This is a genomic window from Pantoea endophytica (assembly GCF_002858935.1).
Taxonomy (GTDB): Bacteria; Pseudomonadota; Gammaproteobacteria; order Enterobacterales; family Enterobacteriaceae; genus Pantoea; species Pantoea leporis.
This window is the reverse complement of record NZ_PJRT01000020.1, coordinates 169706-225336: the sequence shown is the minus strand read 5'-3', so window position 1 is coordinate 225336 and position 55631 is coordinate 169706. Positions and strand designations below refer to the sequence as shown.

The following is a 55631-nucleotide window of genomic DNA, read 5'->3' as shown; positions in this document are numbered from 1 at the left end:
TGTTCCTACTAATTGCTGCTGAGCCTGTTCGCTATCCATCACCAGAGGACGGCCAGAACCGTCAAGGCTGGCAATAATATAATAGGTTTTGCCCGCCGCCAGATTATCGCGCCATGGCTGTTGCTGCTTGCCCTGATAACCCGGCGCATCATCGATATAGCTCCCCAATGAATGTACACCCGGTTTCAGGCAAAACACCGTGTAGCCACCGGTTAATAATGCCGTTTGGAATTCGCCATCAACATAGATGTGTGCTGCTTTGTTATTATTATCGTCTGTAGCACGATAATAAACGATGCGGGTTTGCTCTGAGGCCGCTGCAGGCATGGATTGCCAGGCTTTGCCAAAATTAGATTGCGCTTGGAGCGTTGCGCTGATGGACAATGACGCAAGCACCGTGGCAATAGCATATTTTTTAAGTTTCATTATAACTCCAGAAAACAGGCGCCAGACGACGCCTGTTTTTATTCTATTAATCGCAATGATGTGATAATTATTCAGATAAATAATGAATATCTAAATCCTTCAAAGCTGTAATATCGAGAGACATCACGCCGTCCACTGCAGAACTCTTAATATCCGCATCAAAAATCGTATTACTTAAAATGCTTTCATCAATATTATTGAGTAATGCAGATTCTTCCTGCACTTCATTGAATAACGTGTCACCGTTTGCCGAGAGCAGCTCAGATAATTCAACATGGCTGAGTAGATCAGGGAAGAGATCGCCCGGATCGATGGGTTCTGGTGGAATCGTATCGATCTCAACTTCAAATGCTTCGGTTTTGGCTGTTACTACGCCCTCAGCATTTTTAAATGCCGCTTCAATCTTGTAAACATCATCAGATAACTCTGGCGTGGCGATACTCCACTTCCCGTTCTCATCTACGACAGAGGAGAGGTAATAATGGTTATTGCTTCCACTGAGCCAAATATAAACGATATCGCCCGCGTTGCCGGATCCACCCACAAAAATCGTTGAATCATTCACCGCATCGCCGTTAGCAATAGGCTGTTTACCGATGAAATACTTTTCGCCGTTATCCAACATTTCATCACGATACACGTCGTCAACCGCGCCAGTTACCGGTACATCGGGATTCGGAATCACTTCCTTGCCGGGATCAATAGGGTTATTCGGATCGTTGATTTCGATAATGACTTTTTCTGAAGGCGCAGATTCATTACCTGCTGGATCCACTTCAATAATCTGGAATTCGTGATCGCCATTACCAATGGCTTTTTCTGGGGTGAATTGCCACTTTCCTTCGTCGTCGACAACGGTGCTGCCGATAACCTGTCCGTTATCAATGATTTTAATGATGTCGCCTTTTTCACCGACGCCAGAGAAGGTTGGCGTGCTGTCTTGCGTTTCGCCACCATTTTCAATCAACTTACCTTCATCATCAGCGATGGCACCAATGCCTTTATTTTCTGGTGCTACGGTATCAACCTCGATAATCCAGGCTTCGGAAGGTAGCGATTTATTCCCGACTTCATCCACGACGACGATGCTGAAATCATGTTTACCCTCTGCCAGCGTCGGGCTGGTGTAGGTCCAGTTACCCTCGCTGTCTACTTTGGCAGTGCCCAGCAACTGGCCATCTTTCCAGATTTCAACGGTAGCGCCCGCTTCGGCTTTACCCGCCAGCGTCGGCGTGTTGTCTTTGGTGATGCCATCTTTCACGATCTCTTTCGGCGGATTCACGCTGTCGTCCACCATGCTACCAATGGTGCCCTTGGCAGGGGCGGTCAGATCGATAACGAAGCTCCAGGCCTCGCTTGAATCGCCTACTACGCCACTTTCATTGCGTTCACGTGTGGTGATGCTGTGGCTACCGGCGCCCAATGCTTTACCAGGTGTAAAGGACCATGTGCCGTTTTCACCAACCGTGGTTTCACCAATTTTTGTGCTGCCATCCCAAATTTCAATGACATTCCCTTTGGTGCCCGTGCCGTTCAGTGTCGGCGTGGTGTCGTCGGTACGGCCGCCTTTCGCGATCAATCCGGTAATGCTGCCCACGTCGTCATACAGGCCGTTAACTACCGGGACGTTTACATTGCCGCCGCCGCTGTCGCCGCCACCTTTACCGCCGCCATCACCGCCGCCATCACCGCCCTTCCCGTTGTCCCCACCATTTTGATCGCTGCTGCCGTTTTCGTGAGCGTTTTTATCCTGATACTGCTCTTTGGCTGCCACGTAGCCCAGGCCGGCGGCCGCAGCGATAGCCGCCAATCCGCCTAAAGCGATCAACGCCGGGGACCATTCAAATCCTGAGGCCAGCATGAAACCAGAATCGGTATCAACCGTGCTCTCTCCAAGCGCTAATGCGGTGGTTTCGCCATCAGCAAATGCGGCAGCATCGTGATCGGCATCACCATCGGTAGCGACGTATTCATGCATGGCGCCATCTTCAGCTTTACCAACTAAAGCCCCTGATTTAGCGAAAAAGTCTTCGATAATCAGATCCGGTTCGCTGGCGTCGGATCCTTCCAGCATCACCAGCAAATCTTTCCCGACACGCTTAACGGTAATGTTTTCTGGTGCAACGCCGTCATTACCCTGGGTCAGCAAATATTTGCCGTTGGTAATAGCCTGAACTTTTGCAGCTTTACCGTCTTTACCTACACGCAATGCTTCCGCTTTCGTTATTGTTTTTTTATCAATAACCGCAACACTCACGGGCGAAACGTTCATGTTTAATCCCTTCCGTACATTAGATTTTGATTGTGCGATTGCGTACAAGCGCAACAATCTCCCTGGCTTAACCCACCTGTGCGGGCTCAAAGTGAGCGACATAATCGGGAAAGAGAGATTTCCGAGACATAAGAAACGTCCCGTTAGGAAAGAAAAAATTTCCCAACATTGACAGAAAAGTTATTAGTTAATTAACTATATGAATTAAAGCGTTTTTATGAATAAAGATATGAAGATGAAGGGTAAATAATCGAGCAGGAACAAGACTATAACAGATGATTTTCCTGAATTTTTTCGCGTAAAAAACTCAGAAAACAGGTAATGCGCGAGGTAAGGGATTGATTGCGATAATAGACCGCGTGGATGGGTAAACGCTGTTCACGGGTTTCCGTTGCCAAAACCTGTACCAAACGCCCACTCTCGCGATCTTCACGGCTGACAAAATCGGATAAACGTACGATACCTTGCCCAGCTAAAGCCAGTTGACGCAATGTTTCACCACTGGAGGCGGACAGCGTAGGTTTGATGCGCAGGAACTCGCCTTCGCGCTGCCAAACCGGCCAGACGTTGTGTACATCAAGCTGACTGAACCCCAACAGCTGATGGTTCGCCAGTGCATCAACATTTTCCGGTACACCAAACTTTTCAAGATAATCTGGGCTGGCTAACAGGCGTATGGCGCTGCTTCCGAGCACACGCGCACGCAGCGTCGAATCGCGCAGTTCGCCGATGCGAATAGCGATATCCGTTTGCTGCTCAAGCAGATCGATCACAATATCGTCGGTGTTCAATTCCAGCTGAATCAGCGGGTAGCGCTGACGAAACTCCGCCACCAGCGGCACAATGACGTGCAGGGTAAAAGGCGTATTGGCATTGACGCGTAAGCGTCCAGAAGGAATGTCCCGGCGCTGCGCGATCAGTTCTTCCGCCTGTTCAACCGACGCCAGAATCTGCCGCGCATGATCGAGAAAAATCAGCCCCTCTTCGGTCAATGCCAGGCGACGCGTGGTGCGATGCATTAAGGTGGTTTGCAGCTTACCTTCCAGCCGGCTAAGCGCACGGCTCACGCCAGAGCTAGTTTGATCTAACTGCTCCGCGGCTGATGTGATTGATCCGGTATCCACCACCGCAACCCAGGCACGTAACTCTTCCAGTGTTATTTTCAAATTCCCATCCTTAAAGATCGAGACCTGTCTTAGCGCGGTTTCTGACACTTTTGACTTAAATTACGCCACTTTATTCGCGGCAGGATATCACAATGCGCCATAAACCTCGGGTGGCTAACGATTTACGTCAGCAACAAGCGGTAACCCAGTTGCTGAAGCAAGGGCGACAGGAAGAAGCCTGGCGTAAGATTCGGGCACACCTGACGCTTGCTCCCTACGATGGCTGGTTCCTTCATGAAGCCGCACGGCTTGCACGGCGCAACGGCGATCTGGATACGGCGCAGCGCTATTATCAGCGGGCGCTAAAACTTGCGCCAACAGATGCGGGATTACTCAACGGTCTTGGCCTAACCCATTATGACGCCGGGTGCTGGAGCGAGGCGGAAGCCTGTTATCAGGCTGCGCTGCAATCACATATGGGCTATGCCGCCTGTCACAATAACTACGCTATTTTGCTGCATAAACAGCAGCGCTATCACCTTGCTTTAGATCAGTATCGATTGGCGCTGCAAAGCCAGCCTGATTATACCGAAGCCCGCTATGGCATAAGTACGTTGCTAGCGCACATGGGCCAGCTACAAGAAGCAGAAAGTCAGATGCAGCAAGTATTGCAAGTGCGTGACGCCGATCAACGTTGCCGAAATTCGCTCGGCATGGTTCAACTACAACAAGGCAACTTCGCTGCTGGCTGGTCTAACTATCAGGCGCGTTATGCGCCCGATAATCCCGATCGCTTCTTTACCTTACCGAAACTCCCTATTCGCTACTGGCAAGGAGAGGATCTGCGCGGCAAAACGCTGTTGGTAAGGACCGAGCAAGGCATGGGGGACGAAATTCAGTTTTGTCGTTATCTCACACGCGTTAAAACTGAAAAACATGCGGTAAAAGTAATCATGCTGGGTAACAAGTCCTTAAAATCATTGATGGTTACGCTGCCGCACCTCGATAATTATCTGACACGGGAAGATGTACAACACACGTTGCCGCCGGCAGATTACTGGTGCTCTCTACTGGATTTACCGCAGCACTTCCTCAACTCAACACAGCCCTTTAGCGCGCATCATCCCTATCTGTTTAGCTCTGCAGAACAACAGGCGAGGTGGCCGATTAAGGGGAACGGGAAAAAAATTGGTATCGTATGGAAAGGCGCCAGCGGGCATAAGAATGATAGCCAACGATCGCTTGCGCACCTTTCACAGTTTGCACCTTTATTTGACCTGCCTGATATCAACTGGATTAGCTTGCAAAAAGGTGCAGGTGAAGAGGAAATCGCTGACTTCCCACACATACAGCCGCTTGGTGCCCAATTCACTGATTATCAGGATACCGCCGCGGTCATTTCACAACTGGATTTGGTGATTGGTGTAGATACGTCGGTGATCCACTTAGCAGGGGCGATGGGGATACCTTGCTGGGTATTACTTCCCGCCTGGGCGCGAGACTGGCGCTGGTTGGAAAATCGCGATGAATCGCCGTGGTATCCGCAAATGAGATTGTTTGGGCGCGGGCAGGATGAAGAGTGGAGCACGGTTATTACGCGGATTAAACAGGCATTACAGCAGCAATAAAACAGGGACGCCGCGGCGTCCCTGTTTTTTTACACTTCGAGGTCGGCTAAATCGCCTTTCTCTTGCAGCCAGTTGCGGCGGTCTTCCGAGCGTTTCTTCGCCAGCAGCATGTCCATCACGCGTAGGGTTTGATCGACATCCTCATCGCTGATCGTCAATTGCACCAGACGACGCGTATTCGGATCAAGCGTGGTTTCGCGCAGCTGCAGCGGGTTCATTTCACCCAAGCCCTTAAAACGCTGCACATTCGGCTTACCTTTCTTGCGCTTCAACTGGTCCAGCACGCCCTCTTTCTCATCTTCATCCAGGGCATAATAGACTTCTTTGCCGAGATCGATGCGATACAGCGGCGGCATCGCCACGTACACATGGCCGTGTTGCACCAACGTACGGAAATGCTTCACAAACAGCGCGCACAGCAGCGTGGCAATGTGCAGACCATCGGAGTCCGCATCCGCGAGGATACAGATTTTGCCGTAACGCAGTTGGCTCAGATCTTCGCTGTCAGGATCGATACCGATCGCCACTGAAATATCATGCACTTCCTGTGAGGCCAACACTTCGTCCGAAGAGACTTCCCAGGTATTGAGGATCTTACCTTTCAGCGGCATGATCGCCTGATAATCACGATCGCGCGCTTGCTTGGCGGATCCGCCCGCAGAATCCCCTTCGACGAGGAACAGCTCGGTTTTGTTCAAATCTTGTGCGGTGCAGTCAGCCAGTTTGCCCGGCAGCGCCGGGCCGCTGGTGAGTTTTTTACGCACTACTTTCTTCGCGGCGCGCATGCGGCGCTGCGCGCTGGAGATTGCCAGCTCAGCCAGCATTTCAGCCGCCTGCACGTTTTGATTCAGCCACAGGCTGAAGGCATCTTTGACCACCGCTGAGACGAATGCCGCACACTGACGCGACGACAGGCGCTCTTTAGTCTGCCCGGCAAACTGTGGATCCTGCATCTTCACCGACAGCACGTACGCGCAGCGATCCCAGATATCTTCTGCCGACAGCTTCACGCCGCGCGGCAAAATATTGCGGTATTCGCAAAACTCGCGCATGGCATCCAGCAAGCCCTGACGCAAGCCGTTAACGTGCGTACCGCCTTGCATGGTTGGGATCAGGTTAACGTAGCTTTCTGTTAGCAGCTCTCCGCCTTCCGGCAGCCATAGCAGCGCCCAATCCACCGCTTCCACATCGCCAGCAAAACTGCCCACAAAGGGTTTTTCCGGCAGCGTGGGTAAGCCGTCAACCGCTTCACACAGGTAATCGGTCAGGCCATCCTGATACATCCAGGTTTGTTCGGTGTCATTGACCTTGTCTTTAAAAACAATTTCAACGCCCGGACACAGCACGGCTTTGGCTTTTAACAGATGTGATAAACGAGAAACCGAGAAACGCGGGCTATCAAAGAAGCTTTCATCTGGCCAGAAGTGCACGCTGGTACCGGTATTGCGTTTACCGACGGTGCCGGTAACCGTAAGATCCTGCACCTTGTCGCCATTTTCGAAGGCAATCTGGTAGATTTCGCCGTTACGTCGCACGGTAACTTCCACACGCTTCGACAAGGCGTTAACCACCGAGATCCCGACGCCGTGCAAGCCGCCTGAGAACTGATAGTTTTTGTTGGAGAATTTGCCGCCCGCATGCAGGCGACAAAGAATCAGCTCAACCGCTGGCACGCCTTCTTCCGGATGGATATCCACTGGCATGCCACGACCATCATCAATAACTTCCAGCGACTGGTCGGCATGAAGAATGACTTCCACGCGTTTAGCGTGACCGGCCAGCGCCTCATCGACGCTGTTATCGATCACCTCCTGGCCCAGGTGGTTCGGGCGCGTGGTATCGGTGTACATCCCCGGACGACGACGCACCGGTTCAAGGCCGGTCAGGACCTCAATGGCATCGGCATTATAGCTTGATTGGCTCATCGTAAATGTCTGATTAGCAATAGGAAAATGGCCCCACTTCGCAAGATCACTGGGCGTTTAATCCCAGAAAATCAACGATCTGTGCGAAATGGCGTTCGAATCCGATATAGGCATGATTGCCGCCCTCTTCAACCGTCTGGCGGCATGCGCTGTAATACTCCAGCGCCTGGCGATAATCGAGTATTTCATCGCCGGTTTGTTGCAGCAGCCAGAGTAAATCGGGCGCTTCAAGAGGGTCAATCTGCATTACTTTCAGATCGTAAATGTGGCGAGACTCTAACACATATTGCTGGCCGGTGTAGGGATTACGGTTTTCGCCGAGGTAATCCACTAACAGCTCAAACGGCCGTACGGCGGGATTAACCACCACCGCTGGCAACATAAAACACTGCGACAGCCAGGTAGCAAAATAGCCGCCCAGCGACGATCCCACCAATCCCAGCGGTTCACCGGCATATTGCATCACCAGATCTTCCAGCATGCTGGCGGCTTCAGACGGAAACGTCGGTAGTTGCGGCACCATCACATTAATATGCGGATGCTGTTCGTTGAGCCACTGCTGCAGCTGCGTGGCTTTCGCCGATTGCGGTGAACTGTTGAAGCCATGCAGATAAATCAGCGCCGCCATTGCTTAGTAGCCCTCGGAATCAAGATCGGGGCGGAACATGTCACTTTGCAGGCGGTTCACTTCGGTCTGCAGCGTGCCGTCGGGCTGCAAGGTAAACCAACGCCAGCCCGGCGCCAGCGTATCAATGGTGAAGTTAGTGCAATGCGGTTTGAACTGGACGCAGGTTGATGGTGAAGCCATCACGCGGCGCCCATGCCAGTCGAGATCGAGTTCCTGATGAATATGGCCGCATACCAGATTACGTGCGCGCGGGAAGTGCTGCAGTACCGCTTCCAGCTGATGCGGATTGCGCAAGCTGTGCTGATCTAACCAGGTACATCCGGAAGCCAGCGGGTGATGATGCAGAAGTACCAAAGTGTGGCGTTCTGGGTACTTGCTAAGTGCGGTGTGTAGCCACTCCAGCTGGTATTCGCTCAACATGCCGTGTGGCACACCAAATACCTGGCTATCGAGCAGCACCAGTTGCCAGTGATCGCCCAAAAGAACGTGCTTGTCAGATTTGATGCCCGCGTCGGCCAGCGTATCCACCATTGCCGGCTGAAAATCGTGATTCCCCGGCAGCCAGACGCAAGGTTTTGGCAGACGATTAATGCCTGCTACAAAGTGTTGGTAAGCTTCGACGGTGTGATCCTGAGCGAGATCGCCAGTGGCGATAATCAGATCATACTGACGCTGTTGTACTTCAATAGCATCCAGTACCGCATCAAAACTCGACCAGGTATTTACCCCAAGCAGCGATTGATGTTTTCCGGCGAAAAGATGGGTATCCGTGATTTGTAAAATCCTGATATCAGACCCATCTTGCGCAGGAAGAGTTAGCAGGCTATCCAAAGCGTTTCCTTAATCTCCACGCCATCGTTGCGTTTTTTACGCTATCAGCAAACCGGTACTGCCACAGCGCCGTGCGCTAAGCAGTAACGCAACCAATCCGCAAGGAACTGGTTAATCTGATGTTTTTCATCGCGCTGATGCAGTTTTTTATTAGGATAATCATAGCGCGCTTTAAATCGGTAGATCTGTTTAGTGGAACACACTTCAGCGACCATCGCATCATGGTAGAGCCGCACCGACATAGAAGGCAGGCTCCAGTAACTCACGGCGGGCGCCACCTGACGCACTTCCACCAGCGTGGTGTAACGCGTCGATTCTTCGATGGTGAGCTGATAGCTGGCGCCATTCACCTGATAAATCACCGATGCGCCTGCCTCGTCATTACGCGGCAGCAGGCGACGCAGCTGGGCGAAATTGGTTTCGCACAGGCGCATCATTTCGGGAAAGTCAGGGGTATAGCGCTGTTTCATTTTAGCTTCCACTCTTGTCGTAGTTTTTCATGGTGCAACGCCAGCCATTGCAAGGCGATGACAGATGCCGCGTTATCAATAATCCCCTCTTCCACCCAGCGATAAGCTTGTTCGCGGCTCACCACATGGACAAGAATATCCTCATTCTCTTCCTCCAGCCCGTGATTTCCCTCTGCCAGGCTGGCATCCACTTCGCCCACCAGCACCGATAAACGTTCAGACGTTCCGCCGGGGCTGGCTAAGTAATTCACTATCGGTTTGACGCGGCCAACCTTAAGGCCCGCCTCTTCTACCGCCTCACGTCGTGCGACATCTTCTGGTGTTTCGCCAGGTTCGATGATGCCAGCCACCATTTCCAGCAGCCAGGGCGTTGGGCTGGAATCAAAAGCGGGAATGCGGATCTGTTCGATCAGTACCACTTCATCACGCAAGGGATCATAGGGTAGCAGCACGGCGGCGTGTCCGCGCTCAAAAACTTCGCGCACCACTTCACCACTCATTTCGCCATTAAAACGACGGTGGCGGAAACGGTAGCTGACGATGGAAAAAAAACCATCGTAACGCGTTTCGCGTGCAATAATTTCTACATCGTTTTTTGTGAAAGTCACAGGGGATTTTTTTTCACTCGCCATCGTCTGATTCCTTATGCAGATTGGGATGGAGCAAAGAAAAGCCAAGTCTACCGCTCCGTCCGAGTGGTTCTTTTTGAATTATTTACGTAAATTAGGGGAAGAAGGCACGTTCAGCCAACTTATCTCTGACGCCGCCTCTGTAGAATCGGCGATTATTTTTTTGGCTTACCTGCAGCACTACCAGTGCATTTTGCTGCAACAAAAGGAATGCAAATGAAAAAACTGCTCCCACTTTTTATTGGGCTGACTCTGGGCGGATTCAGCCTTGCCAGCCAGGCAGAAAACCTGTTGCAGGTCTATCAGCAGGCGCGCCTTAGCAACCCCGATCTGCGATCTTCTGCCGCTAACCGCGACGCTGCATTTGAGAAAATCAATGAAGCGCGTAGTCCTTTATTGCCACAGTTAGGCTTGGGCGCAGATTACACTTATAACAATGGCTACCGTGACAGCAGCGGACTTCATTCCAACACGACCAGCGCCTCTCTGCAATTAACTCAAACTATTTTCGATATGTCGAAATGGCGTGCGCTGTCGCTGCAGGAAAAACAGGCTGGTATTCAAGATGTTACCTATCAGGTTGCTCAGCAAGACCTGATTCTTAACACGGCGACTGCCTATTTTAACGTGTTAAAGGCAATCGACACGCTTTCTTACACCGAAGCACAGAAACAATCTATCTACCGCGAACTGGATCAAACCACGCAGCGCTTTAACGTGGGTTTGGTCGCGATTACTGACGTGCAAAACGCCCGTGCACAGTATGACACCGTGCTGGCTAACGAAGTGACCGCACGTAACAACCTCGATAATGCGGTGGAATCGCTGCGTCAGATTACCGGCATGGATTATCTGTCGCTGGCTTCATTGAATATCGATCGTTTCAAAACCGCGCGTCCAAATGCTGTGGCCAGCCTGCTGAAAGAAGCGGAAAGCCGCAACCTGACCTTGCTGTCTGCGCGTCTGAGCCAGGATCTGGCGCGTGAACAAATTCGTTCAGCCGAAACCGGCCACATGCCAACGCTGGATTTGACCGCCTCAACCGGTATGTCGAATAGCAAATATGGCGGCAGTCGCGCCAATCAGAGCGCTGGCAGCACCGATTCCATCACAGGTTCTAACCAGGTTGGCTTGAGCTTCACCATGCCACTTTACAGCGGCGGCTCGGTCACCTCGCAGGTGAAACAGGCGCAGTACAACTATGTCGCGGCCAGCGAACAGCTGGAAGGCGCGCATCGTAGTGCGGTTCAGACGGTACGTTCATCATTCAATAACGTGAATGCCTCTATCAGCAGCATTGATGCTTATAAGCAGGCCGTTGTCTCTGCACAAAGTTCACTGGATGCGATGGAAGCCGGGTATCAGGTCGGTACGCGTACCATCGTTGATGTGCTGGATGCGACCACCACGCTGTTCAATGCTAAACAGCAGCTTTCAGATGCGCGTTATAGCTATCTGATCAACCAGCTGAATATCAAATATGCGCTGGGTACGCTGAACGAGCAGGATCTGCAGCAGCTGAACAGCACGCTGGGCAAAGAGATCACCACGACTCCTGAAGTGGTGGCGCCGGAGAATAACCAGCAGGCCGCGCGTGTGGATAACGGTCCGAAAGCTTCATCGCCTTCAGCCGCCGCACAAGCCCGTCCAGCTGCCGCACGCAGCAGCGGAAATCCATTCGGTAATTAATTCCCCAGGGGGCCGTATGCGGCCCCTTTCGCATTCAATCGTATAGCTACGTAAAGATCCTTTCCCCATCTGGCTTCGCGCTTCATTTTCCACCGCTCATCCCCTATCCTTACCCCACCTTTGGGCACAGGATGAAAATAATGAAACGGACGAAAAATATTCGCCATGCCGCTTTTCGTAAAAGCTGGCAGGCACGCCACTTAACGCCAGTCGCCTTTGCCGTTAGCGCAGTGTTTATGCTGGCAGGCTGCGAGCAGAGTGACGAAACGGTGTCGCTCTATCAAAACGCGGATGATTGCGCCAAAGCCAATCCAGGCCAGAGCGCGCAATGTACCACTGCGTATAACAACGCACAGAAAGAAGCCGAACGTACCGCGCCAAAATACGCTACACGCGAAGATTGTGTGGCTGAGTTTGGTGAAAACCAATGCCAGCAAACGCCTGCACAAGCGGGTGTGGGCACCACCGCAAACAATGCTGAAGCTCAGCAAAGCGGTAGCTTCTGGATGCCGTTGATGGCCGGTTACATGATGGGACGTATGATGAGCGGCGGTGCTGGGTTTGCCCAGCAGCCCCTGTTCTCGCCAAAAAATCCGAACAGCCCGGCAAACGGTAAATTTGTTGATGCTGCGGGTAAAAACTACGGTAATGCCACATCGGGCCGCACCATCAACGTGCCGAAAACAGCAATGGCGCCGAAACCCGCGACCACTTCCACCATTACGCGTGGCGGCTTTGGTGACAGCGTGGCAAAACAAAACACCATGCAGCGCAGCAGTGCTTCTGGCACCGGCAGCCGCTCGCTGGGAGGCTAAGCCGCAGCATGCAACGTATTGCAATCCCCGAACGTCCAGACTGGCGTGAAAAAGCCGCGGAGTATGGTTTCCAGTTTCACACCATGTATGGCGAACCTTACTGGTGTGAAGATGCGTACTACCAATTCACGCTAGCGCAGGTTGAACAGCTTGAGGATACCACCGCCGAACTGCACCAGATGTGTTTGCAGGCGGTGGAAAAAGTGGTGAACAGTGACGAGCTGCTCACCCGTTTCTGTATTCCTAAGCACACCTGGGACTTTGTGCGTGATTCCTGGAAATTGCGCCAGCCTTCGCTCTATTCGCGCCTCGATCTGGCATGGGATGGCAAAGGTGACGCTAAGCTGCTGGAAAACAACGCGGATACACCAACCTCACTGTATGAAGCCGCCTTCTTTCAGTGGATTTGGCTGGAAGACCAGGTCAAAGCGGGCAATCTGCCGCAAGGCAGCGACCAGTTCAACAGCCTGCAAGAGAAGCTGATTGAGCGCTTCGCCACGCTGCATCAGCAGTTCGGTTTCAACTGGCTACACTTCTCCTGCTGCCGTGATACTGAGGAAGATCGCGCCACGGTGCAATATCTGCAGGACTGCGCCACTGAAGCCGGATTGCCGAGCGAATTTCTCTATATTGACGAGATTGGATTGGGTGAAAGAGGCCAGTTTACCGACGTAAACGATCAGGTCATCAGCAATCTGTTTAAGCTCTATCCGTGGGAATTCATGCTGCGCGAAGTGTTCTCTACCAAGCTGGCGGATGCGGGCGTGCGTTGGCTGGAGCCGGCCTGGAAAAGCATCATTTCCAATAAAGCGCTGTTACCGCTGCTGTGGGAAATGTTCCCTAATCATCCCAATTTGCTGCCCGCTTACTTTGCCGATGATAAGAACGCGCCGCAGCTGGATAAGTACGTGGTGAAACCGCTGTTTTCGCGCGAAGGTGCCAATATTCGTATCATTGAAAACGGTCAGGAGATCGCCCGCGCCGATGGTCCGTATGGCGAAGAAGGCATGATTATCCAGCAGTTCTATCAGCTACCGAAATTCGGTGATAGCTATACCTTGATCGGTAGCTGGCTGATTGACGATCAACCTGCGGGCATCGGCTTACGCGAAGATCGTGCCTTGATCACGCAGGATCTGTCGCGCTTCTATCCGCATACCTTCATCGAATAAAAGCTGTGCCGCCCGCACTCTTCGGGCGGCCTTGCGCATTAGCCAATCTGCACTGACATCATGCTGATCGCCCCCAACTCCATCCCTTCCACAGGAATGCTGATCGCTTCATCAGCGGCACGCGCGCCAAGAATATAGAGCAGCGGTAGATAGTGTTCAGGCGTTGGGTTCGAAAGCTGTGCATCCGGATGCTGCATAAAGTTCACCAATGGGTGATCTGCTGCCTCACCGTGGAAATCCAGATTCTCACGTACAAACTGATTAAAGCTCTCCGCCCACGGATACGCAGTTTCTGCGCCTTGCCAGCGCAGCATACGCAGATTGTGCACCACGTTACCGCTGGCCACGATCATCACATCCTCATCTCGTAATGACGCCAGCTTTTGCCCCAAGGCGTAGTGCCATTCAGCAGGTTTAGTGCCGTCGATACTCAGTTGCACCACTGGGATGTCGGCATCGGGATACATTTTTGCCAGCACGCCCCAGGAACCATGATCAAAACCCCACTCCTGATCGGCATGAACGGCGATCGGATCCAGTAAATTCATCACTTGCTGAGCCAGTTCTGGCGATCCCGGCGCGGGATAGCGCACATCAAATAGCGCCTGCGGAAAACCACCAAAATCATGGATAGTGCGCGGATTATTCATCGCCGTCACCGCCGTGCCGCGTGTGTACCAGTGCGCCGAAACCGCGAGAATCGCACGTGGACGCGGCAAGGTTGCGCCCAATTGCTGCCAGGTTTGGGTATAACGATTATCTTCCAGTACGTTCATCGGGCTGCCGTGACCAAGGAACAGCGCAGGCATGCGTGTAGTGCTCATGATTAATCCTCTGACGGAGTGTCGCTTTGTTAACCGCTACGATACGCGCTTTCACCAGGGGATTAACGCTGATAAGTATGATGGTCTCTGTCAGATAATTTGAATGATATAGGGCGGATAAATTCGACACAGGTTAGGTCTTAATATTGCACGCGAGCCTTTTAGATATCAGTGATATAGCCCGCACCTAAGACCGAGCGAGACCAGTCTTGTTACATCCAATCAATCTACTTCTTAAACTCCCCTCGGTTTTAGAAAGATGAGTTGGAATTTATGTTAATACAGGGAGCAATATTGTGCCTGGCGATGAATATCTACCATGAAGCGCGAGGCGAACCGATTAAAGGACAAATAGCCGTTGGTACGGTGACCATGAACCGTGCCAATTGGGATGTCAAAGAGATCTGTCCTGTGGTGTATGCACCTAAGCAGTTCTCCTGGACGTCTCTCAAAAAGCATCCTTATCGTTATCCACCAAATGAAGATAAAAGCTGGCAACGCGCCAGAAAGCTGGCACAGAAGATTGTTGAAGGGGAATTACAGGACGTAACGAAAGGCGCGACCTTTTTCCATGCACATCATGCTAAACCGGCCTGGCGTCATACCTTTCAGCGTACAGTAGTAATTGGCAATCACGTGTTTTACGCCAATCGTTAAAACAAAAAAAAGAGGCCAGATAGATATCTATCCGGCCTCTTTCTTCTGTATTAATTCAGTTAACTGGCGTGACGCGTTTCTCGCTGACGGCGATATGCCACCAAATCTTCAATGGTGACGACCGGCATATCGTGTTGCTTTGCAAACACGATCGCTTCTGGCGCGTGCGCCATGCTGCCATCATCATTGGTCAATTCGCACAATACCCCTGCAGGTTTAAATCCCGCCAGCGTCACCAGATCGATAGTCGCTTCGGTGTGTCCACCACGCGACAGAACGCCGCCTTCACGCGCACGCAGCGGAAACACATGGCCCGGACGGTTAAGGTCTGAAGGCTTCGCGCCATCAGCCACCGCAGCGCGAATCGTGGTGATGCGATCGGCAGCAGAAACGCCGGTGGTCACACCGCTTGCAGCTTCAATTGTCACCGTGAAACCGGTGCCGTAAGCGCTGGTGTTAGTTTCCACCATCATTGGCAGCTCAAGCTGCTGACGGCGCTCTTCGGTGATGCAGAGGCACACAATACCGCTGCCGTGACGGATGGTTAATGCCATCTGTTCAACGGTCATGGTTTCTGCCGGGAAGATCATGTCACCTTCGTTTTCACGATTTTCATCGTCGAGCACCATTACACCGCGGCCGTTGCGCAGCGCATCAATGGCGCGCTCTACACGCTGTTCAGGCGTGCCAAATTCAGAAAGAAGCGTCTGATTCATGGTAAAAAAACCTTATAAAATATGAGTTACCAGAACCAGGGCGTGCTTAGGAGTGCGTACAAAACACATGGCAAAAACGTGACGCGGGCAAAGCCCGGCTGATGTCGTTACCCTCTCCCATCCGGACTCTAACCGTCGGCTCCGGAATTACACCGGATCTGCTGACCTCTCACATTACTGTGAGAGCGCTCGCGGGCTTTCAGCGAGAGCTGATTTACCGCCGGTGGGGAATTTCGCCCCGCCCTGAGAATAAGCGAACAAACTATAACGCCAATCATCTGGTCGGGCAATCGACAAAAGTGCAAATGCTTTTGCATTTCCTGCGTTGCGGATTTCAGGTTTAACCTTTTCGTTTCAGGCATTACACTTAATAGCTATTGAGTCCGAACACGCGCAGCTATCGGCCACCGTAACCAGGAAATAATCATGATCGACACGAAAAAAATTGAACAACTGGCTCGCCAGGTACATGAAGCGATGCCGAAAGGGATTCGCGATTTTGGCGATGATGTCGAAAAGAAAATCCGTCAGGTATTGCAGGCGCAGTTGACGCGCATGGACCTGGTTAATCGTGAAGAGTTTGATGTGCAGACGCAGGTACTGCTGCGCACGCGCGAGAAATTAGCTGCGCTGGAACAGCGCCTGGCGAAGTTAGAAAGTGAAAGTCCAGCGGCACCCGCGCCGGCGATCATCACGCCAGATCCCGCTGGGAAAATTGATACTCCGCAGTAAGCTAATGGGCGGGAGTTTTCCTCCCGCCCATTCACACTTAATGACTGCGAATCGTTTTGATGATGTTGCTGGTTGAGATGCCATCTTCGAAGTTCAATACGCGCACGTCACCACCGTTCGCCCACACTTCTTTGCTACCCGCGATATCTTCCGGCTTGTAGTCGCCGCCTTTTACCAGCAGATCTGGCAGCACTCCCGCAATCAGACGCTGTGGCGTATCCTCTTCAAACAGCACCACCCAATCCACCGCTTCCAGCGCACCCAGCACAATCATACGGTTTTCTTGCGGATTGACCGGACGCGTTTCGCCTTTCAGACGCTTCGTCGAGGCATCACTATTAACGGCCACAATCAGGCGATCGCCCAGCTTGCGCGCATTCGCCAGATAAGAAACATGGCCAGCGTGCAGGATGTCGAACACGCCGTTGGTCATTACCACTTTCTCACCACGCTGACGCGCCAGCGCAACAGCGGCTTTCAGCTCCGCTTCGGTCATCACACCAAATCCCGTTTCCGGACGGGCGTGAATGGCATTTTCCAGCTCAACAGTGCTGACAGTGGAAGTACCGAGCTTCCCGACGACGACGCCAGCCGCAGCATTCGCCAGGAAACAGGCTTCTTCCAGGCTGTCGCCAGCCGCCAGCACTGCGGCTAGCACGCCAATCACCGTATCGCCCGCACCGGTCACGTCATACACTTCCTGCGCCTGCGTAGGCAGATGCAGCGGCGCTTTGCCCGGCTGCAGCAGCGTCATACCGTTTTCAGAACGGGTTACCAGCAGCGCGGAAAGCTCATAATCAGCGATTAACTGCATGCCACGACTGACAATCTCTTCCACGCTTTTGCATTTACCCACAACCGCTTCGAATTCAGACAAATTCGGCGTCAGCAGCGTTGCACCGCGATAACGTTCAAAATCCGTGCCTTTAGGATCAATCAACACCGGCACATTAGCTTCACGCGCTAATTGAATCATGGTCTGCACGCTGTTCAGCGCGCCTTTGGCGTAGTCAGACAGCACCAGCGCACCCGCTTGCGTCAGCGATTGACGCATACGATCGTGAATCGGCTGCGGATCAATCTCCTCAAAACCCTCTTCGAAATCGAGGCGAATCAGCTGCTGATTGCGCGAAAGCACGCGCAATTTGGTGATGGTTGGATGGCTTTGTACCGCCACAAAATCACAGTCGACGTTGACCTTTTGCAGGGTTTCGCTCAACACGCGCGCGGCATCATCGGCGCCGGTCAAGCCAATCAGCCGTGATGCTGCACCGAGCGCAGCAATGTTCATGGCGACGTTTGCCGCGCCGCCTGGACGCTCTTCAATGGTATCCACTTTCACCACCGGCACCGGCGCTTCCGGGGAAATACGGCTGGTTGGGCCATACCAATAGCGATCTAACATCACATCGCCGACGACCAGCACAGTGGCCTTGCCAAAAGTGGGCAGTGTTACTTTCATTCAGAGACTCCAACACGGTCAAAATAATGCGCGGGATATTACCACATAAGCCATCAGGCTCACTGTTCCGCGCTGTCAGATTGGATACCGCTTAACCAACGCTGCCAACTGTTGTTGACCACCGCGCGTTCAGCGACAAAGGCTTCAGGCGCCACATGGCCCGGTAATTCCTGCAATGCCAGATGGTGCAGTGCATCACGCAGCGTGACGTACGCATGCGTCAAAGCCTGCGCCTCTTCATCCGGCATAATGCCATGACGCGCCATCAATTCGAAAATGCGGACATTATCCGACCAACGCGTCAACGCTGGCTGATCGGCCGCGTAGCTTAAGACAAGGTATTGCGCGATGAATTCAATGTCGGTGATACCGCCCTCATCGGTCTTAATTTCCCAGCGACCTTTCTGTTTGTTGCTGAGATGCGCCCGCATTTTTTCGCGCATTTCACGCACTTCTTTTTGCAACGTCTCAACGTCTCGCGGCAGGCAAAGAACGTTACGGCGGATTTCATCAAAGCGTTCACAGAGCGCAGGTTCGCCAAACACGATGCGCGCGCGCACCAGCGCCTGATGTTCCCAGGTCCATGCTTCGCTGCGCTGGTATTCGTTGAAAGCGGAAAAAGTACTGACCAGCATACCCGCCGCGCCAGAAGGACGCAGACGCGCATCCACATCATACAAAATGCCGGACGACGTGCGCGTGCTAAACAGATGCATTACACGCTGCGCCAGGCGCAGATAGAACTGGCGACCATCAATGACGCGCTCGCCATCGGTTTCCGCATCATCCGGACAATCATGCAGGAACACCAAATCAAGATCAGAGCTGTAACCCAGCTCCCAACCACCCAGCTTGCCATAACCGACAACCGCAAAACCGCGCTCATTGTCGCTAGTCAAATGCGATGGACGACCATATCGCTGCACCATCATCTGCCAGGCCTGCTGCACCACGGATTCAATAATCGCTTCTGCTAGCCAGGTTAAGTGATCGCTCACTTTCATTACGGGTAGCGTTTCAGCAATATCGGCAGCGGCGATGCGCAGATGCTGCGCCTGTTTAAACTGGCGCAATGCTTCCAACTGCTGCTCTTCGTCATCGGTGGGAATACGCAGCAGATATTGGCGCAGTTCGTCGCGGTAAGCGTCGGTTGCGGTAGGTTGATACAGCGTTGCGGGATCGAGTAACTCATCCAGCAGCAGCGGATAGCGCGCCAATTGGCTGGCAACCATTGGTGACGCGGCACACAGACGAATCAGATGACGCAGCGCGCCATGATATTCGGTGAGTAATTCCAGATAAGTGCTGCGCGTCAGCACGCCCAGCAACAACGGCGTCAGACGATTCAGCAGCACATCGGCATCTTCGCGCGGACAAACTTCACTGAGCAGACGCGGCATCAACTGGTCGAGCGCCAGACGACCGCGCGGACCAATAGTACGGCGGCTCACATCCTGGCGGAAGTTGTTCAACGCGATGTAAAGCGCGTGACGCTGCGCATCGTCCAATTGCGGTACCACCGGGATGAGATCGCCCTCTTCCAGCGCGTCCTGCCACAGCCCGGCAAACTCAGCCAACTGCGGCTGATCGTCGACATCCGGTGCATCGTCGCCAATCAGCTCGTCAAAGATGGCGCGCACACCGGCCATTTGCAGCTCAAGCTGCGCCATCAGCGCGGTCCAGTCTGCCGCGCCCATCGCCCAGGCTAAGCGCTGGCGGTCGAGCTCGTTCTCTGGCAGCGTTTGCGTTTGCTCGTCATTAATGCTTTGCAGCAGGTTTTCCAGCCGACGCAGGAACAAATAGGCTTCACGTAGATGATCGACCTGTTTCTGACTTAACAAAGCCAGCTCACCAATCGCTTTGAGCGTAGGGAGCAAGGAGCGCAATTGTAGTGAGCGCTCACGTCCACCGCGAATCAACTGGAACACCTGCACAATGAATTCCGTTTCACGAATGCCACCGGCGCCGAGCTTAATGTTGTCTTTCAAGCCGCGTCGACGCACCTCGCGCGCGATCATGCCCTTCATGTTACGCAGCGATTGAATCACGCTGAAATCGATATAGCGGCGATAGACGAACGGCCGCAGCATTTGCTGCAATTCCTGGCTCCAGTGGCCATGATCGTCGCCCATCAGCCGGGCTTTGACCATCGCATAGCGTTCCCAGTCGCGGCCCTGCTCCTGATAATAATCTTCCAGTGCCGCGAAACTCAGCACCAGCGGACCGCTATCACCAAACGGACGCAGGCGCATGTCCACGCGATAGACAAATCCATCCACCGTTGGTTGATCGAGCACTTTGATCAGCCGCTGCCCCATGCGCGTGAAGAATTGCGCATTGTCGAGCTCGCGCCGTCCACCTTGGGTTACGCCGTTTTCCGGCCAGGCAAAAATCAGATCGATATCAGAAGAGAAGTTGAGTTCACAGCCGCCGAGTTTACCCATGCCGAGAATCAGCATCGGCTGGGCTTCACCCGCTTCATTGCATGGCGTACCAAAGTCGCGGCTGCAATCCTGCCAAACCCAGTCGCGCGCGGCAGCGATGAGGATTTCCGCCAGCGTGCTGAGTTGCTGCAAACTTTGTTCGGTAGTGGCGTGTTGCAGCGCCTGCATCCAGGCGATGCGTACCAGCATATGACGACGGAACAAACGCAGTTCACGCATCAGGGAGGTTTCATTTTCAACCGAGTGCAGCACGTCATTCAGCCAGCGGGCATAGTGCTGCCACTCATCTGGCGCAGGCGCTTGCTGTTGCAGATGCTGCCACCATTCGGGATGCTGCTGCAGGTTATCGAGGATAAAGTCACTAAAGGTCAGCGCGCCCGCCTGTTCTGGCGTGAACGCTGAGGATGGCAAATTAAGTCGCTCTGCCACATTAGCCAACTGCGCCTGCATGAGCGCCGGTAACGGTAACAACATCTTCTCTCCCTGATTGGATTTTTCGTTAGCGTTTGATTCCGCTATTGAGCCAGAAAGGTGCGGGGCGCACGGCCAGGTTAACCAGATGCATTAAGCCACGTTCCTGCTTCTCTCGAATCGCATGCTGTAACTCCAGCCAACCGTCCAGCCAAACATTCACCTCTTCGGCCGGATAAGCACCCGCCAGCAGGTTCACCGCCAACAACTGGCGATTCAGGCGCGTCGCTTTATCCTGGAACTCATTGAACAGTTGAATATCAACGAATGTTTCTCTGAGATCGGCGGCAATACGACTTAGCATAATATCGCTGAAGCGCTTGAACGATCCCTGCAGCTTGCTTTTGCTCTTGTCGTCGAGCCATTTTTGCCACTGCGACTCAACCAGCCAGTGAGTAAGTGCTAACTGAGCTTCAACCGAGGTTAACGAAAAGCAGGTAGCTTCAGCATTGTTCTCATCATCGGCCAGCAACTCTTCCTGACGGGTTAATTTCTGGCGCAGATCGCTGCTGGCTTTGCGTGGCACCAACGCACCAAACAGTGAGAACGCCTGACGCAGCGTTTCCAGCGCATCAATTACCGCTGCTTTGGCATCTTTATTACCACGCAGCCACACTTCTTCGTGATATTGCCAATGATTCAGTGCCGCAGTCATTGCGTTGATCATGCCCTGCTCAACCGACGCTTTCGCGGCGATTTTCTGCAATGGCAACGTACGGATGGGGCGCGGTAAGTTACCCTGCGCCAGCTGATAGCCGCGCGCGGCTTTGCTCAGGCTGCCGAGACGTAATCCGCCCATCGTAACCAGCGCTTCAGCGAACTTCAGCATGTCATCGCGTTGACCACTTTTAAGCTCCAGCTCGACTTCATAAAGCGGTTCGCTAAATTCACCGGCAGCGACTTCGCCGCGGTCAAACGCCACTTCAATTTCGCTGTCGCCAAATTGCACCAACCAGGCTTCGCGCTGGAAATGAGTGCTGAACAGCGGCTGCAGGCGCGATTGCAGTGCAGCAATATCGGTGCCCTGCGGCCAAATCTCGGCTGGCAGGCGCGCGATATCCAGCTGCGGCTCCGTGAGATCAACATTGTATTCCGGACGCTGATGCAGACCGCCAACGGTTTTACCGGCCGCTTTCAGCGTCATTTCATAGCGTTGATCAACGCCACGAATGCGCAGGCCCATGTCCCAGCGACGCAGTTGGTTGTCGTCGGTTTCATAATAGATATTGGTCAGCTCGCGCGCGGCGAAGTGCTGATGTGGCCACGCGGCAAGCTTTTCCGCCAGTTTTTCGGCGGCTTGCGGTGTAGCAATGAACTTTAATTCGATTTCGATGGTCATAATTTTTTATTCAATACGCTGCTGGCACTTACGAGTTTAATCTGGCGAAGAGTAATGCACCGGAAGCCCGCTGTCTCCGCTTTCTTGTGCTTTTACGACCCTTTTCGCACCGGATTGAGACCAGGATAGTTCTCATTCAGATTTTTGAGAAGCGTCTCCAGACTGTGCCGGTAATTTTACGCCATTAAGAAAAAACGACATCGAATGAAAAAAATCACACTTGCTGCCCTTTCTTTGCTGGCTTTCAGCGCCATCACACCTGCTCATGCTGCTGACGAAAAACGCTACATCTCCGATGAATTATCCACTTGGGTGCGCAGCGGTCCAGGCGATCAATATCGCCTGATCGGTAAGCTGAACGCCGGAGAGGAAGTGACCTTGCTGCAGACCAATAACGACTCTCAATATGGTCAGATTCGTGATGCAGAAGGCAAAACTAACTGGATTCCACTGTCGCAACTGAGCGCCAGTCCTAGCCTGCGTACCCGCGTACCGCAACTGGAGCAGCAGGTTAAAGATCTGACGGCCAAGCTAGCGAATATTGACAACAGCTGGAATCAGCGCACTTCTGAGATGCAGAACAAAGTCGCCAATAGCGACGGCACCATTGATGGCCTGAAAGCGGAAAATCAGAAGCTAAAAAATGAGCTGATTGTCGCGCAGAAGAAAGTCAGCGCCGCCAATGTGCAACTGGATGACAAGCAGCGCACCATCATCATGCAATGGTTTATGTATGGCGGCGGCGTGCTGGGCGTTGGTCTGCTGTTGGGTCTGTTGCTGCCGCATATGGTGCCGCGTCGTAAGAAAAACGATCGCTGGATGAACTAACGCGCCACGCAGATTTGTTCTTTTATTTAAGGGGATCGTAAGATGCCCTTTTTGGCGTGCCCGATATTTAGCCAAAGTATGCAACAATAAAGTAACAAGCGTGTTCAGCACGCAATTTTTGATCTGCCTCTGGAGTGGTTGAGTGAAGACGTTTCTGGTCGGTGGCGCAGTGCGCGATGCCTTACTGCGTTTGCCGGTAAAAGATAGAGATTGGGTTGTTGTAGGCGCGACGCCAGATGCGATGCTGGCGGAAGGTTATCAGCAGGTTGGCCGGGATTTTCCGGTTTTTTTGCATCCGCGAAGCCGTGAAGAGTATGCGCTGGCGCGTACGGAACGCAAAAGCGGCAACGGTTACACCGGCTTTGTGACGCAGTTCGCGCCGGATGTCACGCTCGAGCAAGATTTGCAGCGCCGCGATCTCACCATCAATGCCATCGCCCAAAGCGACAGCGGCGAGCTGATTGATCCATATGGCGGTCAGCGCGACCTGGCGAAACGCCAGCTGCGCCATGTTTCCACCGCCTTTAACGAAGATCCGCTGCGTGTACTGCGCGTGGCGCGTTTCGCCGCCCGCTTTGCCCATCTGAATTTCCGGATTGCTGATGAAACCCAGGCGCTGATGCGCGAAATGGCGGTCAGCGGCGAACTGGCGCATCTCACCGCAGAACGGGTGTGGAAAGAGACGGAAAAAGCATTGCTGACGCGTAATCCACAGGTCTATTTCCAGGTATTACGTGATTGCGGCGCGCTGCAGGTGCTGTTCCCGGAAATCGATAATCTTTATGGCATTCCGGCCCCGATCAAATGGCATCCCGAGATTGATACCGGCATCCATGCGCTGATGACGCTGGCGATGTCCGCTGCGCTCTCGGATCAGCTTGATGTGCGTTTCGCTACGCTGTTCCACGATGTCGGTAAGGCGCTGACGCCAGCAGAAAAATGGCCGAGCCATCATGGTCATGGCCTCGCGGGCGTGCCGATTGTTGAAGCGCTGTGCCAGCGCCTGCGCGTGCCGAATCAGGTGCGTGATTTGGCGTTAGTGGTGACCGAATTCCATGACGTGGTGCACACCATTGAACGCCAGCCAGCTGACGCGTTAATCGCGCTTTTTGATCGAATTGATGCCTGGCGCAAGCCCGATCGTGTGGAGAAGATGGCGCTGACCAGCGAAGCGGATGCGCGCGGGCGTGCGGGTCTGGAAAGCATGGCTTATCCGCAAGGCGACTATTTGCGTCAGGCGTTTGCGCTGGCGCAAGCGGTGCCAACTAAAGATGTGGTGGCAGCAGGTTTTAAAGGGGCGGAAGTGCGGGAAGAGTTGACGCGTCGGCGTGTGGCGGTGCTGCAGGCGCAATTGATTAACGCGCGGCCAGTGTAACCAGCCGCGCGGGGCAACTTACATAAAGATGGCGTAAACCACGGCCGCAACAATGAAGCGGTAGATAGCGAAAGAGACGAACGAGATACGCTTGATCAGCTCAAGGAACACCTTGATCGCCAGCAGCGCCACGACGAAAGCCGTTACAAACCCGACGGCAAACATTGGGAAATCCTGCATCGTCAGGAAGCCGAGGCTCTTGTAGAGATCCAGTCCGGTGGCGCCAATCATCATCGGTACCGCCAGAATGAACGAGAACTCTGACGCCGCATAACGGCTCACGCCCATCAGCATACCGCCAGAAATCGTCGCACCTGAGCGCGAGAAGCCCGGCCACAGCGCCAGACACTGGAAGCAGCCAATCATAAATGCCTGACGGTAGGTGATATCGTCAACGCCAACCGCTTTCGGCTGCTTCGGCTTGAAGTATTCCGCCACCAGCAGCAGCACACCGCCGACCACCAGCGCATACATCACGTTGATCGGGTTAAACAGCGTTTTGATTTGGTCGTGCAGCAGCAAACCAATCACCACCGCAGGCACCATACCCAACAGAATATGAATCAGGGTTAATTTGCCCGTACCCACGCCTTCATGTTTGACCTCACCGAAGTGAATGCCGATCAAACCAAACAAGCGGCGCCAGAACATCACGACCACAGCCAGAATTGAACCGAGCTGAATCACCACTTCGAAGGTTTCAGCGGTCTGGCCTTCAAAACCCAACAGATGGCCAACAATAATCATGTGGCCCGTGGAAGAGACCGGCAGGAATTCCGTGAGGCCTTCTACAACCCCCAGGATTGCAGCTACCCAAAGCTGGTGAATGTCTGCCATCAAAATATTTCCTCTATCCGTTTTAAACAGTAAAAAGGCGGTCGCAAAGGGCTACCGCCTGAAATTATGCCTGCGTCACGCTGAAGGAAACCTTAAGAAATTCGGTCACTTCCTGCTGGTTAGCGCAACGGTCTCAAGTGAGACACACCATAATTTGGTTTGGTTTCATTGTGATGGCAATCACGGAAGATTTATTTCGGAATAGTCCCGCGCTCAATACGTACGCCAACGCTCGCCGCCTGCGCTACAGCGCCCGGTTTGCCTACCTTTATGCGTACTCCAGGGGTTTTGAAACGATTCATCAACAGATCGGCGATTTCTTCTGCTACCCTTTCGACCAGGGCAAAACGCTGGCCTTGCAGATGATTGAGGATCACTTCCGTGACATCGGCGTAGCTCAGACAATCATTCACATCGTCGCTGGCGGCGGCGTGACGGTTGTCCCACGCCATTTCGACATCGAGTACCAGCTTCTGCTGCATGCCCTGTTCCCAGTCGTAAACGCCAATAGTTGTGAACACGGTAAGCTGCTCGATAAATACGATATCCATGATGTCAGTCTCTGTTTTTGGCTAAGCCGGATACCACTTCCGGCGGATTATGCGTATTATCCACGCTTATCGAGAACAAAACGACCCAAAAGGAACGGTACGACGCTATGAGTGCTATCGCGCTTGGTATGATTATTTTCGCGTATCTTTGCGGCTCGATTTCCAGTGCGATATTGGTCTGTAAACTGGCTGGTTTACCCGATCCGCGCTCGCAAGGCTCAGGCAATCCTGGCGCGACCAACGTTTTGCGCATTGGTGGCAAAGCCGCCGCTGCGGCGGTGCTGATTTTCGACGTGGCAAAAGGCATGCTGCCGGTGTGGATTGCTTATCTGCTGCACGTTGCCCCGCTCTATCTTGGCCTCACGGCGATTGCCGCCTGTCTGGGCCACATCTATCCGGTGTTCTTTCGTTTTCGCGGCGGTAAAGGCGTGGCGACGGCCTTTGGTGCGATTGCGCCGATTGGCTGGGATTTGACGGGATTGATGACCGGCACCTGGCTGCTGACGGTGCTGCTAAGCGGCTATTCATCACTTGGCGCGATTGTCAGCGCGCTGATCGCACCCTTTTACGTGTGGTGGTTCAAACCGCAATTCACTTTCCCCGTTTCGATGCTCTCGTGCCTGATTCTGTTGCGGCACCACGACAACATCCAGCGCCTGTGGCGCGGCCAGGAAAATAAGATCTGGAAGCGGAATAAGAAGAAATAAAAAAACCGGCGCAAGGCCGGTTTTTTATTTTAGATGGCGGGCAATTCTGCCAGCGGCCAGCGCGGCCGCACGCTGACGCTGAGTCCACCGCTGGTGCCGCCTTTGAGGCGCACCATGCCCGCGTAAGCAATCATCGCGCCGTTATCGGTGCAAAACTCAGGGCGTGCGTAAAACACCTCGCCGCCACGCTTTTGCATCATCTCGGCCATGCGCTCACGCAGCGTGCGGTTCGCGCTGACGCCACCCGCAATCACCAAACGTTTAAAGCCAGTTTGCTCAAGCGCGCGTTTGCACTTAATCATTAAGGTATCAACCACCGCATCTTCAAATGCGCGAGCAATATCCGCGCGAGCTTGCTCGTCGCCCTGATGCTCGCGAATGGTATTCGCCGCAAAGGTTTTCAGGCCGGAGAAGCTGAAATCCAGCCCCGGACGATCGGTCATTGGCCGCGGGAAGCGGAAACGGTTTGGCGTGCCTTGCTGCGCCATACGCGACAGCATCGGTCCGCCGGGATAATCCAGCCCCAGCAGCTTGGCGGTTTTATCGAACGCTTCGCCAGCCGCATCGTCAATCGATTCGCCCAATAAGGTGTATTCACCAATGCCGGTCACGCTGATCAATTGCGTATGCCCGCCGGAAACCAGCAGCGCGACAAACGGAAATTCCGGCGGATTCTCTTCCAGCATCGGCGCCAGAAGATGCCCTTCCATATGATGCACCGGCACCGCCGGCACATTCCAGGCGAATGCCAACGCTCGGCCAATGGTGGCGCCAACCAGCAGCGCCCCCACCAATCCGGGCCCGGCGGTGTAGGCGACGCCGTCAATCTGTTGTGGCTCAAGGCCCGCTTCTTTCAGTGCCGCCTGAATCAGCGGCACGGTTTTACGGACGTGGTCACGCGATGCCAGTTCCGGCACCACGCCGCCGTAATCGGCATGCAGTTTTACCTGGCTATATAGTTGATTTGCCAGCAGACCGGACGCATCGTCGTAAATCGCGATGCCGGTTTCATCGCAGGACGTTTCAATACCCAGAACTCGCATAGCTTTTATCACCCTCTTCGTGCGGCGCGCAGTGTAACACAGGCAATTCTCACGCCAGAGACTTTGCCCCTGAAAAAGTGTTTTTCTGTCGCACAAAGAGTGCGCTATACTCCACGGCCTGAAAAAACCGGCAGCCGCGATGGCATATGCCCCTGTTGGTTCTAAATTATACATGGTGCTTTACAAGTCGGCCGCGGCTGGAGTAAAATGCTGCACCATTTTGAAATGTGCTGGCGCCGCAGTCAGCAGCAAAAACCGAATTTTATCGAGGTAAGAGTTACATGCCGGTAATTAAAGTACGTGAAAACGAGCCGTTCGACGTAGCACTGCGTCGCTTTAAGCGTTCATGCGAGAAAGCAGGTGTTTTGGCAGAAGTTCGTAGCCGTGAGTTCTACGAGAAGCCTACCACTGAGCGTAAGCGCGCTAAAGCATCTGCAGTTAAGCGTCATGCCAAGAAACTGGCTCGCGAAAACGCACGCCGCACTCGTCTGTACTAATTTCTTGCGGAAGCTTGCTTCCGCCGCGTGATAAACGCAGACAGAGTCAAGTAAAAGGCCGTGCTTTCCGAAAGGAAGCGCGGCTTGTTGTCGTTTATGAGCTGAAAAATCGGGGCTTATGGCTGGACGAATTCCACGCATATTTATCAACGACTTACTTGCCCGCACGGACATCGTGGATATTATCGATGCCCGCGTTAAGCTGAAAAAGCAGGGTAAGAACTATCACGCGTGCTGTCCTTTTCATAACGAGAAAACCCCCTCTTTCACCGTAAGCGGTGAGAAGCAGTTCTATTACTGCTTCGGCTGTGGCGCCAAAGGCAACGCCATCGACTTCCTGATGAATCACGATCGTCTGGAATTTGTTGAGAGCGTTGAGGAGCTCGCCACGCTTCATGGCTTAGAAGTGCCGTATGAAGCGGGCAACGGTCCTAGCCAGATGGAGCGCCATCAACGTCAAAGTCTTTATCAGTTGCTGGATGGCCTGAACGGCTTCTATCAACAGAGCCTGCGTGATCCACAAGCGCAATCTGCACAGAACTATCTCGCCACGCGCGGTCTTAGTCAGGAAGTGATCGATCACTTCGCTATCGGCTATGCGCCTGCGGGTTGGGATAATGCTCTGAAGCGCTTTGGGCAGCAGAAAGACGATCGCGAATCGCTGATGGAAGCGGGCATGTTGGTCAGTAATGACTCAGGCCGCACCTACGATCGCTTCCGCGATCGTGTGATGTTCCCTATTCGCGATAAGCGTGGCCGCGTGATTGGTTTTGGTGGCCGCGTGCTGGGCAACGATACGCCGAAGTATCTGAACTCACCGGAAACACCGATTTTCCATAAAGGCCGCCAGTTATACGGACTTTATGAAGCGCAGAAAAATCATCCGCAACCCACGCGTTTGCTGGTTGTCGAAGGTTATATGGACGTGGTGGCGCTGGCGCAGTTTGGCATCGATTATGCCGTAGCTTCGTTGGGCACTTCGACCACCGCTGAACACGTTCAGCTGCTTTACCGCTCAACGGATACCGTGATTTGCTGTTACGACGGCGATCGCGCCGGACGTGAAGCGGCATGGCGTACGCTCGAAACCGCATTGCCTTACATGAATGATGGTCGTCAGCTACGCTTTATGTTTTTGCCCGATGGCGAGGATCCGGACACGCTGGTACGCAAAGAGGGCAAAGCAGCCTTTGAAGCGCGGATGGAGCAGGCTACACCGCTCTCCACATTTTTGTTCGACAGCCTGATGCCGCAAGTGGATTTGAGTACACGCGATGGCAAGACCAAGCTGGCGACCTTGGCGTTACCGCTGATTAGTCAAATTCCCGGTGAAACGCTGCGCATTTATATGCGTCAAACCTTGGGTAATAAACTCGGGATTCTTGACGATAACCAGTTAGACAAGCTGATGCCGAAGCTGGCAGAAAGCGGAGTGCTGCCAACTGCCCCACCGTTGAAGCGCACCACCATGCGCGTATTGATCGCGTTATTAGTGCAGAATCCGCAATTTGCCTCCATCGTGCCTACACTGGATGGACTGGAGCAGTCAAAAATGGCGGGTTTACCGCTATTTGTGGAGTTAGTCAGCCGTTGTACAGAGAATCCTGGCCTGACCACCGGACAGCTACTAGAGTTATATCGCGGAACAAATTTTAGCCAGCCCCTTGAAACACTGGCCACCTGGAACCACATGATAGTGGATGAAGAGGCGGAAGAAGTGTTCCAGGATTCACTGGCGAGCATTTACGATTCCGCACTCGAACAGCGCCTTGAAGCGCTGATCGCACGCGAGCGAACGGAAGGCCTAAGCGCCGTCGAACGCCGTGAATTCTGGGCTTTAAGCCAGGCATTAGCGAAAAAATAAGATTTTAACGGGATCAGAACTGCAAGTACGTTAAAAACAGCATTCTGGTTCAGTGATTTCCGGAATGATAGACGCGATAAGCGAAGCCGGAAACACACAGCACAAATTTAGAGGCGTCAACGTCGCAGCCAGTTTCAGTGCTGCCAGCGCACAGCAACCGGAGCGTACTGAAGTACGTGAGGATTGCGAGCACTGCCAGCACTGAAAATGGCAAGTAAGTTAGCCTCGGAAAGAACACAAGCGGCTTAAGTGCCGATTATAGATGGGCTTCAGCCCTGGCCGCGATGTAGGCAGCGGCAAAAACACAACGCCTTCACTGTTATAGTTGGCTCGCGCCGACCGACACCAATCTAATTAACAGAAGTGTGGATACCGTCTTATGGAGCAAAACCCGCAGTCACAGCTTAAGCTACTTGTCACCCGTGGTAAGGAGCAAGGCTATTTGACCTATGCTGAGGTCAATGACCATCTGCCGGAAGATATCGTCGACTCCGATCAGATCGAAGACATCATCCAGATGATTAATGACATGGGTATTCAGGTTGTTGAAGAAGCGCCTGATGCTGATGATCTGATACTGAATGAAAACAGCTCCGATACTGACGAAGATGCCGCAGAAGCCGCCGCTCAGGTTTTATCCAGTGTTGAATCTGAAATTGGCCGTACCACCGACCCGGTGCGCATGTACATGCGCGAAATGGGTACCGTTGAACTGCTGACGCGCGAAGGCGAAATTGACATCGCTAAGCGCATCGAAGACGGTATCAACCAGGTCCAATGCTCTGTAGCCGAATATCCGGAAGCGATCACCTATCTACTCGATCAGTATGATCGCGTTGAAGCGGGCGACTATCGCCTGTCTGACTTGATCATCGGCTTCATCGATCCTAACGCGGAAGAAGATATCGCGCCGACCGCCACGCACGTGGGTTCTGAGTTATCTCAGGAAGATCGAAACGACGATGAAGAAGAAGATGAAGAGGATGACGACAGCTCTGACGACGATAATTCTATCGATCCAGAACTGGCTCGCGAGAAGTTTGGCGACCTGCGTACGCAGTATGAAACCACGCGTACCGTCATCAAAGCGAAAGGTCGCAGCCATGCTGACGCCGTAGCCGAAATCCAGAATCTCTCTGAAGTGTTCAAGCAGTTCCGCCTGGTACCGAAGCAGTTCGACTACCTGGTAAACAATATGCGTGAAATGATGGAGCGCGTGCGTACGCAAGAGCGCCTGATCATGAAGCTGTGTATTGAACTGTGCAAGATGCCGAAAAAAAACTTCATCACGCTGTTCACCGGCAACGAAACCAACCCAAGCTGGTTCAAAGCCGCGCTGGCAATGAACAAGCCATGGTCTGAGAAGCTGCTGGAAGTTGAAGATGATGTGAATCGTTCGCTGTACAAATTGCAGCAGATCGAAGAAGAAACCGGCTTGACCATCGAGCAGGTGAAGGACATTAACCGTCGCATGTCTATCGGCGAAGCGAAAGCGCGCCGTGCGAAGAAAGAGATGGTTGAAGCAAACTTACGTCTGGTTATCTCTATCGCCAAGAAATACACCAACCGTGGTCTGCAGTTCCTCGATTTGATTCAGGAAGGCAACATCGGTCTGATGAAAGCCGTTGATAAGTTTGAATATCGTCGTGGTTATAAGTTCTCAACTTACGCTACATGGTGGATCCGTCAGGCTATCACCCGCTCTATCGCTGACCAAGCGCGCACCATCCGTATTCCGGTGCATATGATTGAGACCATCAACAAACTCAACCGTATTTCGCGTCAGATGCTGCAGGAGATGGGTCGCGAACCGACGCCGGAAGAGCTGGCTGAACGTATGCTGATGCCTGAAGATAAGATCCGCAAAGTGCTGAAAATCGCTAAAGAGCCGATCTCTATGGAGACGCCGATTGGTGATGATGAAGATTCGCATCTGGGCGATTTTATCGAAGACACCACGCTGGAGCTGCCGCTGGATTCCGCAACCTCGGAAAGCCTGCGCTCAGCGACCCACGACGTGTTGGCTGGCCTGACCGCGCGCGAAGCGAAAGTGCTGCGTATGCGTTTCGGTATCGATATGAACACCGACCACACGCTGGAAGAGGTTGGAAAACAGTTTGATGTAACGCGTGAGCGTATCCGTCAGATCGAAGCCAAGGCGCTGCGTAAACTGCGTCACCCAAGCCGCTCAGAAGTACTGCGTAGCTTCCTCGACGATTAATCGTTGTCTAGACGAAAAAACCCTGGCTTGCCGGGGTTTTTTATTGCCTGAAGAATAGCTCTTTCACGCGTTGTTCTGCAGCCAATCATGCAGTTGGCGATAGGATGCGGCCATCTCTTCCAGCGTCGCACGATTTAACCCGCTCGGATTAGGCAGCACCCACAAACGCGTTTCACCCAGCGTTTGCGGCTGCTCGCCCCACTCAACTTTGCGCTGACGAAACGCTTTCTGAAAAGCATCCTTGCCCAACACCGCCAACGCACGCGGCTGATAGTGCAGAATCTTTTGTTGCAGGCGTGAACCACCGTCGCGTAATTCATCGCCGTCCAACTCGTTAGCCTGCACCGTTGGACGCTCCACCAGCATGGTGATGCCACAGCCAGTTTCCAGCAGCCGCTGCTCCTGCTCGGGCTTAAGTAACTCGCGCGTAAAGCCGGCCTGGTAAATCACCTTCCAAAAGCGATTACCGGGATGCGCAAAGTGAAATCCGGTGTGCGCCGACGATTTGCCCGGATTGATGCCACAAAACAGCACCTGTAAATCAGGCGCAATAATGTCGCGGATATCGTGCTCGCTCATGCCATCTCCAGTCCGGAGCGTTGTTTTACCGACCGACGACTGCTCGCCAGCATCGTACGTGCTTCCTCGTCGTCCGGACAAGCACGTGCCATTGCCACCGCGCCAACCATTTCAGCCAACATGGTGGTCGCGGCGTCATCCGCATGCGGATGGTTAAGTTCATGTAGCGTCAACGCCAGGCGCTGCCGCATGGCTTCTCGCCGCTGGGAAAATAGTGTGCGCGCCTCAACCGGTAAATGTGCCATTTCACTCACCAGCGCAGGCAGCGGACAGCCTTCACCCGGCGTGTTGCAATGATGCTCGGATAAATAGCTATCGATTAACTGACTCAGTCGTTCAGCGGGATCGTTAATTGAGGTGATATCAGCAAAGCGGCGCGCCGAATCGGCAAACATCTCAGCGATCACCGCTTGCACTAAATCTTCGCGCGAGGCGAAGTGGGCATAAAAGCCGCCGTGCGTTAAGCCCACGCGCTTCATCAGCGCCGCGACACCGATGCTTTCAGTGCCGTTCTCGCGCATTACCACAGAGGCTTCATCCAGAATGCGCTGTCGCGTACGCGCTTTATGGCTCAGCTTTTCCATCTTCATTGACTCCGATATCGTTGATAGCAATCAGTGTAATTATTACAACCATCATATTCTAGCTTGACGACAAATATTATGATCGTCATATTAAACCTCGTAAATATGATAACCATCATTTAAAGGAATACACCATGTCACAACACTTGGCTTTGATCACCGGCGCATCAAGCGGAATTGGCGCAACCTATGCAAAACAGCTGGCAGCACGCGGCACAAACTTGATTCTGGTGGCGCGCGATGCAGCCAGGCTCAATCTGTTGGCGCAATCTTTGCGTGAATCACATGGCGTTGAAGTCAGCGTGTTAGCGGCCGATCTCACCAACCATGATGATTTGCAAAGAGTCGATCACGAAATCCAGCAAAATAAAGCGATAACTCTGCTGGTAAACAATGCGGGCATGACGGTTGAAGGTAAATTCATCGACGGTGACATCGCGAAAATTCAAACAATGCTGACATTAAATATCGTGGCGCTGACACAGCTGGCCCACACTGCTGCGCAGGCGTTTCGTGCACGTCGCAATGGTACGATAGTGAATATTGCTTCAGTGCTAGCGCTAGTGAGCGAATCGGCGAATGGCGCGTACAACGCCAGCAAAGCATATGTGCTTTCCCTGACCCATAATTTGCATCGTGAATTAGCCGAAAGCGGTGTGCGTACGCAGGCGGTGTTGCCAGGCTTAACGCGTACCGAGATTTTCGAGCGCGCAGGAAAATCCATTAACGAACTTCCCGCTGAGATGCTGATGGAAGTGGATGATTTAGTCTCGGCTGCGCTACGTGGACTTGATGCCGGCGAACTGATAACAATACCATCCGTTGAAGATGTGCAGCTTTGGCAGAGTTACGAAGAAGCACGCATCGCCATATTGCCGTTCATCTCGCTTAACAAGCCTGCATCACGCTATTTGTAGCATAAGCAAACTTTCGAATGAGCCTGGTCTCAAAAACCAATGCTGGTTGGGCGCTTAATAAGCGATAGAGCGTGGGACGATAGAATTTTCTTTTGAGATCAATGAGTCAGCTATTGCTGTAATTTTCACCATCCAAATGGCGAACTCTGGATCACCCTAACAAGATACTCTATAATCCCCGCTCCGCTGGCCCCTTAGCTCAGTGGTTAGAGCAGGCGACTCATAATCGCTTGGTCGCTGGTTCAAACCCAGCAGGGGCCACCAAATTTAGTTATTATAATCATGTATTTAAGCCACCTTTCATGGTGGCTTTTTTGTTGTCCAAAGTGGCAGTGTCGCAAAAGTGTCGCACGACTTTTTAGGGTTGCGACACTCTCAAGTAAAGCGGGCGACCATTAGGCATAAAAAAACCCGCCTAAGCGGGTAATGGAAATACAACGCTCACATCCAAAGTGAGCCCTGCAGCGAACGATCTGGGTGAGGAGGAACGGGTTTAACTTTTCCGGGACTCATGATTATTTCTGAAACCGTTTCGTGAGATTTAAACGTACAACTGCAATTGATGTTCTGGCATTGGTTGTAACGCTCTTTTGTTTCCTTTGATACCTGGAAACTACTTCGGGTATGTGCAGCATTGCCACACAAAGGACAGTTCATCATACGCGCCTCCGGCTTAGCTTTTTTGCTAATGCTACAATTAAAATTAGATTAAACCTAATTTATTCCATCTCTAATGAGTCAATTTTAACTTCAAGCTCAATACTTGTTGTAAATCCGTTCTCTGCAGTTAGCCCATGCGTCAGCGTCGTGATAATCCACTCCCCGGCATCAATCTGCTGTTTAAACCCGCTCACCTTTACCGGCATTTCCGTGTAGAGATCTGCGCGACCACGCGCCAGCTGAATAGAGAACGTCGCCACCCCGCGCTGCAGCCGCTCCCACTGCATTTTTGCGGCGCGCTCGGCGTTGGCCCTGTTCGCGTAGGTGCGGCTCAGCACCAGCACGTTTTCATCCGTGCCGATCAGGTAGTCACCCTGCTTTGCTTCCGGCTCCTTCTTCTGCGCGGCGGGCTTGCGGCGCTTGCGCTTCACCGTGGTTTCCGGCTTTTTCTCTGGCTCACGGGTGTGCAGCCAGCTTGCGATCACGCCGGTGTAGGCGTCACGGTCAGCCAGCGTAAAGCGGTGGCCGTCGCCGTCTTTCCGCACGAGGGTGATGGCCGGTAGCACTTTCCCGCTCGCTGTTTTGCCCTGCCCCTGCCGGATAAACAGCAGGTTGCCGTTCTTGATGCAGGCCACCGCGCCGCACTGTTTCGCCAGCCGCATCAGGAAGCTGGCGTCTGACTCGTTGGTCTGGTCAATGTGATCGAGGGCCATCTTTGCCAAGTCTTCGCCCATCGCCGTTTTGAGTTTGTGCCGCCCGGCAATCTCTTTCACCACCTCGCCGACGCTGGTCTGGTGCCACGACTTTTCGCGCTTCGTGTTAAGCGTCTGGCGGAAGTCCGCGCTGCGCGCACGCAGGGTCAGCCGGTCCGGCGTGCCGCTGTGCTCGATTTCGTCCACGGTGTAGGTGCCTTTCGGGAAAAGCGCCTCCCCTTTCCAGCCCAGCGCCAGCGACAGCTCAACGCCCCGGCGCGGCATCAGCAGCTGGCCGTCCGCGTCGTCCAGCTCGATGTCCAGCTGGTCCGCTTCAAAGCCGCGATTATCGGTCAGCGTCAGGCTGATAAGCCGCTGCTCTATCTTTTGCGTAACGTCCGCCCCGGCAAGCGTCAGGCGAAACGCGGGCGCGTTTGCCTGGCCGTTAATCCAGCTGCCCGCCATCATGAGAACAGCCCGCCCACTGCCGCGCCGACTTTACCGGCGGCGTTGGTGGCCGCGCCCTGCATAGCCGACAGCTGATCGCTGAGGCTGCCGAACATTTCACCCAGCGATTCATCGGTGCGCTTCAGCGTCAGCGTGAACTCAATGCGCCGGCACACGCCGTTGCTGAAGAACTCCGCTTTGGTCTGGCTCAGGCTCTCGATCACGAACATGCCGTAAATCGTGCCGCTGCCCTCAATCAGCGGCCACGCGCGGCCCAGCTCGGCAATCTGCTCCAGCGCGAACAGCGACAGCCTGCCGCCGGTGATTTCCGGCAGCAGCACGCCCGACAGCGTTATGGTGTCGTTATCCGGGCCGAGGAACTGCAGCGCGGGACGCACCCCCACGCGGCTGTTCGCCGGGAAGCGCCAGCTGCGCTGCAGCTGCAATTCCTGATACGGCACCGTTTTAAGCATGAAAACAAACAGGCCCAGCGTCATCATCATGAGTCAAATCCTCCACGGTCTCGGTAGCTGCTGCGGGCGCGGGACTGCGCCTGCCGCTCTTTAGCCTCAAGCCTGCGCATCACCTCGTCCGCCACGTCCTGCGCGCTCTGTCCCGGCTGCTGCATGATGGTAATCGGCGCGTGGATGCTCACCGGCGCTGCGTTCGCCACTGACTGCTGGCGCGGCGCGTCCTGCCGGTAACTCTGTGCGGGCAGGCTCAGCGGGTGCAGCGGCTTCGCCTCCGCCGTTCCGGCTGACATGCCAAGCGTCATTGCCGCCATGGCGGCCAGCTGCGCGGTGCGCCTGCGGCTGGTTACGCTCACCGGTCCGCCGACGATTTCCGGTCCGTTCTCACCCACGACGCCAAACTGGCCCGCCGGGATGTTGCCGCCGGTGTCGTACATGCCCGCAAACGCCGGGAACCCGCCCGCTGGCAGCGTGACTTTTCCGCCTGGACTGACGCTGGCCGCCTGCGGCGGCACCGGCAGCTTCGTACCCGCCGCAGCCTTGTTAACGAGGCCGAACTTATCCAGCAGCTCGCCGATCCCGGCCTTCAGGGTGTCCAGCGGATGCATCACCATGTTCAGGCCGTCGGCCAGCCACTGCCCGAACTGCCTGCCCATTTCGGCGGCGTTCTTCAGTTCGTCGGCGGTGGAATGTACCGGCGTCAGCAGGTCTTTAAACCAGCCGAACAGCGCCTGCACCTTGTCGCCAATCCATTGGAACACCGGCTGGAGCGGTGAAAACGCCTCGCTGATGGGTCCGGCGGCGGCCCGGAAGCCGTCCACCACGCCGCCTAAATACGCTTTAATGGGTGCCCAGTATTTCCAGATAACCAGCGCCACACCCGCAAGTGCGGCGACGGCCAGCCCGACGGGACTCAGCAGCGCACCGAGCGCCCAGATTACGCCGGTCAGCACCGTGCGCAGCAGCGCCAGCGGCGACTTCACCAGCCACATCAGCGCACCACCGGCACCGCGCACCGACACAGCCAGCGGCGCAAGGGCGGCACCGGCCAGACCGCGCACCTGCGCGCCCAGCGCCCGCACACCGGCCATCGGGTTACGGAAGGACGCAACCAGCGTCTGCCCGGCGTCCTGCGCCTTCTCTTTGATTTTCTCCAGCGCACCCTCACGGAAGGCGTTAAGGATGCCGCCGCCCTCGTCCTCATCGTCACCGCCGCGCAGGGACGCCAGCGCGTCGCGGATTTTCTCCAGCCAGTTCACCGACTCCCCGGCCTCGCCGCCGCTGAACAGTGAGAACAGCTTTTTGATGCCGTCGCCGGATGACGTCAGACCGGGCGCCAGTTTTGCAAACGCCTTGCCCAGCCCGCCCAGCAGCGGCGAGAGCTTCGCCAGCCCTTTCAGGCCGAGCATGCTTAACCCGAAGCGCAGCATCAGGATCGGCCCGAGCACGGCGGCCATGCCCACGGCGAGCGTGCCGAGCGCCAGCGTTACCGTTGCCACCACGGCGGCGATTTTCATCAGCCTGCCGACCAGCTCCGGGTTGGACTCCACCCAGCGGCGCATGGTGCCGGTGACGCGCTTCACCGCGTCCATGATTTCCATCAGCGGCGTGCGCAGCGTGTCGCCGAGGCTGCTCAGCGTGTTGGCCGCGCCGGTTTTCACCAGCAGCCACTGCGCGGACAGCGAGTCCTTGTTGATGTCGGATTCTTTCTGCATGGAGCCGCTGGCCGCGTTGCCCTGCGTCAGCTGCAGCTGGCGCTTAAGCTCCGGCATGTTGTTGGCGAGCTTCGCTGCGTCCTTGCCGAACTCCTTGCCGAACACCATGGTCATGGCGGTCAGGCGCTTGTCGGCGGGAAGATTGTTCACCTTCTCCAGCACGCGCTGGATGGTGCCCATGGCGTCCGTGGTCATCTGCTTTTCGATGGCTTTCGGATCCAGCTTCAGCAGCGCCATGCCGCCCATAAAGGTCTTGCCCTGCATGGTGGCGACGGAGAGTTCGCGCACCATGGCGTTTGCCGCGCTGGCGGCGGTTTCCGACGTTGCGCCGAGGCTCAGGAACGTGGAGCCGAGCGCGGCGGCCTTGCGGTAGTCCAGCCTGTCCGCCACGCCGCCCATGCGCTGCAGCACGTCGATAATGTCCGAGCCTTTGGACATCGCGTTGTCGTCCAGGTAGTTCAGCGCGTCGCCCAGCTGCTCGATGTTGCGCGTGGGGATTTTGTAGAGCTGCGCAATCTTACCCAGCCCCTCGGCCAGCTCACCGGCGGGCAGCTCAAACGCGGTGGACGCTTTCGCCGCTGTGGTGGCAAACGCCAGCAGGTCGCGCTTCTGGTCCTCGTAGGAGTCGTTCTGGTTGGTGACGCCCATGCGCGCGCCGCCCTCAACCAGCGCGGCGTAGTCAATCGCGCCGTTGTCCATCGGCAGCTGCTCGCTGGCGGCCTTGATGGCGGCCTGCATGTCGTAGAACTGCGCCGTCCGGTTGCCGTCGTTGTCGCGCAGGCCGTTCACCTGCTTCGCCACGCCCTTCATGGCGTCTTCCATGCCCGCCGAGGACTTTACGGCGGCCAGCACCGGCGCGCCCATCGCCAGCCCGGCCACGGTGGTCGCCGCACCGGCACCGGCAATTTTATCGCGCACCTCAAGCGAGCGGGCGTGGCGCTCCCGCAGCGCGTTGATTTTGGCCTGCTGTTCGCCGAGCCGCTTCAGCGACTTCTGTTGCCGGTCAATCGCCGCGCGCGCCTCATCCGCACGACTTTTTAGATCGCGCTGCGCCTGGCTGAGTTTTTTGGTATCAATGCCGGATTCAGTCAGGGCGGCGCGCTGCCGCTGAACCGAACCAATCAGGCCGTTGTAGCTCTGCTGCAGCTCGCGCACGCGGTTTTTCGCCTGCTCCAGCACCCTCGCCTGCGCGGCGGTGGGCCGGTTAGTCTCGCTGAACTGCATCGCCAGCTTCGCCGCCTCCGCGCGTGCCGTTTTGAGGTTGGTGGCCGTGGCGGCCAGCTGCGAGCGGGTTTTGCGAAAGCCGTCGATGCGCGCGGCCTGCGCGTCTAAGTCCTTAAGGCTGGCGCGCGCGGTGCGCAGGGAATCGGCCAGCTCGCGGGTGCTGGCCTTGGCAGAACGGAAGGGGCGGGTCAGTTTGTCTATCGCGTTAAGAACAACCTGCAGGCGCAAGTCTTTATCACTCATCGCTGGTCCCGTGTCGCATTATCGCCTTATGGCGCCATTCCAGTACCTCGGTCAGCGTCATGAACTCGGTAACGGACGGCGGCCAGTGAAAGACGGTGGCAATGTCCGCCACCAGATCGTCAACCGTCAGGCCGTCGCTAAATCCGACAGCACCGACTTCTTCAGTAAAAAAGTGACCACCTCGACGGACAGGCTCACCAGATCGGCGGGGTCCATCTCGGTGATTTCCTGCGTGGTCAGCGCCGGGGTGGTGACGCGCGGCAGCACGGTGATCATCGCATTGACGTCCATGTCCATCAGCGCCTGCAGGCGGGTGCCGCGCAGCGCGCCGGACTGCGGCTTGCGCACGACGACGCTTTTAATTTCGGTCTTGCCGCGCAGAATCGGGGTGTCCAGCTCGACGGTTTTTTCGGTGGTTTTGTCAGTCATGGTTATGGCTCGCTAAAAGGGTTAAAGGCGGCAGGGTTTGCCCTGCCGGATAAATTACAGGCCGAGCGCGTTGCGGTGCGCTTCCATCAGGTCCGTGCCGTCCACGATGTGAACCATGTTCACCAGGTCAATCTCGTAGAGCACTTCGCCGTTGATGGTCAGCTTGGCGTAGCTGTTGGTACCGGACACTTTAGTCGTGCTGGATTCGCCGGTCTTCCACTCGCCGGAGTCCAGCTCCTTGTGGCGGCCGCGCACGACCAGCTCCACCGCCTGCACTTCGCCGGTGTCGTCGCGCTGAATGGAGCCGGTAAAGCGCAGCTGCACGCCGTCCACGGTCAGGGTGCCCATCTGCTTGAACAGCTTCGCCTCAACGCCGCCGCAGGTGAATTCCGTATCCAGCGCGCCGTCGTCCAGGCCCATGTCGATGTCCACCGCACCGGCCATGCCGCCGCCGCGATATTTTTCGAACTTGCGGGTGACTTTCGGCAGCGTCACGGACTCGATCAGCCCCTGCCAGTTGTCGCCTGCGTTGAACAGGTTGAGGTGCTTGAGCTTGCGGGGTAATGCCATAATTCAGTCTCCTTATGCGCTGACGCGGCTGGCGAAATCGACCAGGTACTGATCGGTGATGCGCTGACGCAGCAGCAGGTTTTCAAGCGGCGGCACCGGCGTGTAGTCGTAGTCGATCAGCAGCTTGCCCGCTTTGAGCGTGTCCTTGTCGTTCACGCTCTCGTCCAGCCAGCAGTCCGCGCCGATGAGATAGCCCTGACTTACGAGGCTGCGCAGTTTGGCGCGGATGCCCTCGATAATGTCGCGGGCCAGCGACGGATTCAGCGCGCCGTCCACCGCCCACATGTGCGCCTCGGCCATGGTGTCGGCCAGCACCTGCGCGGTGCGGGTGTAGCACTCAAACGCAAACAGCGGGTCATCACTCAGGCAGCGCGAACCCCAGAAGCGGAAGCCGTCTTTACGAATCAGCGTGGTGATGTCGTTCTGGTTCAGCAGGCCGGAGTCGGTGGCCGGATCCTGCAGGTCCCAGAACACGTCTTTGGAAATGCCGGTGACGCCGTTCACGCCGACGTTCGACAGGGATTTATGCCAGCCGGTTTGCTCGTCGATTTTGGCGCGCAGGCCGAGCGCGCGGGCGGTGGCGAAGGCCGTCGCGTCCGCCTTCAGCACGGTGTCAAAGTTGATGAAGTCCGGCCAGATGAGCATGCCCTCGCGCTGACTGAAGTTCGCGCGGTAGGCAATAGCCTCTTCCACGCTCTGACAGCCGTACGCCGACAGGTAGGCAAAGCCGCGCAGGCTCTGCGCTACGCTCAGCAGCTCGGTTGCCACCGCCTGCGTGTCGTGGCCCGGCACGCCGAGGATGCGGGGCTTCACGCCGCACACCGCCTGCGCGGCCAGCAGCGCCTTCATGCCGGTGCGCTGGCCGTTGCTCACGCCGCCGATGATGTTGGCGGTTGTCTCAGCCTCGGTTTCACCCTGTGGCACGCGCACCACGACGGTGACGGGTTTAGCCTGGTCGGCGATGGCGTCCAGCGAGCGCGCCAGCGTGCCGGACTCGCCCGCCTTGCCGCTCGCAGTGAGTACGTCGGTCAGCAGTACCGGACGATTAAGCGGGAACGTGGCCGCGTCGGCGTCGTCGCCAGTGCAGACCATGCCGACAATCGCCGTGCTGATGGTGGTGATGGTTCGGGTGCCCTCGTTGATTTCCTCAACGCGCACGCCGTGGTGATAATCCTGTGCCATATGGCGGTTCTCCTGTGAAGGGGTTCCGCTATGGTGAAAGGTGGCGTGCGCGTGCGCACCCGGTTGGCGTTGTGAGGGGGATGGCACAAAAGAAACAGGCCCGAAACGGGCCTGATGGTTATGCGGGTTGCTCGGGCCAGATAATTTCTGAGGCTCCGCCGGACTTTGTATCTATACGGTTAAGTAGGACGCGGTACGTCATCCACGCTTTGAGGCTGGCGTTTTCATCGTCCGTCGCAATACCGAGCGTGGCGGCATCCTGCAAGGGCGCAATAGCGTCATCGGCAATCGTACGCAGCTCACGCTTTTTTGCATCAAGCTGCGCGCTTTTTTCCTCATCCGTAAGCACGTACTCTTTCAGTACCGGCCTGCCGTCTGAATCTGCCGCGATAATCAGTCCAGTAGACTGTCCGCTGAGTAAGGACATCCACTCCTCATCGGTCACGTTAACGGCATCTGCCGGAATGACCGGGTTGATGTCGGCGTCATAGAATGCGTTTGCTTTTGCTGAATACTTTTTCATTATTAATACCCCAAAACCAGCCAGAAAATGCCCTGCGTGCTACCACCCGCACCGGCAGTATTGGTAATCGAAACCGTTGATTTGCCTGCCAGCTGAATGCCGACGGTATATTCCCCGGAAAGGTTGATAGACGCCCCCTTGCTGGCAACCGCCATAAATCCAGCGTTCGGGAACTCAATCGGAAGCGTAACCGTCGTCGTCGCCTGCTTGGTATAGGTTCCCGATCCCCACTGAATAATCAGGCCGCCCGGCAGCTTCACGTAGCCAATCGCAACAAAGGACTTTTCCAGGCCGAGGTTTTTTAACGCCTCAGCGACCAGACCGGCGTCGGCCAGCTCTTTCAGGGCGTTCTTAATCAATGGGTACTGCGTATGGGGATTAACGGCATCCGTATGCTGCTTGAGCGCATCACCGCTGTACTTTTTCGCCTGCTCAAGCAGCGTGTCGGCGTATTCCTCTGCCTCCTTCTGCAAACGTTCCGCATATTCTTTCGCCTGTTGGTGCAAAGTGTCACCGTACTGCTTCGCCACAATCACGCCGTCGTCCACGTACTTACGCGTCGCCAGCACCACCGACGGGTCGATTTTCAGCGTCACCGCGCTGGTGCTGTTCACGATGATAATCATGCGCACCGTCTGCGTGCGCCCGCTGCCCTCGGCGAGCTGCGGCTTGTAGGTCTCGGCGCAGTTAGCCACGGCAATCATCACGCCGTCGGCGTCAAACAGGCCAATCTCGCGGATCCAGAAGCCGCCCTCGCCCTCCGGGATAATCTGCTCGGCAATAATCTGGCTGCCGTTGGCGGCGTCAATCGTCAGCGAGTTAAGCGACGCGCGGCGCTTCTCGCCGATGAGATTCGTCTGTGCCGGGTCAGGCGTCGGCAGCGTGCCGCCACCGTCGCCCACGGCCAGCTGCGTGATGTTCACTTTCGTGCCGAGCGCGGCAGCGTTGGCAAGCTTAGCCGCGCCCTGATTGGTCAGCAGGGCAAAATATTTTGTCGTCATGCGCTCACTTCCGTCAGGTCGATAAGATGCACCGCCGCGCCGGAATACACCGGCCCGCCGACGCTGATAAGTTCAGGGGTATAGGGATAAACGGTCAGCTCGTCGCCGCTGTAGCTGGCAACGGCCACCGGCATCGTGCCGTTCGCGTCCAGGGTGATCGAAAGCCCGATAAGATGGCGGCTGCACGGCTTGGCGTCGGCAATCACGCGCTCCAGCTCGTGATACATTTCCTCGGTGATGCCGGTATCCAGCACGCCCACGTCAAGCCGGAACGTGCCCGGCTCATCGTTGGTTTTCCACCACTCAATCACGCGGATGAGATAGCCCAGCGGCTCCACCACGCGCCGGATCGCGCTGACGGTGCCCTTGTGCTGATGGATATAAAACGCATCCTTCACCACCTTGCGCTTCACGCTTTCCGGCCAGCTTTCGTCCCAGCGGTCCACCGAAAACGCCCAGGCAAGATAGGGCAGAAAATTCACCGGGCAGGTGTCCGGGTTCCACAGGTCACGCAGCGGCACGCTCAGCCCGGAAATCCCGCTGCACGCCTGCGCCAGACGGCGCTCCAGCGCGGATGAGCCGGGCGGAAGCAGGCTATTCATCCTGTCACCTCATCGTCCGCCACCGTCACGTCGGTGCCGGTGCAGTTGCCCGCCTGCGTGCGGTCCATGATGATGTCTTCTGCCGGTTCGGTGATTTCCACCCAGTCCACACCGGCCACGCGCAGCACCGCCCCATAAGACTCGCGGCGCACGCTGCGACCCAGCTTTTTCTGCTCAATAAGATAGGCGGCAAGCTGCTCGTTTGCGGCCTCAAGACAGGGCGCGGCGGCCACGCCGTCAAACAGGTGCAGCTTTGCCTGCACGCGGTAGTCGTTGATGGTTGCAGCCTGCACCGTCACGCGGTCCGCCACCGGCCGCACACTCTCGCTGTTCAACGCAGCGTCCACTGTATTCAGTAAATCAGCGGCTGCCGTGCCGTTACCCTCGCGGCTCAGCACGGTGATCAGCACCGTCGCCGGTGACGGGCTGATGGCGGACACGTCCTGCACCCGTCCGTCTGCGCTTCTCGCGTGAAACTCGTAGGCCGCCGTCGGACCGGCAACCGATAAACCCTCAAACGCTTCCGGCACGCGCACGCGCAGCGCGTCATCCGATTCCATCACCGCCTCAACGGGCGGCACGGCGTCCGGGTTAGCCGGGGTGATGGTCAGACGCTGTACGTTACTGCGCGCGGCCAGCTGATCGAGGTCGCTGCCGAGCGCGTAAGCCACCATCACCGCCTGCGCCGCCTCGTTGATGCGCTGGCGCAGCAGGATTTCGCGGTACACGCTTTCCTGCAGGCACTTCACAATCGGATCGGATTCCAGCGCCAGCACGCGGCGCATGGCGGCCTGCTCCTCCGCCGGATAGAGCGCAATCAGCGCTTCCTTGCGCTCGGCCAGCAGCGTTTCAAAGTCCGGCACCTCGATCACTTCCGGTGCGGGCAGTTGCGAAAGGTCAATTACTGCCACTGTTCACCCCCGTAGGCACTGACATTGCGAGCGGTGAGCCGTCGGCGCGCTGGCCGGTCAGCTCAACCACCATGGAGCCATCAAAGGCGCTGGTTATGCCTAAAGAACTGAGGCGGATACGCGGCTCCCAGCGGCTCAGCGCCGTGTACGCCGCCGCCATTACCTGAAGGCGCACCACGTCGTTCTGCGGCTGGTCAATCAGCACCGACAGCAGCGAGCCGTATTCACGACGTCCGATGCGGCTGCCTTCCGGGGTGATCAGGATGTCGCGCACGCTCTGGCGAATGTGCTCGGTGTCGGTGATGGCTTCACCAGTGTCACGGTTCATGCCGAGATACATCAATGCGGACCTCCTGACATATCGCCTCCCGATTTCACACTGTCATGTAGGTGAGCATCAGCCACTACGCCGTTGGAACTCATCGCCCCGCCGCCCTGTGTCACCGCGCCGTTCATCACGGTTTCGCTATTGATGAGCATCTGACTTGCATCAACGCCCAGCTGGTCAGTGATCAGCTGAATGCCGTCGGCGGCTTCAATGCGAACGCTTTTGATGTTCTTAATCAGCAGCTGGCCGGTGTCCGGTTCGTACTGGAACCAGCCGCCGTCGTTGAACACGGTGGTGCTGCCGTTCTCTGAATAATCGGGCGGCGGGAAGGCATCGGAATAAATGGCCGGCAGCGCGAACGCAGTTTCGAGATTGCCGCCGAGGCTCAGCAGCACAACCTGCTCGCCAATGGAGGGTTGCCACCATGTGCGGGTATTCCCGGCGCGGAAGGTGAGCCAGTTAATCCAGTTGGTTTCAAGGTCGCCCGTTTTCACCCGGCATTGCCATTTATCCGGGTCCACCTCGGACACGGTGCCGGTGCGGATCAGGTTGGTGATAAGGCGCATGATTTCGGTGAGTTTTTCGTTCATGCTTGAGAGAATTTCACAAACTTGTGGCAACTTCATCTGGATAAAGTTGTAGCGTCAATGGCACAATTACTCGTGATGTTTTTTCTAAGAGAAAAAGATGAGCGATACTCAAAAAAATTATATAGATCATCATTTCGAGTCAGCAGATGAGCTTTGGGAAAGTCTTTCTCCAACTAGAATGTACGACCATGGGCGAACTCCTCATGTTTTTTATCGAGGACATGCTGACTCAGAATGGTCTTTGTTGCCAAATTCTTTGAGAGATCCAAGTTTTAAATATCACTATTTAACTACAGCACCTACTGAAATATCCCATTTATTGTTTAATGAGATGATAACCTTAAAATACTTTGCAGAGTCATGTGACAGAATAGGCATATCCATTCCTAATGACTCATTCAATTTTCGAGATCAATATTTAAATCACAATTCCTTTTATGGTGGTGAGTTTATTGACTCCCCAAGGAATTGGCCTAATCCCGCTCTTTATGAGCTAATGGCTATTGCGCAACACCACGGCGTTCCAACACGGCTATTGGATTGGAGTAAAAGCCCATACGTAGCGTTATACTTTGCAGCAAGCGGAGCCTTAGCCAAGCAAGAAGAAAAGTCTTGGTCAGACAAAAAAATAGCATTATGGGTGGTTAAAAATTATGTGACCAAAGGCAATGACTCTTTAAAATTCATTGATGTTCCAGGCGCAGTAAGCAAGCATTTAAGAGCGCAAAGAGGTTGTTTTTCAATTCACCCAACACTTCAATTCTACCCAGATATTTTCAACATGATTGGTCTAGAAAAGGTTAACTTTGAGAGCGAAGGATTCTACTTTCATAAATATACATTGCCTGTGACGCAGAGTGCGAGATTACTGCACCTTTGCAATCTAATTGGCTTTGGCGCTGCGGACTTGTTTCCTAGCGCTGATGGTGCTGGCAGAGCGATAAAAGACAGCCAATTAAAAAATAATCTTGTTCGTAAGTTAAATTTAAACTACGACGGAACGTCAAAATCATCTTTACTTGGCTAAGTATTCTAAAATTTTTTTTCGAATCAAATCTACAGCCTGATTATTGAACCCTAGCAAAGGTCTCTCTGCGTATTTAACTTCAGTGCCACGACGATTAATCCTGTCACGCAGTCCATAATGATGCACGCGGACCAACTTCTGCACGCTAGGCACAAACGCAACTTCTGCAACATTCGCGTTTGCCTGCGCTTTGAGATACTTCGCCGTTTTCAGCTTCGCAAACATCTTGCGGCGAATGCGGCCCGGCTTGGTTCGCGCGGTGACGCGGCGCGGCTCCCATGCCGTACCGTCCGGGCTGCGCTGCAGCGTGATATTGTTCTGCTGGATGCGTCGCACATCGCGCGCCACTTCGCGCAGCATCTTTGTGCGCATTGCCGGCTCAAGCTGCGACAGCAGCGCACCCAGCCACTCCTCAACTTCATGCAACTCAGCCACGGCGCACCGTCCAGCCTTCGTCAGCATCATCCGGCGCTTCCGGTTCCGGCACGGCCTCAACCGACATCACGCCGTCCACTTCCTTCGCGATCACTCGCTCCGTCAGCTTCAGGTTCATGCTGATGTCGCAGCGGTCATTGCCGAGAATATCCGCCTCAAAGGTGAAAAGCCGCTCCCGCTCGCTGGCGTTCTGAAGGGCGTCCGGCTGATTGACGCCGAGCCAGAATAAAACGGGCGCCATCAGCAGATTCTGGTCGCCGGTGAAGTCCGTCACCACCACGTTCAGGGTGTAGCGGTACTCCCACGAAATTGACGTGGCGGAGGTGGCAACCACCGCGCCGTTATCCACGAACAGGTGCAGGCGGTCCGGGTTGTCAGCCACGTAGGGCACGGCTTTATTCAGGGCGTTTCGCAAGGACTGCGGCTTGTTCATCGTCTTTATCCTGACAGCTGATGATGGTGTCTACCTTGTCGGCACAGGCCGCCCATGCGGCCTCGGTGTCGTCCAGTTGCGCCAGCAGATCGCCGTTACGGCGCGGTGCGGCTTCGTCCAGGCGGCACGGGGTGATTCGCGGACAGCCACTCACGGTAAGACTGACCTCCGGTGAGGGGCGGACGCTGGCGCAGCCGGATAACAGGATCAGGCAAAGGGGCATCAGCCCAGCGGCGAAGCTCGTCATTTTCACGTTTAAGTTCCTCAATGGTGCGCTGCCGGTCACGCAGCAGCGTGCCGTTCTGCTCGGCGGCGGCGTAAAGCTGCGTCTGCGCCCGGCTGCTGGTTTGCGTCAGAATGTTAAGAGCTATCAGCTGGCCGTTTTTCGCCGAGAGCTTTTTACCCTGCGCGGCTAAGTCCTTCACCTGCTCGTCAATTTTGTTGTGGGCGTTACTGAGTCGCCACGACTGCACGCCAAGCGCGGCAATCAGAACGAGCGCTATCGCCGCAAGCGTGCGCATCATGCTGTTACTCCTTTTAAGCACCACACCAGTTCACGCTGGCGCCGGTTATCCAGCCCCTGATTGAATACGCCCTTCACGTATACCCAGCGCGGCAGCTGATAACAGGCATCGCGCCAGCGCTCCTTATTGATGAGCGCCACCATCGTTGAAGCGCAGGCGTTGCCGGTGCCGACGTTAAACGCCAGCGACACCAGCGCGTCGTAGACCGGCTGCGGCATAGAAACCGCAGCGCAGCGCGCCAGTGCCGCCTCAACGCGTAACACGTTGGTGATGAAGTTGCCCGCTGCCTGACGCTCGGTGATGGTCCGGCCCGGCACCACGCCGACGGTGTTACCAATGCCGTCGGTCCACTTGCCCGCATCGCACAGATACGGCTTCAGGCGGCAGCCCTCATAATCAGCGATCAGCTTCAGCCCCTCGACGGAGGTGTGCAGCTGCTGGAAACCCGGCATTGAACCGACAATGAGCAGCACAGTGCCAACGGTGCAGCGCTTAACGGTTTGCAGATTCATATTCCTCCCGCGTGATGCGCCCGGCGGCCAGCAGCTGATAGGTTTTGCGTTTGTAATACCAACTGATGATTGCCATCAGCAGGCCGATTAATACCCCGGCCACGGTTGAAACGTCTTTTAGCGACAGGTCGCCCAGCCATGCCATACCGACAGCAATAAACCAGACGATCCCGGCGCGGATTCTTTCCCACATGATTCAGTCCCAAAGCTGGAAGGCCTGCACGGTGGCCGCCGCCGTCACGTCCGGCAGCTCCACCTCCAGCCCGTGCGGTAAAATGGGGCCGTGCTCCGCCAGCCCCGGATTGGCCTGCAATACCTGCTCCGTCATGCCCTGCGTGCGCCCGTAGTGACGCCAGCAGATTTCGTCCACCGTGTCGTACTGCTGCGCGCGCACCTTCATCAGATCAGCTCAACGGTGCAGTGCGGCGCGCTCTGTACGCGGCTGATGGCCCAGCGAGCGTCGCGCCACAGATCGCCGGTGGCGTCTTCCAGCTCTTCCCCGCGCTTCGCTGCGGCAGCGGTGGCGTCAAAGTCCTGATAGCGCTCGTTCAGTACCGCGCGCGCCCAGCACCACACCGCATTTTCATAGTGATGCAGACGCACGCTGCGCCCGGCCAGCTGCTCCGCCGGTACATCGGCCAGCCCGTTAAAGCCGCGCAGCTCCTGCTGTTCGCGCCACGGATACAGCTCCGCGTTCACTTCCGCCATCGCGGTGAGCACCACCTGCTTCAGACGCTGTGGCGTCACCGTACCGTCAACGCGCATTACACTGCGAAACGTCGCCAGATCGATGTCCGGCCAGAATGAGTTGTTGGGGATAATTTCCGGCGTTCCCGTCGCCTTTTCCGGCGCTACAAACTGCATGCCTTATTTCTCCTGAATAGGTGGGCGGTGGACGGGGTTTTGATGCGGCGCTGCCTGTCGCTACCCCGTGCCGCCCCGCGCGTGGGCACGTCCGGTTATCAGCTGGCGTTGCGGATTTTCCGCTCCAGCTGCTCAATGTCTTTTTTCACCCCGCAGCGCTCGTCGAGCTGCATGGCCTGTTGTAGATGGTTAAGCGCGGCAACGGGCTGGCTTTCACGCAGCACCCAGCCGAGCGATTTGTGCAGGCGCGCGCGCGACTGATCGGGCATATCCAGATCGCCGATCACGTCGAGCGTCTGCATCAGCAGGTCGGGGTCAAAGTCGGCTTTTGCCATGAGGGCGTTTTTCGCGGCGTCGGCCATCTCTTCGGCCAGCAGCGTCTGCACGTTGCGGCTAAAGCTCTGCGGCATAGACCAGCCGTGGCGGATAGCATGGCGGCCAATGGTGAGCGCCCCGGTATAATCACCGGCATCAACGCGCCACAGCATCACGTACATCAGCACGTCATCCTGCTGCGCGCCGTCTGCGGCCAGCACGCCGTCCACCCACGGCACGTATTTCGGCAGAACTTCCACCTTGATTTCGGCCTTCTTCACGGTGGACTGAATGCCCTTGAGGCGGCGGCGGTCTTCGCCGAGTTGCATCAGCATCAGCTCATAGCCGCTGGCGTGGCGAACACTGCCGCCCTGACGGGCGGCCTGTTCAGCCTGAACGCGCTGGCGGTGCTGCCGTGCGGGACTCAGGCTCATTGATTACGCTCCCGCGCCAGCGTCTGCTGAGAAGTCACCAATGGTGATGTTTTCAACCAGCGCGGCGCAGCGGTAGTCCTCAACCACGTAGGCCTCATTGACCGATTCAAAGTTTTCAATGCGGTCACGCTTAGGGTTGTCAATGAGTGAGCGGCGGCGGGACTCTTCCTGCCAGTAAATCGACAGGTTATCGAGGCGGGTGATCAGCACCGCATTAGCCGGGAAGTAAGGCGCGCGCACCGCCTGCAGGCCGCCCATGCGTTTCTGGCTGATGATGAGATCGGCGGCCAGCTTGTTGGTGTTGTCCTGCTCGTTGTTAACCAGCGGGAAATACTTGTCCGCCAGCAGCTCGCGGCCACAGATGACCACCAGTTCGTCGTCGTCCTGGAAAATAGGATCAATCAGCTCGTTAACCGCATCCATCACCAGCGCGTCGAGATTGGCATATACGCCGCCCTTGCCCACCTTCACCGGCTCGGCAGTGGTTTCGCCGTCTTTGGTCACACTGCCCAGCACGTTGTCCGGCGCATCCTCGCGCACCTTCTGCAGCCAGCCCTTATTCACGTCCTGCAGCAGCGGGTTGGCGGTGCGGTTGGAGGATTTCGCGCGGGCAATACCGTTAAAGCCGATCATGATGCGGTCCAGCGCCTGACGCTTCACGATGGCGTCACGGATGCGGGTCTGGAAGTCCTGGAACTTCGCCCACAGGTCCAGCTTTGCGTAGGTCAGCGCCGTGTCAAAGTTGGTCTGCTCGCAACGGTATTCAACATCCGTCATGACCGTCGGATCGGTTGGCTCACGGTCTTTAGCCGTGGTGTCGGTGGTGCCGGCAATGGTGCTGCCGACGCCAAGACCCAGCAGTTGGCCGGATTGCTCAGGCACGCCGATCACGTTGACCAGCGTCAGGAAGGCCGCCGACTGCTGAATAGTGTCTTCCAGCGTCTGCGCCACTGATGGCTCAACGTTGAACTTGCTGGACAACTCTTCAACCGGCACGCCGTTGAGTTTTGCCAGCTGCATCAGGTAGGCGTTGAAGGCAAAGCGGGTATTCTTTTTCATTGGATATGCTGCTCCTTTAGCAGTTGGTCATGTTTGCGGCTGGCGCATTGCCACCCGGCGCGCGCTGGCGGTAATCGGCGCGGCTGTCTTCGCGGCCCAGCTGCTGCTTCAGTTCGGTGAAATCGTTCACCTGCGTTTCCAGCAGGTTTTCCAATTGGCTCAGACGATCCGCCTGCTCGCCCAGCGCCTTATCGGTGCGCGAGCTGAATTCCTGCTGCTCGGTAGCAACCAACTCCACCGCCTGATGCACGTCAGAAAAGTGTGCGTCGTCGGACTGCTGCTTTTTGCTGAACAGCGCGGTGATGCGGGCAAACAGCGCGGGTTTGTCTTCCACCTCTTCCAGCTCGATCGCGGTTTCGGTGGCGGCGGTGAACAGGTTTTCCGGGTGCTGTTTGCGGTTTGCCAGCGGGTTGTGTTGCGCGCTGGCGCTGAAGGCCAGCATCTCGGTGCCGAGGCTTGCCGGGTCGTCGGTGGCAGCCAGGCCAACCAGATAGGCTTTGCCGGTGTCGGCAAACTTGGTGCTGACTTCCATGGAGGTGAAAAGCTTTTGGCCCTGCTTTACCAGCGCCACGAGGGAATCTGTCGGCAGGATGTCGGCATACAGCGCCAGCTTTCCGGCCAGCGGGCCGTCGGTGATTTCTTCCGTCCCCAGCGCGCTCACCGTGCCGTAGCGGTTAAAGGTGCTGTCCGGGGAGTAAGATTTGATGTGTTCCAGATTGATGGTCGCGGTGTAAACCGCCGGGTTGTAGGCGGCGGCCATCTGCTCCAGCCATTCGCGGGAAATTTCGCGCCCGTCCGTGGTGGCACCTTCCACCCCGATACGAAAACGCTTTGCTTTAACTGCCATAGGTCAGGCTCCGTTGGGTAAATCGCTTAGAAGCCTTATGTTTGCGGTTCAGAGGGGGGCGAAACAACGCGGGCACATTGTGCGGGCAGCCACACAATGAGGGACGGCAGAAAAGGGATCGTCGGGGCCGTATTTTGGGGCCATGACAACGACACTCGCCCCCGAAGACCTCGATCCCCGCAGGCAGGCCATGCTGCTGTACTTTCAGGGATACCGCATCGCCCGCATTGCTGAAATGCTGGGAGAGAAACCCGCAACCGTTCACAGCTGGAAGAAGCGCGACAAGTGGGGCGACTATGGCCCGCTTGACCAGATGCAGCTGACCACCGCCGCGCGCTACTGCCAGCTGATCATGAAGGAGACAAAAGAAGGGAGAGACTTCAAGGAGATTGACCTGCTGGCGCGCCAGTCCGAGCGCCATGCCCGCATCGGCAAGTTCAGCAACGGCGGTAACGAGGCGGATCTCAATCCGAACGTGGCGAACCGCAACAGCGGGCCGCGCAAGCCGCCGGAAAAGAACGTGTTTACCGACGAGCAGGTGGAGAAATTACAGGAGATTTTCCACGGCTCAATGTTCGGCTACCAGCGCCAGTGGTGGGATGCGGGCAACAAGCACCGCATCCGCAACGTGCTGAAGTCGCGCCAGATTGGTGCCACCTACTACTTTGCGCGTGAGGCGCTGCTGGATGCGCTGACCACCGGACGCAACCAGATTTTCCTTTCAGCCAGTAAGGCGCAGGCGCACGTTTTTAAGCAGTACATCATTGAGTTCGCAAAAGAGGTGGACGTAGAGCTGAAAGGCGACCCGATGACGCTCAGCAACGGCGCGTGCCTGTACTTCCTCGGCACCAACGCCCGCACCGCACAGAGCTATCACGGCAATCTGTACCTGGATGAATACTTCTGGATCCCGAAATTTCAGGAGCTGCGCAAGGTGGCGTCCGGCATGGCGCTGCATAAGAAGTGGCGCCAGACCTATTTTTCAACGCCTTCCAGCCTCACGCACAGCGCCTATCCGTTCTGGTCCGGCGGCCTGTTCAACCGGGGCCGCGCCAAGGCGGACCGCGTGGATATCGACCTGTCGCACATGAACCTTTCGCCTGGCCGCTTCTGCGATGACGGCCAGTTCCGCCAGATTGTCACCGTTGAGGACGCCGTGCGCGGCGGCTGTAACCTGTTTGACCTCGACCAGCTGCGCCTCGAATACAGCCCGCCGGAATACCAGAACCTGCTGATGTGCGAATTCGTGGACGATCTGGCGTCCGTCTTCCCGCTGCAGCTGCTGCAGAAGTGCATGGTGGACAGCTGGGAAATCTGGAGCGATTTCGAAGCGCTGGCGCTACGGCCGTTCGGCTGGCGCGAAGTGTGGATCGGTTACGACCCGGCGAAAGGCACGCAGAATGGCGACAGCGCCGGGTGCGTGGTGATCGCCCCGCCTGCCGTGCCGGGCGGGAAGTTCCGCATTCTGGAGCGCCACCAGTGGCGCGGCATGGACTTTCGCGCGCAGGCCGAGTCCATCAAAAAGCTGACGCAGCAGTACAACGTGACCTATATCGGCATCGACTCCACCGGCGTTGGCCTCGGTGTGTACGAGAACGTGAAGATGTTTTATCCGGCGGTGAAGGAGTTTGTCTATAACCCGAACGTTAAAAACGCCCTGGTGCTGAAGGCATACGACATCATCAGCAGCGGGCGGATGGAATTCGACGCCGGACACCTCGACATTGCGCAGTCATTTATGGCAATCCGCCGCGCCACCACGGCCAGCGGCAACCGCCCGACCTACGAAGCCAGCCGCAGCGAGGAAGCCAGCCACGCCGATCTGGCGTGGGCGACCATGCACGCGCTGGCAAACGAACCGCTACAGGGCGAAGCCGCCCACACCGGCAACATTATGGAGATTTTTTAAATGAGCAAACGCAGGAACCGCACGCGCACGCAGCCCGTGCAGCAGCAACAGATGACCGGCGGCCCGGCGGCGGAAGCGTTCACCTTTGGCGACCCGGTGCCGGTGCTGGACCGCCGCGAGCTGCTGGACTACGTGGAATGCGTGGTCATGGACAGGTGGTATGAACCGCCGGTCAGCTTTGACGGGCTGGCGCGCACGTTCCGCGCCGCCGTGCATCACAGCTCGCCGATCAACGTAAAGCGCAACATTCTGACCAGCACCTTCATCCCTCACCCGCTGCTGAGTCAGCAGGCGTTTAGCCGCTTCGTGCAGGACTATTTGGTGTTCGGCAACGCCTATCTGGAGAAGCGCACCAACAGGCTTGGCGGCGTGCTGGCGCTTGAGCCGGCACTGGCAAAATTCACGCGACGCGGCACCGATTTAGACACATACTGGTTCGTGCAGTACGGCATGAATACGCAGCCCTATAAGTTCACCAAAGGCAGCGTGTTTCACCTGATGGAGCCGGATTTGAACCAGGAAGTTTACGGCCTGCCGGAATACCTTTCGGCGATCCCGTCCACCCTGCTAAACGAGTCGGCAACGCTGTTCCGCCGCAAATACTACCTGAACGGCAGCCACGCCGGTTTCATCATGTACATGACCGACGCCGCGCAGAATCAGGAAGACGTGAACAACATCCGCCAGGCAATGAAAAGCGCCAAAGGGCCGGGTAACTTCCGCAACCTGTTTATGTACTCACCGAACGGGAAGAAGGACGGGATCCAGATTATCCCGCTGTCAGAGGTGGCGGCAAAGGATGAGTTTCTGAATATCAAGAACGTTAGCCGTGACGACATGATGGCCGCGCATAGGGTGCCGCCGCAGATGATGGGTATTATGCCGAATAATGTTGGGGGGTTTGGTGATGTGGAAAAGGCTTGCAAAGTGTTCGTAAGAAATGAATTAACTCCATTGATTAAAAGATTAGAACATTTAAATGACTGGTTAGGAGAAGAAGTTATGAAATTTGAAAACTATTCAATTTAGGAAAATATGGCCTGCCATCACGTATGGCAGGCAGTCATTACTAAAACATCTCTTTTATGCGTATGCATTGGGGACAACTATCAATATCAGATTTTCTTAAAAAATCCGATTTAGATATTATCACTGAGTTATTCATCCCAGAAAACTGCAACTGCCCAAATAAATTTATTTTTGACTTCTTCTCTGAATATTTAGATTTCCCTTTCCTTGATTCACAACCTTCTATGATATGCATCTCTTTAGTCCTTTCAGACTCAAGTGCATTCTGCGAAAGAAATTCAGAGACACAACCCATTAGATGTTCATCTTTATTAGAAAAATGCTCTAATAGAATATCTTCAAGAACACCTGTTTCACTACTTTTCTCATGATAAACATAACAACCAATTTCGTGATCATTATATGGCAAAATTATAC

61 protein-coding genes, 1 tRNA gene and 1 riboswitch (2 of these 63 running past the window's edge) are annotated in these 55631 nt (G+C 55.5%); of the genes, 18 read left to right on the top strand and 44 right to left on the bottom strand.

Annotation, left to right across the window (positions count from 1 at the left end; all coding sequences use genetic code 11):
* The 3 genes from PZBJ_RS14215 to PZBJ_RS14205 all read right to left on the bottom strand — a co-directional run.
* A protein-coding gene (locus PZBJ_RS14215) for an OmpA family protein (protein ID WP_101763003.1) crosses the window boundary here: on the bottom strand, positions 1 to 426 show its beginning. 447 nt of this gene lie to the left of the window's left edge; only the first 426 of its 873 coding nucleotides appear in the window; the start codon lies at positions 424 to 426; the stop codon falls past the left edge of the window.
* A 67-nt stretch (positions 427 to 493) separates the two neighbouring features.
* The gene (locus PZBJ_RS14210; RefSeq protein ID WP_101763002.1) at positions 494 to 2698 is read right to left on the bottom strand and encodes an Ig-like domain-containing protein; all 2205 of its coding nucleotides are present in this window, start codon (positions 2696 to 2698) and stop codon (positions 494 to 496) included.
* 266 nt (positions 2699 to 2964) lie between these two features.
* Positions 2965 to 3864 (bottom strand): LysR substrate-binding domain-containing protein, encoded by a 900-nt coding sequence (locus tag PZBJ_RS14205; RefSeq protein WP_101763001.1) that lies wholly within the window; start codon positions 3862 to 3864, stop codon positions 2965 to 2967.
* A gap of 149 nt (positions 3865 to 4013) precedes the next feature.
* Between PZBJ_RS14205 and PZBJ_RS14200 the strand changes: the two genes are divergently transcribed.
* On the top strand, positions 4014 to 5432 hold the full coding sequence (locus PZBJ_RS14200; RefSeq protein WP_240632914.1) for a tetratricopeptide repeat protein: 1419 nt from the start codon (positions 4014 to 4016) through the stop codon (positions 5430 to 5432).
* Between the two features lie 29 nt (positions 5433 to 5461).
* Here the strand turns inward: PZBJ_RS14200 and parE are convergent, their stop codons facing one another.
* The 5 genes from parE to nudF are packed head-to-tail and all read right to left on the bottom strand — an operon-like array spanning position 5462 to position 9918.
* The gene (parE, locus tag PZBJ_RS14195; protein ID WP_101762999.1) at positions 5462 to 7357 is read right to left on the bottom strand and encodes a DNA topoisomerase IV subunit B; all 1896 of its coding nucleotides are present in this window, start codon (positions 7355 to 7357) and stop codon (positions 5462 to 5464) included.
* 46 nt (positions 7358 to 7403) lie between these two features.
* Entirely contained in the window at positions 7404 to 7985 is a 582-nt protein-coding gene (yqiA, locus tag PZBJ_RS14190) for an esterase YqiA (RefSeq protein ID WP_101762998.1), read from the bottom strand.
* A gap of 3 nt (positions 7986 to 7988) precedes the next feature.
* Positions 7989 to 8816: a 3',5'-cyclic-AMP phosphodiesterase gene (gene cpdA, locus PZBJ_RS14185; RefSeq protein WP_101762997.1), complete on the bottom strand. Its 828-nt coding sequence runs from the start codon at positions 8814 to 8816 to the stop codon at positions 7989 to 7991.
* Positions 8817 to 8860: 44 nt separating this feature from the next.
* The gene (locus tag PZBJ_RS14180) at positions 8861 to 9286 is read right to left on the bottom strand and encodes a DUF1249 family protein (RefSeq protein ID WP_008103400.1); all 426 of its coding nucleotides are present in this window, start codon (positions 9284 to 9286) and stop codon (positions 8861 to 8863) included.
* On the bottom strand, positions 9283 to 9918 hold the full coding sequence (nudF, locus tag PZBJ_RS14175; protein WP_101762996.1) for an ADP-ribose diphosphatase: 636 nt from the start codon (positions 9916 to 9918) through the stop codon (positions 9283 to 9285). Before nudF ends, PZBJ_RS14180 begins: the two co-directional genes overlap by 4 nt.
* 13 nt (positions 9919 to 9931) lie before the next feature.
* On the opposite strand from nudF, the gene PZBJ_RS14170 reads away from it, so the two are divergent.
* The 4 genes from PZBJ_RS14170 to PZBJ_RS14155 all read left to right on the top strand — a co-directional run bounded on the left by PZBJ_RS14170 (position 9932) and on the right by PZBJ_RS14155 (position 13591).
* Positions 9932 to 10135 (top strand): hypothetical protein, encoded by a 204-nt coding sequence (locus PZBJ_RS14170; RefSeq protein WP_008103404.1) that lies wholly within the window; start codon positions 9932 to 9934, stop codon positions 10133 to 10135.
* A complete protein-coding gene (gene tolC / locus PZBJ_RS14165; protein ID WP_101762995.1) occupies positions 10132 to 11604 on the top strand; it encodes an outer membrane channel protein TolC in 1473 nt (490 codons plus the stop codon). Before PZBJ_RS14170 ends, tolC begins: the two co-directional genes overlap by 4 nt.
* Before the next feature lie 140 nt (positions 11605 to 11744).
* Positions 11745 to 12419, top strand: coding sequence for a DUF1190 family protein (locus PZBJ_RS14160; protein ID WP_061720467.1), 675 nt, complete (start codon positions 11745 to 11747; stop codon positions 12417 to 12419).
* 8 nt (positions 12420 to 12427) lie between these two features.
* Complete coding sequence (locus PZBJ_RS14155) at positions 12428 to 13591, top strand: glutathionylspermidine synthase family protein (protein ID WP_101762994.1); 1164 nt, start codon at positions 12428 to 12430, stop codon at positions 13589 to 13591.
* 38 nt (positions 13592 to 13629) lie between these two features.
* Here PZBJ_RS14155 and ygiD read toward each other — a convergent pair whose 3' ends face one another.
* Entirely contained in the window at positions 13630 to 14415 is a 786-nt protein-coding gene (ygiD, locus tag PZBJ_RS14150; RefSeq protein ID WP_101762993.1) for a 4,5-DOPA-extradiol-dioxygenase, read from the bottom strand.
* Positions 14416 to 14688: 273 nt separating this feature from the next.
* On the opposite strand from ygiD, the gene PZBJ_RS14145 reads away from it, so the two are divergent.
* The gene (locus tag PZBJ_RS14145; protein ID WP_101762992.1) at positions 14689 to 15072 is read left to right on the top strand and encodes a cell wall hydrolase; all 384 of its coding nucleotides are present in this window, start codon (positions 14689 to 14691) and stop codon (positions 15070 to 15072) included.
* A 59-nt stretch (positions 15073 to 15131) separates the two neighbouring features.
* On the opposite strand, the gene ribB is transcribed toward PZBJ_RS14145, so the two are convergent.
* Positions 15132 to 15788 (bottom strand): 3,4-dihydroxy-2-butanone-4-phosphate synthase, encoded by a 657-nt coding sequence (gene ribB, locus PZBJ_RS14140; RefSeq protein ID WP_008103416.1) that lies wholly within the window; start codon positions 15786 to 15788, stop codon positions 15132 to 15134.
* 105 nt (positions 15789 to 15893) lie between these two features.
* A riboswitch (FMN riboswitch) is annotated at positions 15894 to 16043 on the bottom strand.
* Between the two features lie 171 nt (positions 16044 to 16214).
* Here ribB and ubiK point away from each other — a divergent pair.
* A complete protein-coding gene (ubiK, locus tag PZBJ_RS14135) occupies positions 16215 to 16520 on the top strand; it encodes a ubiquinone biosynthesis accessory factor UbiK (RefSeq protein WP_008103418.1) in 306 nt (101 codons plus the stop codon).
* A 37-nt stretch (positions 16521 to 16557) separates the two neighbouring features.
* Here ubiK and hldE read toward each other — a convergent pair whose 3' ends face one another.
* Genes hldE through PZBJ_RS14120 form a run of 3 tightly spaced genes read right to left on the bottom strand, consistent with a single transcriptional unit; the run spans position 16558 to position 22236 of the window.
* Positions 16558 to 17982 carry a bifunctional D-glycero-beta-D-manno-heptose-7-phosphate kinase/D-glycero-beta-D-manno-heptose 1-phosphate adenylyltransferase HldE gene (gene hldE / locus PZBJ_RS14130; RefSeq protein WP_101762991.1) on the bottom strand — a complete coding sequence of 475 codons (1425 nt, stop codon included), beginning with the start codon at positions 17980 to 17982 and terminating at the stop codon, positions 16558 to 16560.
* 59 nt (positions 17983 to 18041) lie between these two features.
* Complete coding sequence (glnE, locus tag PZBJ_RS14125; RefSeq protein ID WP_101762990.1) at positions 18042 to 20900, bottom strand: bifunctional [glutamate--ammonia ligase]-adenylyl-L-tyrosine phosphorylase/[glutamate--ammonia-ligase] adenylyltransferase; 2859 nt, start codon at positions 20898 to 20900, stop codon at positions 18042 to 18044.
* A 25-nt stretch (positions 20901 to 20925) separates the two neighbouring features.
* On the bottom strand, positions 20926 to 22236 hold the full coding sequence (locus PZBJ_RS14120; protein WP_101762989.1) for a CYTH domain-containing protein: 1311 nt from the start codon (positions 22234 to 22236) through the stop codon (positions 20926 to 20928).
* Between the two features lie 204 nt (positions 22237 to 22440).
* On the opposite strand from PZBJ_RS14120, the gene PZBJ_RS14115 reads away from it, so the two are divergent.
* A complete protein-coding gene (locus PZBJ_RS14115) occupies positions 22441 to 23064 on the top strand; it encodes a TIGR04211 family SH3 domain-containing protein (protein ID WP_101762988.1) in 624 nt (207 codons plus the stop codon).
* A 142-nt stretch (positions 23065 to 23206) separates the two neighbouring features.
* A complete protein-coding gene (locus tag PZBJ_RS14110; RefSeq protein WP_101762987.1) occupies positions 23207 to 24439 on the top strand; it encodes a multifunctional CCA addition/repair protein in 1233 nt (410 codons plus the stop codon).
* Positions 24440 to 24457: 18 nt separating this feature from the next.
* On the opposite strand, the gene bacA is transcribed toward PZBJ_RS14110, so the two are convergent.
* Both bacA and folB read right to left on the bottom strand, forming a co-directional pair.
* On the bottom strand, positions 24458 to 25276 hold the full coding sequence (gene bacA, locus PZBJ_RS14105; RefSeq protein WP_101762986.1) for an undecaprenyl-diphosphate phosphatase: 819 nt from the start codon (positions 25274 to 25276) through the stop codon (positions 24458 to 24460).
* 191 nt (positions 25277 to 25467) lie between these two features.
* Entirely contained in the window at positions 25468 to 25827 is a 360-nt protein-coding gene (gene folB / locus PZBJ_RS14095; protein ID WP_101762984.1) for a bifunctional dihydroneopterin aldolase/7,8-dihydroneopterin epimerase, read from the bottom strand.
* Positions 25828 to 25934: 107 nt separating this feature from the next.
* Between folB and plsY the strand changes: the two genes are divergently transcribed.
* On the top strand, positions 25935 to 26534 hold the full coding sequence (plsY, locus tag PZBJ_RS14090; protein WP_101762983.1) for a glycerol-3-phosphate 1-O-acyltransferase PlsY: 600 nt from the start codon (positions 25935 to 25937) through the stop codon (positions 26532 to 26534).
* A gap of 29 nt (positions 26535 to 26563) precedes the next feature.
* On the opposite strand, the gene tsaD is transcribed toward plsY, so the two are convergent.
* The gene (gene tsaD, locus PZBJ_RS14085) at positions 26564 to 27577 is read right to left on the bottom strand and encodes a tRNA (adenosine(37)-N6)-threonylcarbamoyltransferase complex transferase subunit TsaD (protein WP_101762982.1); all 1014 of its coding nucleotides are present in this window, start codon (positions 27575 to 27577) and stop codon (positions 26564 to 26566) included.
* Positions 27578 to 27858: 281 nt separating this feature from the next.
* Here tsaD and rpsU point away from each other — a divergent pair, with 281 nt between their 5' ends.
* From rpsU to rpoD, 3 genes are all read left to right on the top strand, one after another.
* Positions 27859 to 28074: a 30S ribosomal protein S21 gene (rpsU, locus tag PZBJ_RS14080; protein ID WP_008103436.1), complete on the top strand. Its 216-nt coding sequence runs from the start codon at positions 27859 to 27861 to the stop codon at positions 28072 to 28074.
* 118 nt (positions 28075 to 28192) lie between these two features.
* Entirely contained in the window at positions 28193 to 29938 is a 1746-nt protein-coding gene (gene dnaG, locus PZBJ_RS14075) for a DNA primase (RefSeq protein WP_101762981.1), read from the top strand.
* Positions 29939 to 30317: 379 nt separating this feature from the next.
* Complete coding sequence (gene rpoD, locus PZBJ_RS14070; protein ID WP_064738465.1) at positions 30318 to 32159, top strand: RNA polymerase sigma factor RpoD; 1842 nt, start codon at positions 30318 to 30320, stop codon at positions 32157 to 32159.
* Between the two features lie 63 nt (positions 32160 to 32222).
* Here the strand turns inward: rpoD and mug are convergent, their stop codons facing one another.
* Positions 32223 to 32738, bottom strand: coding sequence for a G/U mismatch-specific DNA glycosylase (mug, locus tag PZBJ_RS14065; RefSeq protein ID WP_101762980.1), 516 nt, complete (start codon positions 32736 to 32738; stop codon positions 32223 to 32225).
* A complete protein-coding gene (locus PZBJ_RS14060; RefSeq protein ID WP_101762979.1) occupies positions 32735 to 33322 on the bottom strand; it encodes a TetR/AcrR family transcriptional regulator in 588 nt (195 codons plus the stop codon). The genes mug and PZBJ_RS14060 overlap by 4 nt, the downstream gene beginning before the upstream one ends.
* Positions 33323 to 33456: 134 nt before the next feature.
* On the opposite strand from PZBJ_RS14060, the gene PZBJ_RS14055 reads away from it, so the two are divergent.
* On the top strand, positions 33457 to 34239 hold the full coding sequence (locus tag PZBJ_RS14055; RefSeq protein WP_101762978.1) for an SDR family NAD(P)-dependent oxidoreductase: 783 nt from the start codon (positions 33457 to 33459) through the stop codon (positions 34237 to 34239).
* Positions 34240 to 34427: 188 nt separating this feature from the next.
* A tRNA-Ile gene (locus PZBJ_RS14050) sits at positions 34428 to 34503 on the top strand.
* Between the two features lie 177 nt (positions 34504 to 34680).
* On the opposite strand, the gene PZBJ_RS14045 is transcribed toward PZBJ_RS14050, so the two are convergent.
* The 14 genes from PZBJ_RS14045 to PZBJ_RS13980 form a co-directional block, all read right to left on the bottom strand.
* Positions 34681 to 34899 carry an ogr/Delta-like zinc finger family protein gene (locus PZBJ_RS14045; RefSeq protein ID WP_101762977.1) on the bottom strand — a complete coding sequence of 73 codons (219 nt, stop codon included), beginning with the start codon at positions 34897 to 34899 and terminating at the stop codon, positions 34681 to 34683.
* Between the two features lie 59 nt (positions 34900 to 34958).
* Positions 34959 to 36059 (bottom strand): phage late control D family protein, encoded by a 1101-nt coding sequence (locus PZBJ_RS14040; protein WP_101762976.1) that lies wholly within the window; start codon positions 36057 to 36059, stop codon positions 34959 to 34961.
* Entirely contained in the window at positions 36056 to 36541 is a 486-nt protein-coding gene (locus tag PZBJ_RS14035) for a phage tail protein (protein ID WP_101762975.1), read from the bottom strand. The genes PZBJ_RS14040 and PZBJ_RS14035 overlap by 4 nt, the downstream gene beginning before the upstream one ends.
* Positions 36538 to 39690: a phage tail tape measure protein gene (locus PZBJ_RS14030; RefSeq protein ID WP_101762974.1), complete on the bottom strand. Its 3153-nt coding sequence runs from the start codon at positions 39688 to 39690 to the stop codon at positions 36538 to 36540. The genes PZBJ_RS14035 and PZBJ_RS14030 overlap by 4 nt, the downstream gene beginning before the upstream one ends.
* A complete protein-coding gene (locus tag PZBJ_RS14025; protein ID WP_071531062.1) occupies positions 39683 to 39802 on the bottom strand; it encodes a GpE family phage tail protein in 120 nt (39 codons plus the stop codon). Before PZBJ_RS14025 ends, PZBJ_RS14030 begins: the two co-directional genes overlap by 8 nt.
* Before the next feature lie 14 nt (positions 39803 to 39816).
* Entirely contained in the window at positions 39817 to 40119 is a 303-nt protein-coding gene (locus tag PZBJ_RS14020; RefSeq protein WP_101762973.1) for a phage tail assembly protein, read from the bottom strand.
* Positions 40120 to 40173: 54 nt separating this feature from the next.
* Positions 40174 to 40689 carry a phage major tail tube protein gene (locus PZBJ_RS14015; RefSeq protein WP_101762972.1) on the bottom strand — a complete coding sequence of 172 codons (516 nt, stop codon included), beginning with the start codon at positions 40687 to 40689 and terminating at the stop codon, positions 40174 to 40176.
* 12 nt (positions 40690 to 40701) lie between these two features.
* Positions 40702 to 41871, bottom strand: coding sequence for a phage tail sheath protein (locus PZBJ_RS14010; RefSeq protein WP_101762971.1), 1170 nt, complete (start codon positions 41869 to 41871; stop codon positions 40702 to 40704).
* Positions 41872 to 41989: 118 nt separating this feature from the next.
* Complete coding sequence (locus PZBJ_RS14005; RefSeq protein WP_101762970.1) at positions 41990 to 42394, bottom strand: tail fiber assembly protein; 405 nt, start codon at positions 42392 to 42394, stop codon at positions 41990 to 41992.
* Between the two features lie 2 nt (positions 42395 to 42396).
* Entirely contained in the window at positions 42397 to 43395 is a 999-nt protein-coding gene (locus PZBJ_RS14000) for a phage tail protein (RefSeq protein WP_240632913.1), read from the bottom strand.
* The gene (locus tag PZBJ_RS13995; RefSeq protein ID WP_101762969.1) at positions 43392 to 43997 is read right to left on the bottom strand and encodes a phage tail protein I; all 606 of its coding nucleotides are present in this window, start codon (positions 43995 to 43997) and stop codon (positions 43392 to 43394) included. The genes PZBJ_RS14000 and PZBJ_RS13995 overlap by 4 nt, the downstream gene beginning before the upstream one ends.
* Positions 43994 to 44908: a baseplate assembly protein gene (locus tag PZBJ_RS13990; protein ID WP_101762968.1), complete on the bottom strand. Its 915-nt coding sequence runs from the start codon at positions 44906 to 44908 to the stop codon at positions 43994 to 43996. Before PZBJ_RS13990 ends, PZBJ_RS13995 begins: the two co-directional genes overlap by 4 nt.
* The gene (locus PZBJ_RS13985; RefSeq protein WP_101762967.1) at positions 44895 to 45248 is read right to left on the bottom strand and encodes a GPW/gp25 family protein; all 354 of its coding nucleotides are present in this window, start codon (positions 45246 to 45248) and stop codon (positions 44895 to 44897) included. Before PZBJ_RS13985 ends, PZBJ_RS13990 begins: the two co-directional genes overlap by 14 nt.
* Positions 45248 to 45826, bottom strand: coding sequence for a phage baseplate assembly protein V (locus tag PZBJ_RS13980; RefSeq protein ID WP_101762966.1), 579 nt, complete (start codon positions 45824 to 45826; stop codon positions 45248 to 45250). Before PZBJ_RS13980 ends, PZBJ_RS13985 begins: the two co-directional genes overlap by 1 nt.
* A gap of 97 nt (positions 45827 to 45923) precedes the next feature.
* Between PZBJ_RS13980 and PZBJ_RS13975 the strand changes: the two genes are divergently transcribed.
* Positions 45924 to 46853, top strand: coding sequence for an FRG domain-containing protein (locus PZBJ_RS13975; RefSeq protein WP_101762965.1), 930 nt, complete (start codon positions 45924 to 45926; stop codon positions 46851 to 46853).
* On the opposite strand, the gene PZBJ_RS13970 is transcribed toward PZBJ_RS13975, so the two are convergent.
* The 11 genes from PZBJ_RS13970 to PZBJ_RS13920 all read right to left on the bottom strand — a co-directional run bounded on the left by PZBJ_RS13970 (position 46842) and on the right by PZBJ_RS13920 (position 52276).
* Positions 46842 to 47288 (bottom strand): phage virion morphogenesis protein, encoded by a 447-nt coding sequence (locus tag PZBJ_RS13970; RefSeq protein WP_101762964.1) that lies wholly within the window; start codon positions 47286 to 47288, stop codon positions 46842 to 46844. The two genes, PZBJ_RS13975 and PZBJ_RS13970, sit on opposite strands and share 12 nt — an antisense overlap.
* Positions 47281 to 47721, bottom strand: a complete 441-nt coding sequence (locus PZBJ_RS13965) for a phage tail protein (RefSeq protein ID WP_101762963.1) — start codon at positions 47719 to 47721, stop codon at positions 47281 to 47283. Before PZBJ_RS13965 ends, PZBJ_RS13970 begins: the two co-directional genes overlap by 8 nt.
* Positions 47684 to 47926, bottom strand: a complete 243-nt coding sequence (lysC, locus tag PZBJ_RS24380) for an Rz1-like lysis system protein LysC (protein ID WP_101763016.1) — start codon at positions 47924 to 47926, stop codon at positions 47684 to 47686. Before lysC ends, PZBJ_RS13965 begins: the two co-directional genes overlap by 38 nt.
* The gene (lysB, locus tag PZBJ_RS13955; RefSeq protein WP_101762962.1) at positions 47817 to 48245 is read right to left on the bottom strand and encodes an Rz-like lysis system protein LysB; all 429 of its coding nucleotides are present in this window, start codon (positions 48243 to 48245) and stop codon (positions 47817 to 47819) included. Before lysB ends, lysC begins: the two co-directional genes overlap by 110 nt.
* Positions 48242 to 48757 (bottom strand): lysozyme, encoded by a 516-nt coding sequence (locus PZBJ_RS13950; protein ID WP_101762961.1) that lies wholly within the window; start codon positions 48755 to 48757, stop codon positions 48242 to 48244. Before PZBJ_RS13950 ends, lysB begins: the two co-directional genes overlap by 4 nt.
* A complete protein-coding gene (locus PZBJ_RS13945) occupies positions 48738 to 48950 on the bottom strand; it encodes an HP1 family phage holin (protein ID WP_039390631.1) in 213 nt (70 codons plus the stop codon). Before PZBJ_RS13945 ends, PZBJ_RS13950 begins: the two co-directional genes overlap by 20 nt.
* 3 nt (positions 48951 to 48953) lie before the next feature.
* Positions 48954 to 49157 carry a tail protein X gene (locus tag PZBJ_RS13940; protein WP_101762960.1) on the bottom strand — a complete coding sequence of 68 codons (204 nt, stop codon included), beginning with the start codon at positions 49155 to 49157 and terminating at the stop codon, positions 48954 to 48956.
* Positions 49157 to 49621, bottom strand: a complete 465-nt coding sequence (locus tag PZBJ_RS13935) for a head completion/stabilization protein (protein ID WP_101762959.1) — start codon at positions 49619 to 49621, stop codon at positions 49157 to 49159. The genes PZBJ_RS13940 and PZBJ_RS13935 overlap by 1 nt, the downstream gene beginning before the upstream one ends.
* 98 nt (positions 49622 to 49719) lie before the next feature.
* A complete protein-coding gene (locus PZBJ_RS13930; protein WP_101762958.1) occupies positions 49720 to 50370 on the bottom strand; it encodes a phage terminase small subunit in 651 nt (216 codons plus the stop codon).
* 3 nt (positions 50371 to 50373) lie between these two features.
* Positions 50374 to 51429, bottom strand: a complete 1056-nt coding sequence (locus PZBJ_RS13925) for a phage major capsid protein, P2 family (protein WP_101762957.1) — start codon at positions 51427 to 51429, stop codon at positions 50374 to 50376.
* A gap of 16 nt (positions 51430 to 51445) precedes the next feature.
* Positions 51446 to 52276, bottom strand: coding sequence for a GPO family capsid scaffolding protein (locus PZBJ_RS13920; RefSeq protein ID WP_101762956.1), 831 nt, complete (start codon positions 52274 to 52276; stop codon positions 51446 to 51448).
* A gap of 142 nt (positions 52277 to 52418) precedes the next feature.
* Between PZBJ_RS13920 and PZBJ_RS13915 the strand changes: the two genes are divergently transcribed.
* The gene (locus PZBJ_RS13915) at positions 52419 to 54185 is read left to right on the top strand and encodes a terminase ATPase subunit family protein (protein ID WP_101762955.1); all 1767 of its coding nucleotides are present in this window, start codon (positions 52419 to 52421) and stop codon (positions 54183 to 54185) included.
* Positions 54186 to 55214 (top strand): phage portal protein, encoded by a 1029-nt coding sequence (locus PZBJ_RS13910; RefSeq protein WP_101762954.1) that lies wholly within the window; start codon positions 54186 to 54188, stop codon positions 55212 to 55214.
* A 40-nt stretch (positions 55215 to 55254) separates the two neighbouring features.
* Here the strand turns inward: PZBJ_RS13910 and PZBJ_RS13905 are convergent, their stop codons facing one another.
* Positions 55255 to 55631, bottom strand: the end of a protein-coding gene (locus PZBJ_RS13905) for a DUF3226 domain-containing protein (RefSeq protein WP_101762953.1). Its footprint extends 460 nt past the window's final position; 377 of the gene's 837 nt are visible here — the last part of the coding sequence; its start codon lies beyond the right edge, outside the window; the stop codon is at positions 55255 to 55257.

Bases quoted from the DNA above. Each gene is read 5' to 3' on its own strand.
- PZBJ_RS14210 (WP_101763002.1), bottom strand. From the start codon at position 2,698: ATGAACGTTTCGCCCGTGAGTGTTGCGGTTATTGATAAAAAAACAATA.
- parE (WP_101762999.1), bottom strand. From the start codon at position 7,357: ATGAGCCAATCAAGCTATAATGCCGATGCCATTGAGGTCCTGACCGGC.
- yqiA (WP_101762998.1), bottom strand. From the start codon at position 7,985: ATGGCGGCGCTGATTTATCTGCATGGCTTCAACAGTTCACCGCAATCG.
- PZBJ_RS14180 (WP_008103400.1), bottom strand. From the start codon at position 9,286: ATGAAACAGCGCTATACCCCTGACTTTCCCGAAATGATGCGCCTGTGC.
- nudF (WP_101762996.1), bottom strand. From the start codon at position 9,918: ATGGCGAGTGAAAAAAAATCCCCTGTGACTTTCACAAAAAACGATGTA.
- PZBJ_RS14170 (WP_008103404.1), top strand. From the start codon at position 9,932: ATGCAGATTGGGATGGAGCAAAGAAAAGCCAAGTCTACCGCTCCGTCC.
- tolC (WP_101762995.1), top strand. From the start codon at position 10,132: ATGAAAAAACTGCTCCCACTTTTTATTGGGCTGACTCTGGGCGGATTC.
- PZBJ_RS14160 (WP_061720467.1), top strand. From the start codon at position 11,745: ATGAAACGGACGAAAAATATTCGCCATGCCGCTTTTCGTAAAAGCTGG.
- PZBJ_RS14155 (WP_101762994.1), top strand. From the start codon at position 12,428: ATGCAACGTATTGCAATCCCCGAACGTCCAGACTGGCGTGAAAAAGCC.
- ygiD (WP_101762993.1), bottom strand. From the start codon at position 14,415: ATGAGCACTACACGCATGCCTGCGCTGTTCCTTGGTCACGGCAGCCCG.
- PZBJ_RS14145 (WP_101762992.1), top strand. From the start codon at position 14,689: ATGTTAATACAGGGAGCAATATTGTGCCTGGCGATGAATATCTACCAT.
- ribB (WP_008103416.1), bottom strand. From the start codon at position 15,788: ATGAATCAGACGCTTCTTTCTGAATTTGGCACGCCTGAACAGCGTGTA.
- ubiK (WP_008103418.1), top strand. From the start codon at position 16,215: ATGATCGACACGAAAAAAATTGAACAACTGGCTCGCCAGGTACATGAA.
- hldE (WP_101762991.1), bottom strand. From the start codon at position 17,982: ATGAAAGTAACACTGCCCACTTTTGGCAAGGCCACTGTGCTGGTCGTC.
- glnE (WP_101762990.1), bottom strand. From the start codon at position 20,900: ATGTTGTTACCGTTACCGGCGCTCATGCAGGCGCAGTTGGCTAATGTG.
- PZBJ_RS14120 (WP_101762989.1), bottom strand. From the start codon at position 22,236: ATGACCATCGAAATCGAATTAAAGTTCATTGCTACACCGCAAGCCGCC.
- PZBJ_RS14115 (WP_101762988.1), top strand. From the start codon at position 22,441: ATGAAAAAAATCACACTTGCTGCCCTTTCTTTGCTGGCTTTCAGCGCC.
- bacA (WP_101762986.1), bottom strand. From the start codon at position 25,276: ATGGCAGACATTCACCAGCTTTGGGTAGCTGCAATCCTGGGGGTTGTA.
- folB (WP_101762984.1), bottom strand. From the start codon at position 25,827: ATGGATATCGTATTTATCGAGCAGCTTACCGTGTTCACAACTATTGGC.
- plsY (WP_101762983.1), top strand. From the start codon at position 25,935: ATGAGTGCTATCGCGCTTGGTATGATTATTTTCGCGTATCTTTGCGGC.
- tsaD (WP_101762982.1), bottom strand. From the start codon at position 27,577: ATGCGAGTTCTGGGTATTGAAACGTCCTGCGATGAAACCGGCATCGCG.
- rpsU (WP_008103436.1), top strand. From the start codon at position 27,859: ATGCCGGTAATTAAAGTACGTGAAAACGAGCCGTTCGACGTAGCACTG.
- dnaG (WP_101762981.1), top strand. From the start codon at position 28,193: ATGGCTGGACGAATTCCACGCATATTTATCAACGACTTACTTGCCCGC.
- rpoD (WP_064738465.1), top strand. From the start codon at position 30,318: ATGGAGCAAAACCCGCAGTCACAGCTTAAGCTACTTGTCACCCGTGGT.
- mug (WP_101762980.1), bottom strand. From the start codon at position 32,738: ATGAGCGAGCACGATATCCGCGACATTATTGCGCCTGATTTACAGGTG.
- PZBJ_RS14060 (WP_101762979.1), bottom strand. From the start codon at position 33,322: ATGGAAAAGCTGAGCCATAAAGCGCGTACGCGACAGCGCATTCTGGAT.
- PZBJ_RS14055 (WP_101762978.1), top strand. From the start codon at position 33,457: ATGTCACAACACTTGGCTTTGATCACCGGCGCATCAAGCGGAATTGGC.
- PZBJ_RS14045 (WP_101762977.1), bottom strand. From the start codon at position 34,899: ATGATGAACTGTCCTTTGTGTGGCAATGCTGCACATACCCGAAGTAGT.
- PZBJ_RS14040 (WP_101762976.1), bottom strand. From the start codon at position 36,059: ATGATGGCGGGCAGCTGGATTAACGGCCAGGCAAACGCGCCCGCGTTT.
- PZBJ_RS14035 (WP_101762975.1), bottom strand. From the start codon at position 36,541: ATGATGATGACGCTGGGCCTGTTTGTTTTCATGCTTAAAACGGTGCCG.
- PZBJ_RS14030 (WP_101762974.1), bottom strand. From the start codon at position 39,690: ATGAGTGATAAAGACTTGCGCCTGCAGGTTGTTCTTAACGCGATAGAC.
- PZBJ_RS14020 (WP_101762973.1), bottom strand. From the start codon at position 40,119: ATGACTGACAAAACCACCGAAAAAACCGTCGAGCTGGACACCCCGATT.
- PZBJ_RS14015 (WP_101762972.1), bottom strand. From the start codon at position 40,689: ATGGCATTACCCCGCAAGCTCAAGCACCTCAACCTGTTCAACGCAGGC.
- PZBJ_RS14010 (WP_101762971.1), bottom strand. From the start codon at position 41,871: ATGGCACAGGATTATCACCACGGCGTGCGCGTTGAGGAAATCAACGAG.
- PZBJ_RS14005 (WP_101762970.1), bottom strand. From the start codon at position 42,394: ATGAAAAAGTATTCAGCAAAAGCAAACGCATTCTATGACGCCGACATC.
- PZBJ_RS14000 (WP_240632913.1), bottom strand. From the start codon at position 43,395: ATGACGACAAAATATTTTGCCCTGCTGACCAATCAGGGCGCGGCTAAG.
- PZBJ_RS13995 (WP_101762969.1), bottom strand. From the start codon at position 43,997: ATGAATAGCCTGCTTCCGCCCGGCTCATCCGCGCTGGAGCGCCGTCTG.
- PZBJ_RS13985 (WP_101762967.1), bottom strand. From the start codon at position 45,248: ATGTATCTCGGCATGAACCGTGACACTGGTGAAGCCATCACCGACACC.
- PZBJ_RS13980 (WP_101762966.1), bottom strand. From the start codon at position 45,826: ATGAACGAAAAACTCACCGAAATCATGCGCCTTATCACCAACCTGATC.
- PZBJ_RS13975 (WP_101762965.1), top strand. From the start codon at position 45,924: ATGAGCGATACTCAAAAAAATTATATAGATCATCATTTCGAGTCAGCA.
- PZBJ_RS13965 (WP_101762963.1), bottom strand. From the start codon at position 47,721: ATGAACAAGCCGCAGTCCTTGCGAAACGCCCTGAATAAAGCCGTGCCC.
- lysB (WP_101762962.1), bottom strand. From the start codon at position 48,245: ATGATGCGCACGCTTGCGGCGATAGCGCTCGTTCTGATTGCCGCGCTT.
- PZBJ_RS13950 (WP_101762961.1), bottom strand. From the start codon at position 48,757: ATGAATCTGCAAACCGTTAAGCGCTGCACCGTTGGCACTGTGCTGCTC.
- PZBJ_RS13945 (WP_039390631.1), bottom strand. From the start codon at position 48,950: ATGTGGGAAAGAATCCGCGCCGGGATCGTCTGGTTTATTGCTGTCGGT.
- PZBJ_RS13940 (WP_101762960.1), bottom strand. From the start codon at position 49,157: ATGAAGGTGCGCGCGCAGCAGTACGACACGGTGGACGAAATCTGCTGG.
- PZBJ_RS13935 (WP_101762959.1), bottom strand. From the start codon at position 49,621: ATGCAGTTTGTAGCGCCGGAAAAGGCGACGGGAACGCCGGAAATTATC.
- PZBJ_RS13930 (WP_101762958.1), bottom strand. From the start codon at position 50,370: ATGAGCCTGAGTCCCGCACGGCAGCACCGCCAGCGCGTTCAGGCTGAA.
- PZBJ_RS13925 (WP_101762957.1), bottom strand. From the start codon at position 51,429: ATGAAAAAGAATACCCGCTTTGCCTTCAACGCCTACCTGATGCAGCTG.
- PZBJ_RS13920 (WP_101762956.1), bottom strand. From the start codon at position 52,276: ATGGCAGTTAAAGCAAAGCGTTTTCGTATCGGGGTGGAAGGTGCCACC.
- PZBJ_RS13915 (WP_101762955.1), top strand. From the start codon at position 52,419: ATGACAACGACACTCGCCCCCGAAGACCTCGATCCCCGCAGGCAGGCC.
- PZBJ_RS13910 (WP_101762954.1), top strand. From the start codon at position 54,186: ATGAGCAAACGCAGGAACCGCACGCGCACGCAGCCCGTGCAGCAGCAA.